Source organism: Streptomyces sp. NBC_01546 (assembly GCF_045208355.1).
Taxonomy (GTDB): domain Bacteria; phylum Actinomycetota; class Actinomycetes; order Streptomycetales; family Streptomycetaceae; genus Streptomyces.
Genome location: NZ_CP109379.1, coordinates 1,065,810 through 1,122,188 on the forward strand (window position 1 = coordinate 1,065,810; position 56,379 = coordinate 1,122,188).

Genomic DNA, 56,379 nt, shown 5'->3' on the forward strand with positions numbered 1-56,379 from the left:
GAGGCTCTGCCGCGCCTTCCTCGGGGTCCTCGCGGGGCGGCTGGCGGGCGACCTGGCGGCCACCGAGCGTGCGGCGGCCGACGCCGACGATCTGCTCGAGCGCATCCCGCCGCGTCTGCTCGCCGGACACCCCGAGATCCGGGCCCTGATCCTGGCGGCCCTCGGCTCGGTCGAGCTCGGCGCCGGACGCCTCGACCGCGCCGAGTCCGCGCTGACGGCGGCGGTCGAGGCCTCCGGCGGGCAGGGGACGGAGGCCTCGCTCTGCGACGCGCTGGGATCACTGGCCCTGGTCGAGCTGCTGGGCGGCCGGCTGCGGCAGGCGACCGAGCACGCCCGCGCCTCGCTCGCCGTCGCCGAGCGGTCCGCACTTCCCCCGGAGCGCCGGGCACGTGTCGGCCACCTCGTCCTGGCGGGCGTCTCGGTCGAGCACGACGACCTGCCGGCCGCCCGCTCCCATCTCGACCTGGCGACCTTGGCGGCGGGTCCCCGTCCGGAGCCCGTGGCCGTGGTCGAGGCCGCCGTCATCGGCGCGCGGCTGGCCGCGGCCGAGGGCGACGGGGAGGGGCGCTCGCCGCCGTCCACGCGCTCGGGCCGGCCGCGTTCCCGTCCCGGCTGTCCGCGTGGGCGCTCGACGAGCTGGCCGTCGCCGAGGCGTCCGCGTACCTCGCGCGCGCAGACGCCGCCGCGGCCCTGGTCGTCCTGGACGCGGTGCCCTCGGACCGGCCGGAGCATGCGCTGGCCCGGGCCCGCGCCCTGCTGGCGGCGGGACGCGGCGACGACGCGGTCGAGTCGCTGGCCGGGCTGTCGGACGAAGCGGGCGTTCCGAGATCCGTGCGGGCGCAGGCGTGCCTGCTCCGGGCGCAGATCGCCGCGTCGGACGGCGCCTCCGAGGAGACGCGGCGCCGGCTCGGTCAGGCGCTGGCGCTGGCCCGGCCTGAGGAGCTGCGCCGGATGTTCGCCGAGAGCGGCCCCTGGGTAGGCCGGATCCTGCGCCAGGACCCGCAACTGGCCCGGCTGCACAGCTGGCTGCCCTCCCTCGCCCCGGGGCGTGCCGGCTCTGCGGCCGGCGAGCGGCCAGCTGTGGTGGAGGCGCTGAGTGAGCGGGAGACCGAGGTGCTGCGCAAGGCCGCACAGCTGCTGTCCACGGAGGAGATCGCCGCCGAGCTGTACGTGTCGGCCAACACGGTCAAGACCCATCTGAAGAGCATCTACCGCAAGCTCTCCGCCACCCGGCGCAGCGAGGCCGTCCACCGGGCCCAGGACCTCGGGATCCTGTGACTCCCCCGAACCAGGCGATGCCGAGAAGGTGGTCGGGGACCGACCATGGAAGGTGAGGTCGGACGAGAGAGGTGAGTGCTCTCATGCGCTACGAATTCCGCATAGCGGGCATCGTGCCGGACGCACTCGCCGCGAGCTTCCCCGAGCTCGACCGGATGCCCCTGCGGGAGCAGACCCTCTTCCTGGGCACCGTGGCGGACGAGGCCCACCTGTACGGGCTCCTCACCCGCTTCCAGTCCCTGGGCATGCGCGTGGTCGAGATGCGTCAGCAGCCTGCCTGACGGGGCGGCGGCTACGACTTGCCGGCACGCTCGGTGGGTTCGCTGTTGCGGCCGCCGGCCGCGAGGAGCGCGAGTACGGCGAGCACGGCGAGGAGGATGACCACCATCAGCAGCACCGTCAGCACCGTCGGGTGGTTCCACAGCGCGAACACCAGCGCGATCACCAGCAGGGCCGCGAGGGTGAGCCACCGCCGGTAGGCGTCCACCCAGGTACCGACCTTGCCGGTGTGCACCCCGTGACCACTGCCCCAGCGCGCGGCGGAGTCGGCCATGGTCTCGGCCTTCCCGCGCACGGCGATCGGCAGTCGGCCGGCTCCGGACAGGTAGGCGCCGATCGCCACCACGATTCCCAGCACGATCGCGGTGCGGATGCTGACGCGCAGGAAGCGGACGAGGGTGTCGAAGACGGCGGCGGCCGCGGCCGGGGACTGCACCTCCGCCGGCAGGTGATCGAGGTAGTAGCGGCGGGCGATCACGAGGCCGATGGCGAGGATCAGGCAGGCCGCGGCCGCGCAGAGGGTGGTGGTCACCAGCGCCCTGCGACGGCGCCGGGCGAGCAGCACCCCGATGGCCCCGAGAACCACGGTGAGCACGGGCAGCCAGTTGCCGACGACGTCGAGCAGGTGCACCGCGTTCCTGATCTTGGCCAGCTTGTCGGACTGGAAGAGCACCATCTGCTTGTTGACCTCGGGGATCTTCTCCGCCGGGGAGAGGCCGGCGGCCACCAGATCCTCCTTGACCCGCTCCACCGCGACGCCGACGTCAAGGGTGACGGTGCCGTCACTGACCCCGACCGCGCCCCGGCCCTCACCGGTGAGCGCGCGTACGACGGCCGTGTGTGCGGCCCGGTTGGCCTCGGTCCACACCTTCTCGAACCGGTCGCTGTCGACGAAGCGCGTCGCCACCTTGGTGACGGCCTGGTCGACGGCCGAGTCGAGCTGCGGCCCCAGCGCCTTGACGGCCGTACTGGCGCGCGGCGGCAGTCCCTGGGACTCCAGCCACGCCGCGATGTCCGCCGCGACCCGGGGGCCGTCGACCCGGACATCGGCTGCCTCGGTGATGCGGTGGACGGTGGCGGCCTCGATCGCGGGGTCGGATGCGAGCGGGGACACCGTCGACACGTACCGGTCGGTGTCCAGCACGATGTCGTGCACCCACACGGTGAGCAGGGAGACCGGTACGAGAATGCAGGTGAGCGTGATCAGCACGGCCGAGACCGTGCTCATCGCGATCCGCTTGGCGCGGGAGCCCTCGTGCGCCTTGCCGGACGGGGCCGACGGCGACGACGGGGCGGACGACGCGGACGGCTGGGGCGGCTCGGGCGGCTCGGGCGGCGTACTCATGGCACTCCCAGGGGACGACCGCGGCGAAGCTGCCGCTGCCGTCCATTGGACACGCACCGTAGCGACGTTCGCACGCCGGGTTGCTCCCTCCGGGCGGCGCCGTGGCCCAGTAGCGGTACGAAGATCACCCGCATCGGGTGATCACGGGAACCCGCTTCCTCGTGATGCTGGGAGGAAGGCACGGCCGGCCCGCAACGACAGCTGTGAGGTGACTTCCATGAGCCAGCAGACACCGACCGGAGGGAACTGGAACACCGGACCCGCTCCCGGCACGACACCACTGACCGAAGGTGGCGGCGACACGATCAGCGGCGGCGTGCTCTTCGCCGCCGTGATGCTGATCGTCTCGGGCTGCCTGGCCGTGTTCGAGGGCATCGCGGCCATAGCGAACGACGACGTCTACCTCAGGATCGGGAGCTACGTCTTCGAGTTCGACCTGACGGCGTGGGGCTGGATCCACCTCATCATCGGAATCATCGTCGTCCTCGCCGGGATAGGCATCTTCGCCGGCTCGGGCCTGGCCCGTGGAGCGGGCATCGGGCTGGCAGGCCTCAGCATCATTCTCAACTTCATGTGGCTGCCGTATCAGCCCTGGTGGGCGATCATCATCATCGCGATCGACGCGATCATCATCCTGGCCCTGTGTACCGGCTGGAAGAAGCAAACCGGCTGACGCCGGCGACAGACCCTGCTCGGCGCGCCGCCCGGCCCTGCCCGGCGACGCGCCGAGCAGGGCTGCGCGCTGCCGGGGGGCGGACGCATCCCTGACGCGACCCGACGCCGCGTCAGGGACCCGTATGAACTCGGCCGGTCGTCGTCAAGGACCCGTCATGGGGTGGCGGCAGGTGCGGGAACCCGGGGATAGCTTCGGTGTCGCGCCCCGGACTGCCTCCCCGCACCCGGGGCCTCAACCGCCACTCGTGGTTCCTCCGGGAGGGCCCCATGTGTTTGTTCCCGTACGAAGACGACCCCGATCCTGAAGAACGCGTCCCGGCCGGACCCCTCTGCGTGCCCGTCCGGCCGGGAACAGCGGAGGTGGTGCTCCGGATGTTCCGCACCCCTCTCGGCGACCGCACCGCCGTCGGATTCACCCGCCCCGACCTGCTGGCCGCGACGCTCGGCGCGGAGCAGCCCTGGATCCGGCTCTCCGAATCGGCGCTCCGCGCGGTGGCTTCGCCGCTCGGCGTGCGCCTGGTGACGATCGACCCGGCCCTCTCCGCCCCCGCCGTCACCCCGGTGCCGGCGAGGACGACCGACGTCACAGTCCGCGTTCTCTGAGGGGGAAGTCCCGATGACCATTGCCGTACTCTCCGACGTCGCCACCGGCGCGGAGGATCTGTCCATATGGCCCGCCTCCACGGAGCGGCTCCCGCACGGCGGCCTGGCCGTCGGCGGGGTCTCCCTCACCGAGATCGCCGAGCGGTTCGAGACCCCGGTCTACGTCCTGGACGAGGGTGAGGTGCGCGGGCGCTGCCGGACCTACCGGGAGGCCTTCCCCGGCGCCGATGTCCACTACGCCGCGAAGGCGTTCCTCTCCCGCGCCATGGTGCGCTGGGTGCAGGAGGAGGGACTGGGCCTGGACGTGTGTTCCGCCGGGGAGCTGGAGCTCGCCGTCACCGCCGGCTTCCCGCCCGAGCGGATCGTGCTGCACGGCAACGCCAAATCGCCCCGCGACCTGGAAGCGGCGCTCCGCCTCGGCGTGGGGCGGATCGTCATCGACGGTCCGTCGGAGATCGCCCGGATCGCGGCCGCCGTCGGACCCGAGGGGCACCAGAAGGTCATGGTGCGGGTGGTGCCGGGCGTCTCGGCCGGGGGCCACGACAAGATCCGCACGGGCACGGAGGACCAGAAGTTCGGGCTGTCGCTCACCGACGGGGGCGCGCAGCACGCCGTCGCCCGGATCCTGGGCCAGCCGCAGCTCGAACTGACCGGCCTGCACTGCCACATCGGATCCCAGATCACCGACGTGAAGCCCTACCTGGTGGCCCTGCGCCGCATGGTCGGGCTGATGGCCCGCATCCGTGACACCCACGGCATCGTCCTGCCCGAACTGGACATGGGCGGCGGCCACGGCATCGCCTACCGGCCCGGCGAACCCGCCCTCGACCTCACCGCACTCGCCCGACGGCTGCGCGCCGAGCTGGTCGAAGGGTGCGGTGCGGCCCGGCTGACCGTGCCCCGGCTCCTCATCGAACCCGGGCGGGCCGTCGTCGGGCCGGCCGGAGTCGCGCTGTACCGGGTCCTCGCCGTCAAACACACCGGCGAGAGGGTGTTCGTCGCCGTCGACGGCGGTATGAGCGACAACCCGCGCCCCGCCCTGTACGGGGTGCGCTACGCGCCCCGCCTGATCGGCCGCCACTCGACGGCCGGCCCCCGTACGGCCACGGTCGTCGGCCGGCACTGCGAGGCCGGCGACATCCTCGCCGCCGACGTGGAACTGCCCGACGACATCCACCCCGGAGACCTGCTCGCCGTACCCGTGGCCGGTGCGTATCAACTGTCCATGGCGTCCGGCTACAACCTCGTCGGCCGCCCCGCGGTCATCGCGGTCCACGAGGGCGCGGCCCGGGTCCTCGTACGGCGCGAGACGCTGGAGGACTTCCGCAACCGGGACATCGGCGCATAGAGCCTCGCGCCGACGCCGAAAGCGCCGGGTCCGTCGGGTGACGGGTCCGGCCCTTTCAGGCGGCGGCGGTCGGGGTCAGATGCGGTCGGCCGCGATCAGGAGGTACTGGAAGGAGCCGTCCTTGTAGGAGTTGATGAACGCCTCTTCGATGCCGGTGACCAGGCGCGAGGTGGCCCGCAGCTCCCAGTAGGGCAGGGTCGCGGGAGTCAGGTCGATGACGGCCTGCGGTACGAGGCGGTTGTCGGCCATGGCGCGCATGTACTCCCGGCGGGAGTGGATGTTGCACTCGAAGTGCGCGTTGATCTGGGAGACCCACTTCGAGGGCTGGCCGTAACGCGGGTTCCAGCAGCCCGTGATGGTCACGTAGCGGCCGCCGACCTCGAGGACGCGGGAGTGCTCGGCGAAGAGGTCGTCCAGGTCGACGTACATGCTCGACTCGTTGTTCCACGAGGCTGCCGCCTGCCCGGTCTCGAAGGGCGTGCCGAGCATGTTGCAGACACGGGCGCGGACGTGGTCCTCGATGCCGAGTTCATGGGCGCGCTGGTTGGCGAAGTCGGCCTGCTTGGCCGACAGGGTGACGCCCTCGACCTTGCATCCGAAGCGCTGGTGGGCCATGACCATCGAACCGCCGCGGCCGCAGCCGGCGTCCACGAGCGTGTCGTCGCGCTCGATGGGGCCGAGGTGGTCCAAAAGCAGTTCGGCCTGCGCCGACTCCAGGCGGTGGAGCTCGGCGATCAGCTTCTTCTCGTATGCGCTGTCGTCGGCGTCGCCGAGGGCGGCGTGGTCCACGTCGCCGATGCCGTAGTGGTGGTGGTAAAGACCGTCGACGTCGCCGAGGCGCAGGTTCACGGGCCTGGCCTCGTTGTTCCAGTAACGGGCGATGTCCCCCTGATAGGGCGTCGCCGGGCCAGGGATAAATGCCGAGGTACCGGCCGAAGTGGCGGTAGCAGTGGCGGTGTTGAGATCGGTGCTAGTCATGGATACATCCCATCTTTACCAGAAATCGGGCAGGCTGTAGCGATAGGTGTTGGTCTGGTGCCAGTAGTGGTTGCCGTCGACCCACGCGGCCACTCCCCTCAGGAAGCGCAGCACGCTCGGGACGGGGCAGGAGGCGGCCAGGTCGGCGGCCGCGGCCTCGAAGTCGTGCATGAGGTCGTTGTGGACCTCGACCGCCTTCAGGTAGGCCTCCCGGTCCGAGATGCCCTCACGTTCCGCGATCACCACGGGCAGGTTCAGGTGCCGGCCGGGGCTGGCGAGTTCCTTGGTGTAGGAGTACAGGTCGTTGACGATGGTGGTGGCGTTCCCGGCGAGTGCGATGACCCGCTGCATGGCGGGCAGGGCATGCAGGTCCGCGGGCAGTTCGTAGCCGCCGACGGTGTCCGTGATGGTGGGGCAGGGGCGGAAGTTGTTGAACTGCCGCATCGCCAGGTACTCCCACACCTCGGGCATGTGCTCCGTCTGGGCCCACGCGGCCTCGGCGAGGTACCCGAGATGCAGACGGGCCATGTCGTGCCGGTACCGGTCGGCCTGGGAGGGGGTGGACTGCCGGACGAAGTACTCCATGGCGGAGCGGTAGGCACGCCGAGGCGCGTCCGAGTGGAGCGACTGCGCCCACTCCGGCTGGTACTCCTTCGTCGTGTGCAGGGCGTCGAGGGCGGTGTGCGCCAGCAGCAGGCGTCCGCCGAGGCCGATGGGCGAGCCGCCGTGGTCCTCGCAGTAGCAGTCGTCGACCGCGTTCTCGGCGACCATCAGCCGCGTGGCGAGCATCAGGTGCTCGACGGTGGGCGCGTCCGGATGGCAGGCGACCATGTAGCGCCCGACGTGGAAGCCGTCGAACTGGCCCTCCCAGTCCTCGGGGTAGAGCTCGACCTCGTCCAGCGCCCATGCCTTGATCCTGCGGCTGACCTCCTCCACCCGCGCCGGATCGGGCTCCGGCACCGGGTGGTAGTAGAGGCCCGGGATCGGATGGCCCTCCACCGGCGCCTCGGGCGCCGGTGGCGCCGGCGGCTCCTCGCGCCGGGCCGGGTGCAGGCCCGCCGTGCCCAGACCGCTGGGGCCGCTCAGGATCCGTTCCAGGGCAGGGCTCGGCCGCCTCACCGCCGCCGCGCCCTCCCCCACGTGCTGAGCGACCGGTTCGCCGGGGACGGGCACCGTCGCGGGCACGGCCCCCGCACCGAAGACGGGAACGAAGGGCAGGGCGGGCCCGGAAGGCAGGGCGGGGCGGGCGTCGCCGGCGGCGGCTTCGGTTCCGGAGGCGTGCGCGCGGGCGAGGACGTGGGCCCCGAAGCGGGCCGCGGCGGCAGGCAGGCTCGACTGCAGAGGGGAAAGCCCAGGATCGGGCATCCGTAGCTCCTTGGTGAGGTGGGTGGGCTGTCCCGGATCCCGGGCATGCTCGGTCGGCCCGGGAGGGTCCGGGCTGTCGTGACCGTGGGGAAGTTCTCCGGAGAGGGCCTAGTCGCGCCTGCGGGCGATCTGCACGTTCTCCAGCACGCCGAGCGCGTCGGGCACCAGGATCGCGGCGGAATAGTAGGTGGTGACCAGGTAGGAGATGATCGACCTCTCGTCGATGCCCATGAAGCGCACCGACAGACCCGGCTCGTACTCCTCCGGCAGACCGGTCTGGCGCAGGCCGATGACGCCCTGGTTGTCCGCGCCGGTTCGCATGACGAGGATCGAGCTGGTGTTCTCCTTGCTGATGGGGATCTTGTTGCAGGGCAGGATCGGGACCCCGCGCCAGGCCGGGACCAGCTGCCCGCCGACGTCTACGTGGTCCGGGTAGAGCCCGCGAGCGTTGAACTCGCGCCCGATCGCAGCGATCGCCTTGGGGTGGGCGAGGAAGAACTTGGAGCCGCGGCGGCGGCAGAGCAGCTCGTCGAGGTCGTCCGGAGTGGGCGGGCCGGAGTGGGTCTGGATCCGCTGCTTGAAGTCGGCGTTGTGCAGCAGGCCGAACTCCCGGTTGTTCACGAGTTCGTGCTCTTGCCGCTCGCGCAGCGCCTCGATGGTGAGCCGGAGTTGCTCCTCGGTCTGGTTCATCGGCTCGTTGTAGAGGTCGGCGACCCTCGTGTGGACCCGCAGAACGGTCTGCGCGATGGAGAGTTCGTACTCGCGCGGCTTGGCCTCGTAGTCGACGAAGGCGCCGGGCAGTTCGGCTTCGCCGGTGTGGCCCGCCGACATGGCGATCTCGGCCTCGCCGTGCTTGTTCTGCCGCTGACGGGGCAGGGCGCTGAACTCCCGGACGTGGGCCTGGAGGCTCGGGGCCGAGGCCAGCACGGCGGCGAAGTCGGCGCGGGAGAGCGTGAGCAGGGTGCCGGGGGTCTCGGCGGTGGCGGTGTAGTCCCACCCGCCGGCCCCGTCGAGCAGGGCGTTCTCACCGAACCGGTCGCCGCCGGCGAGCACGGCGACGGCGACCTCGTCACCGTACTGGCCGACGGAGGTCTGGTTGATGCGGCCGTGCGCGATCAGGTGGATGTGCTCGGAGGGGGCACCGCGCTCGACCAGCACCTCGCCGGCCCGGAAGTCACGCTGGACGCACCGGCCGGCGAGCGCGGTCAGCACCTCCACGTCGTCGAAGCCGCGCAGCAGGGCCAGTTCGCCGAGCTCGCGGGGGATCACCCGGACGGTGGCGCCGTCCTGGACGAAGTCGATGCGCCCGTCGCCGACGGTGTAACTCAGCCGCCGGTTCACCCGGTAGGTGCCGCCCTTGGTCTCCACCCAGGGGAGCATCCTCAGCAGCCAGCGGGAGGTGATCTCCTGCATCTGGGGGGCGGACTTGGTCGTGGTGGCAAGGTTGCGGGCGGCCGCCGTGCCCAGGCTGGACTGCTTCGGCGGCTCCAGCTGCGCTTCCGGGCTGGTGTCAACGGTCATCGGGCGAGCTCTCCTTCGTAAGGGAGGCGATCGGCATAGGTGCACGTCACCGGTGAAAGAGGAAAAAGAGGGCGAATATCAGGGAATCCGTCCAGATCCGGTGGAACATTAACGGCCGGTACCGCCATCCGCCCCGCCTGAATCGCTGGCATTACCTCGATGCAGTGATCTCGTCCCGCAGGGTGTTTGCCAGGGCGACCGACGGTATTCGGACTGGTCGAGAGCGCGCCCGGCACGCGGCGCGACCGCTCGCCAGGCCCGATCCGACGGCTCACCAGAGGAATCCGGCCAAATTCGCCACCGAACTCGACCGCCGATGGCCGCCACACTCCCCACCGGCCCCTCCGCTCTCGCCCGCGGCGGATTCGGTCAACTGCCGTGCACCCGCAGCCATTGACGTGTATGTGTCATTGCGTGGGGCTTGCCATGAGGTCGGTGGGCCGGTGCCGGTACGGGAGCGGTCGACGTGAGTCTCATCGAACAGGAGCAGCCACTGCTCCACGCGTTACGCCCGCAGGACCGGGCGGCGCTGCTGGCCCTCGGCGTACCTCGCCGCTACGAGCCCGGTGCGGTCATCCTGCCGGAACGCGCCACCACTTCCCACGTCGTGGCGATCACCGGCGGCTGGGCGGTGGTGTCGGTGACCACCGAGCGCGGCAACCGCCTGATCCTCGCCCTGCGCGGCGCCGGTGAGCTGGTGGGCGAGCTGGCCGCCATGGACCTGCGGCCGCGCAGCGCCACCGTGGCCGCCCTCGGGCCGGTGGCCGCCGTAGTGATCCCGGGCGACCGGTTCCGCGGCTTCCTCGCCGGCAGCCCCGCCGCCAGCGCGCTCGTGCTGCGCCAGCTCAGCTCGCGGCTGCGCAGCTCCGACGGCGAACGCCGCTCGCTGGCCTCGGAGAACGTGCTCCAGCGGCTCGCGGCACGGCTCGTCGAACTGGTCGAGCGGACCGGCCGCCGCAACCCCGACGCGAGCGTCACCATCGACCTGCCGCTCCCGCAGCACGACCTGGCCGCGTCCGTGGGCTCGACCCGCGAGGCGGTGGCCAAGGCCCTGCGCCTGCTGCGCGAGCGGGGCATCGTCCGCACCGCTTCCCGGCAGTTGGTGGTCACCGACCTCGAACCGCTGCGGCTGCTCGCCGGCGGGGGCGGCGGTGACGGAGCCGGGGGCGGGAGCGGGGGCCCGCGCCTACCGCGGCCGGGTGTGTAAACGGCTACATACAGCATGCCGGGGCGCCGCCATCCTGGGCGTGTCGGTTCGGCGTTCCAGGGGGGCGGAGTGAGCAACAGTCATGAGGCGGCCGTGCACCGGCTGGTGGTGAGCGCGGACATCAGAGGGTCGGGTCAGCTGGACCAGCACGCCAAACTGCGGTCGCGGCGCGCGATGTACGAGGTCTTCGAGGCGGCCTTCGAGGCGATCGGGGTACCCGTCGGACAGGTACACGTCGAAGACCGCGGCGACGGGATACTGGCCGCGCTGGACCCGGCCGTACCGCCCGCGGCTCTGGTGGGGGTGTGGCTCGAAGAGGTCCACCAGGGCCTGCGCGAGCACAACCGGGGACGGCTGGAGCCACTGCGGCTGCGCGTCGCCATGCACAGCGGGCCCGTCAGCGACGACGGCCGGGGGCTGGTGGGCCGGACCGTCGACCTGGCCTGCCGGCTGTGCGACAGCGAGCCGGCGCGGGAGGTACTGGCCGCGGACGAAACGATCGGACTGGTCTTCGTGGTCTCGGACGTCCTGTACCGCACGGTGGTCGCCGACGGCGGCCGGTTCGTCGAGCCCGAGTGCTACGCGCCGTATCCCGTACGCGTCAAGGAGACCGACGAGACGGCCTGGTTCCACGTGCCCCGGCGCTCCCGGCCGCCGCTGCCGGAGCCCGGGCGAGTGCGGCAGGACGGGGACGAGGCCGACGGGGGCGGCGCCGGGGACCGGCGGCAGGGCGACCGGCGGGAAGCGGACCGCCGGCAGGACGGGGACCGGCGGACGGGGGAACGACGGACCGGGGAACGGCGCGACGGAGACCGGCGCAACGGCGCCAAGCCCGCGCCGCCGCCGCCCGCGAAGTACGCGATCACCGTGCACGGACCCAATCAGATCGTGGACGGCGCCGAGGTGCACGGGAACGTCACCGGTGTGACCCTCACGCGCGACGAGGGCGACGCCGCGGACCGGGATGGTGGAGATGAGTGACGCAGGCGGCGCCGGAGCCGGCGCACAGGGCGGCGGAGAGGCCGCGGGCGGGAACGCGGCCGCCGCCGGGGCAGCCGGCGGCGGACCGGGCGCGGGAGGTCCCGCGGGCGGCGACGGCCGGGACTTCGCCGCGGCCCGCAGCGGCCCGTTCGGCAACAGGCTGGGGGACGGGGGCTACGACGCGGCGCGGCAGGCACGCGCGCACTTCTTCGACGTGCGCGGGCGCAACGCCGTCGTCGACGGCACCCGGGGCGACGTCCACCTGGGCGACCACCACCACTACCACGGCGGCCGGGCCGCAGCCGCCCGGCTGGTCACCGGCTCCGTGCACCGCGACGAACTCCGGCGGCTGCGGCGGGTGTTCCAGGAACCGCCCGGCTACGGGGCGGCGCGGACCCGCCTGGAGCGGCAGCGGCTGATCGCGTTGTGCGGCGACCCGGGCAGCGGACGCACGTACACGGCGCTGTCCCTGCTCGACGAGGTGACGCGCGGCCGCATCGAGCGGCTGGACCCGCGCACCGAGCTGCACCGCATCGACGGGGCCGACCTCCAGGCGGAGCACGGCTACCTGGTGGAGATCACCGGGGACGGCGTGTTCCACGCCGAGCGGCGCCCGGCCGACGAGGACCGGTACGGGGAGGACCGGGCCCGGTTCGCCGAACCTCCGGCCGAACTGCACCTGGACCGGCTCAGCTCGCTGCTGGAGCGGCACGGCGCGTACGCGATCCTGGTCGTCGAGGCGGGCGGCTTCGCGGACGAGCTGCTCCGCGGGCGGTACGGCACGCTGTTCCGGCCGCCCTCGTCCGACGGCATGCTGCGCAAACACCTGGTGGCCCTGCTGGGGCACGGCGAGGTGGAGCGGCTGGCGGCGGCCCTGGCCCTGGCCGACCGGGCGGACGTGACTGCGGCCCTCGGACTGGACCAACTGCGGCCCCATGAGGTCGAGTCGCTGGCCCGGCTCCTCGTCGACCACCTTGCGGGGAAGCTGCCCGAGGAGGAACTCCTGGCCGAGCTGCGGACCTTTGCGGCGCGGCAGGCGGAGGCCTGGTTGGCGGCGCCGGGGCGGGTGCCGCCCCGCAACCGGGCGGCGATGGCGGCGGCGACCCGGCTGGCGGCCTTCCGCACGACGGTGGCGGTGTTCAGCGGTTCGCCGTACAGCGTGGCCGCCGAGGCCGCCGAGCGGCTGGCCTGGGAGTTCGCGGTGACCATGGACCCGGCGAAGGATCCGGGCCGGGCGCTGTTCCACGACCACCAGGACGCCCGGCTCGCGGCCGCGCGGGCCGAGGTGTTCACCGGGGACGTCCGGTTCGGCAGCCGGCCGCTGGGCGTGCGCAAGGTACGCCTGCAGGGCCGGGCGCTGCCCTGGGCGGTGCTTTCCCACGCCTGGGAGGGCTACCCCAACGTGCGCGGGCCCCTGGGCCGCTGGCTGCGGACACTGTGCGACGACGGCCGGCCCGTCGCATGGGTGCCCGCCGCGCTCACCGTCGGGGCGCTGTGCCCGCGCGACCTGGCGTTCCTGTTCCAGGAGGTGGTGCTGCCGATGGCGACCTCGGACTCCCCCGAGCAGCACGTGGCCGCGGCGACGGCGCTGGCCTACGCCGCGTCCCTCGACGAGGCGGTCCGGCCGATCGTGCGCGACACGGTGCGGGCGTGGGCCCGCGACGAGGCCGACGCGGGCCTGCGCAGCACGGCGGCCCTGGTGCACGGTTACGGCACGGTCGAACGGTCCGTCTCCGCCTCCCTCGACGAACTCGGGCTGCTGGCCGGGCGCGACGACGAGGAGCTGCTGACGCACGCCTCGTACAGCGTGGCGCGGCTGGTCGTCGGCTCCCACGGGGCGACCGCACTGGCACGGCTGGGATCCTGGCTGGGCGACCGCCGCTGGAGCCGGCACGACCTGGCCCTGTTCACCGTGGACCGGCTGCTCTGGCAGCAGCCGTCCGCCCTGTGGGGCCTGGAGGACGTCCCCTGGCTCGCGGAACACCCGGGCTGGCCGGTGGTGGCGGGGCTGCTCACCGCCCGGCCGGAGGCCGCCCCCATGCTGGCGGACCTGGTGTGGACCGGACTGGACACCGCCCGGTGGCGGGCGGAGGTGGAGTCCTCCCTCGCCATCTGGATGCGTCTCGCGGACGAGGACCCCGGACTGCTGGACGTCCTGTGCGGCTTCCTCCCGCTCCTGGTGAGTGCGCAGGACGACATCGAGCGGCTGCGGAACCTGGTGCGGCGCATGGAGCGCGACCCCGACGAGTCCTTGACCGGGGCCACCACGCGGCGGCTGTACGACGCCGTGCCGCGGACCGTGATCATCCCGCCGGGTGCGTCCGGCGCCACGAGCTGAGAAGACGGAGTGATGACCATGAACTACCCCGTACACGTCGGCCCGCCCGCCCCGCCCGGGCCGCCGGCCCCGCCAGCCCCGCCCGTCGCGCCGCACCGCCCCTGGAACCCCCAGCCGCCCCATGCGGCCGCCGCGTCCCCCCGGCTGGAGGGCGAGCGCCCGGCGTCCGCACAGGCGCTGGCCGGCCCCTTCATCCGCGAGTACCGTCCGGCCTGGCCGTACCGGCACCGCAGCGCGCAGTACGTGGCCGTGCTCTACTACCGCAACCGTCCGCCGCGGGCGGTGGGACCCGAGGGCGACGAAAGCTTCCTGCTGCGCTGGTTCACCCGCCCCTACACCGCGTTCGAACTCCAGCTGGGCTGGCACACCGTCTCGTTCCAGGCCCAGTTGCCGGCGTCGGAGAGGGGCCGGTCCTTCCCCGCCGACGTGGCCGTCCGGTGGCGGGTGGCCGACCCCTGCGGCGTTGCCCGGAGCCAGGTCACCGACGTGGGCGCACTGCTCGTGCCGGAACTGGAGCAGCGGCTGCGCGACGTATCGCGCACCTACTCGATCAATCACGCCGAGGAGGTCCGCGACGCGGTCAACGAGGCGCTGACCGGACACGAGCTGGGCGTCCGGTTCGGCATGGAACTGGACGTGTTCGTGACGATCCAGGCGGACCGGCTGAGCCGGGAGCACGGCGTACGGGTCGGCGAGGTCCTCAACCAGACCGCCGTGGAACAGTTCCGCCAGCGGCTGCGGGAGATCCGGGACGACAACGAGCGCCTCCTCATCCAGCGCTGGGCGGAAAGCTTCCAGCACGCCATGGAGAAGGGCGACGACGCCGTCATGGCACAGATGATGGCCCGCAACCCGCAGGACGTGCAGGAGATCCGGAAGCTGTTCCGCAGTGAGCAGCGCGAGGAGCGCCAGGACGGCATGGAGCTCATGACCCGGTTGATCGACGGCGGGCTGCTGGAGCGCTGGGAGCTCGGCGAACAGGCCATGGTGGTCGTGGAGTTCCTGCGGTCGGGCGCCCGCCGGGTGGCCTCGGAGCCGCTGCCCGAGCTGACGGACGAGCGGCGGCGCAAGCGCGCCCTCTACTGGGAGCGGGAGCCGGACCGGGGCTCCGCCTCGGCTGCCGAGGACGGGGCGGCCGCCGGTCCCCCTGCAGACGCCGACGGGTGACGGCCGCCGCCCGGCCCGAGGAGGGCGCGGCGGGGGCCGGGCATCCCGCCGCGCCCTACGGGTCCTGGTCCTGGGCTAGTTGAACGGTTCCAGCGTCATGAAGGCCTCTTGCGGGTTGCCGTCGTGCACCAGCGACTCGTGGGCGCCCACGTCGTCGAAGGCGAAGCCGTACGCCTTACCGTCGGCCATCTGTCCGTGGATGATGCGGGAGTAGTGGTTGGTGACGGCGTCGCGGTAGAAGTTGGCGCCGTTCGCGTCGGGTTGGTTGGGGTTGGTCAGGAGCGTCGACCGGTTGTAGCCCGCGCACAGGGTGCGGGAGATCGGGCCGCGGACGAGGTCGTTGGGTGCGTCCAGGAGCTTGTAGCAGCCGAAGATGCTGTCGGAGTCCGGCTTCTGGAAGCTGGTGACCACCGCTCCTGAGCCGTTGGTGAAGTTCATGACGTTGCCCGAGACCCGGCCGTAGTACTTGGTGTTCGGCTGGTTCGCGAACGGCGTCACGGTGAGCGTGGAGGAGCTGTACTTGCTCCAGACCCGGTTGATGTAGTCGTTCATGACGCCGGGCGGGACTCCGCCCGCCTCGATGCCGTGACCGGGCGAGAGCGCTCGCAGCGGCGTGCCGTCGGGGCGGTTCTGGATCAGTCCGCCCCAGCCGGCCGAACGCAGTTGGCTGAAGACGGCGTTGTAGCCGCCCGGCTTCAGCCGGCCGGTGTTCCTGACCGTGCCGTCGGCCGCCTTCACGCCCACCGCGTAGGGAGCCGAGAACATGTCGACCTGGGTGCTGTTGATCCACAGGCCGGCGTCGTTGAGCGTGTACTCGGACCAGTTGAACAGGATGTTGCGGTTGGGGTCGGAGCTGTTCTGCACGGCAGGCTGCACCAGGCCGCCGGTGCTCAGCTTGAAGACGATCTTCTGGCCGATGGAAAAGTAGACGCGTCCCGAGAACTTGGGCATCCGGATCGTCTTGGTCTGCCCGTTGGCCGGACCCGCGATCGACGCGTCGGGCGCGGGGGTGGGGGGATTGCCTCCCGCGGGCCAAGGGTGGAACGTGCCGTTGGCGTCGGCCCAGCCCTGCTGGCCCGTCGTGAGCAGGGTTCCCAGGTTGTAGACGTAGACCGGCTCGCTGCGCCCCGAGCTGTTCTTGATCGTGAGCGGGATGGTGGCCGGTACGGCCTCCGCGGATGGCGACGGACCGAAAACCATCAGGCCGGCGGCGACGGCCAGCGCCGCGACCCCGGATGCCAGCACTTTCGATAAGCGGAACATGTTCTTCCTTACCTGTGGGGGGAAATCCGAACTGCTTGAGAGCGCTCTCAGCGTCCGGCTCCGGTCATCTCCTGTCAATGAACCTGACAGAGTCGGAGAACCCGATCGACCTCGGTAGGCTCGGTGCGGCGTTCGGGCAGGGGCAGGGCGCAACTGCCGTCAACAGGGGATGAGTCGACATGAGCGGTGCACCGTCTTTGGAGCCCTTCCGGCCCCTGGGGAACGACGACCCGCCCGTTGTGGGCGGGTACCGCCTGGCGGCGGTCCTGGGCGCGGGCGGCATGGGCAAGGTGTACCTGTCGTTCACACCTGGCGGGCGGCCCGTCGCGCTGAAGGTGATCCGCCCCGAATTCAGTGAGGATCCCGAGTTCCGGCGCCGGTTCCAGCAGGAAGTGCGATCCGCCCAGCGGGTGCAGGGCCTGTACACGGCACCGGTCATCGACTTCGACACCGACGGTGCGCAGCCGTGGCTTGCCACCTCCTACGTACCGGGGCCCTCGCTCGCCGAGGCGGTGTCGACGTACGGCGCGCTGCCGCTGCGCAGCGTGCTCCTGCTGACCGTCGGAGCCGCCGAAGCCCTGCACGTCATCCACGCCGCGGGCATCGTGCACCGCGACCTGAAACCCGCGAACGTCCTGCTCGCCGCGGACGGCCCGCGCGTCATCGACTTCGGCATCGCCCGCGCCGCCGACACCACGGCCCTCACCGGCACCGGCGTCAGCGTGGGCACGCCGGCGTTCATGGCGCCCGAACAGGCGGCGGGCGCTGCCGTGACGCCCGCCACCGACATCTTCGCCCTCGGCCAGATCGCGGCCTACGCGGCGATCGGGGCGCCCGCCTACGGCAACGGCCCCTCCCACGCCGTGCTGTACCGGATCGTCCACGAGGACCCCGACCTCAGCCGGCTGCCCTCCGAGCTGCGGCCGCTGATCGCCCGGTGCCTCAGCCGCGAGCCGGCCGGGCGGCCCGCCCTGACCGAGATCATCGAGCTGTGTCACGGCCTCTCCCCCGACCCGCTGAGGCAGGGCGAGGACTGGCTGCCGCAAACACTGGCCGGGTCCCTCACCTCGCGCCAACAGCTCCCGGAACCCGCCCGTACGCCGCCCCCCGCCGGCCCGACACCCACCGCGTACTCCCCGCACGTGCCGCCGCCCGGTTTCGGGCCGGCGCCCGGCTCGGAACCGGCGTCCGCACCCACGCGGACCGCGCCGGGCAGGCCGGGGACGGCTCCGGCCGGCCCGGGCTTCCCGCCCACTCCACCGCCTGCCGTCACCGGGCAGCAAGCCTGGGGCCCGCCGCTTCCCCCGCAGCGGCGGAAGGGCCGCGGCCTGATCATCACCGGCGCGGTGGCGGCGGCGCTGGTCGGGCTGGTCGTCGTCAACTCGCTCCTGCCGGACGGCTCGGGCAAGGACGGCTCAAAGCAGCCCGCCGCCGGCAACTCCGCCGAACCGTCGGGCGGGAAGCGGCCGGACCCGCAGCCCGTCGAGTACAAGGGCATCGACCTGACCGAGAACTACTTCGTGATGCTGGCCGACAACCCGCCGCGTCCGACCGGCAAGGAGGGCGCCGCATTCGGCAGCAAGGGTGACGTGTACTACCAGCCGCGCGTGCTCAACGTGGTGGACCGGGACGAGATCGCCACGGGCAACGGCAAGCTGGTGCTGCTGAACAGCGGGCAGCAGGGTTCTCTGGACACCTGCCGCTCGGAGACCCGTTACAGCAAGTCGATCCGCCTCGACCAACTCGGCGACGGCTCACAGCTCTGCGTCCTGAGCGATGCCGGACACATCGCGGTGGCGACGTACCGCGGCAAGTCCGGCGGGAACGATCCGAGCAAATACATCACCCTCGACCTGACCGTCTGGCGCAACGCCGAGGATCCGCAGAAGAAGGGGTGAGGGCGGACGTTGTGCGCCCCCGGAAAACGCCCGGGCCGACGCGGTCGCGGCAGCTACGAATGCCCCGTCCGACAGGCACGGGTCAGTCCGTCGGCAGTTCCTCCGCCGGCAGCCGGCCTGCGCGTACTGCGTCGACCAGGGCCTGATGGTCGCGCTCGTTCTGGTCGGCGTACGCTTCGGCGAAGGCGACGAGCGCCCGGTCGAAGGCTTCACCGCGGCCCAGGTACGCGGCGATCGCCACCCGGTCGCCCGACCGTGCGTGCGCGCGGGCGAGGGTCATGCCGCACACGTCGCCGAAGGCTGCCAGCTGCCGGGGCGACATCGTCTCCGGCATGGCGATGCCCTTCCAGTCGCGTAGCTGGCGGACGTAGAAGTCGCGCTGTTTGCCGTCGATCCCGTCCACCCGCTGCCAGCCGAGGAAGATGTCGCTCGCCGCCTGCATCAACCGCTGTCCCGAGACCACGCGCTCGCCCTGGTTGCGGTACCTGCTCGCGCCGACGTGCTCGGCGAGTACGGACGTGTCCGCTTCCTTGGCCTGGAGGAAGAGCGGGTCACGGCCGTCGCGGCCGAGGAGCAGGAAGATCCAGCAGCGGGTACCGACGCTGCCGACGCCGACCACCTTGCGCGCCACGTCCGCCAGCCGGTAGTCCGCCAGGAGTGCCCGCCGGTCCGTGCTCAGAGTGAGGCCGTAGCGTTCGAGCAGACTGCGGAACTGGCGCACGAGCGCGCTGCGCTCCTGGTCCGGCAGGAGGTCGGCGATCGGCACCAGCAACGGGGGGTCCGGCGCGATCCTGGGCCGGCCGTCGACCAGCTCCGTGAGCTTGTCGTAGACCTGCAGGCTGTCGTGCGAGCGGGCCTTCTCCATGGTGCCGGCCAGCTTCTTCTGTCCGCGCTTGCGGAGCTGCTGTGCGGCGAGGTCCTGGAGGCGGTCCGAGTCGATGCTCGCGTACCAGACCTCGAGGTTGCCCATGCCGGCGAATCCGCGCATCGCCTCGCGGTAGCCACGGACGGCGGTGCTCACGATCCGGGCACGCTCCGCGTCGTCGAATCCGTTCGCCCGGGCGGCGATGACAAGACTCGTGGCCAGTCGTTTGACGTCCCATTCCCAGGGGCCGGGCAGCGTCTCGTCGAAGTCGTTGATGTCGAACATCAGCCGTCGCTCCGGAGAGGCCAGCAGCCGGAAGTTCAGCAGGTGCGCGTCTCCGCACAGCTGGGCCGTGATCCCGGAGTCGGGGCTGCCGGCCAGGTCGGACGCCATGATCGCGGCGGCTCCCCGGTAGAACCGGAAGGGAGACTCCGACATCCTGCTGTAGCGGATCGGGACCAGTTCGGGTACCCGCGCCGCCGACTGCGCCTCCAGGATCGCCAGTGGGTCCGGCCTGTCCGGAGACGGCCGGTACACGGAGTGCCCGGACCGTGGCGAACGGCTCCGGGCCTCCTTGCCTTGGGCTGCGCGTTCCTCGGGCGTGCTGTGGGAAACCGCGCGCATCGCGGTGGCCGGGCTCTCGGACATCGATGCACTCCTGACTGGCCCTGCGGTCCTCGCGAAGGGAACGGCGCCCGTCTCCGCGCGCCCTTGATCAAGTGGTGCCGTGGGTCGTCCGCGTCAGCCTTGGGCCTCGATCTCGGCTTCGGCGACGGCGATGGCGATGCCGAGCGCCCTGGTGATGTTGCCGGCTGCCGTCATGACGCGGGCGGTGCCCACGATGGGGGCGATCGCGACCAGCACGTCCTGCAACTGCTCAGCGGTCAGACCGGCCTTGAGGGCGGGGTCGATGTGGGCGACGTAGGAGATCGGCGGAGCGTCCGAGGCGGCGAGGGCCGCGATGCGGGTGAGCAGCAGCATGTCAGGGGCCAGCCCGCAGCGCTCGAGCGAGTCGACCGTCATGGCGGCGAGGGTGTCCAGGACGGGGGTTTCGGATGCAATGGACATAGCGCACGTTCTCCTGGGGTGTCGGTGTCGACCCGCCCGAGCACGGGAGTGAAACGATGGGCGAGGATGCCCGTAATCAGTGGAATATCTTCGCTTCAACCCTAGAACCTCACCGGGTACTGCGCATGGGGGCGCGGGATGATGCGTGTGCGGTCCCCAGGGCGCCGGATCCGGGGGGCTGTTCGCCGGTCCCCAGTCGGAGTGCGCCGAGCTCAGCCGCGGCGCACGCTGGAAAGCAGGGCACCACGAGGGCAGAACGGAGCAGCGCCGATGGCTGACGCGGATGCCACGGAACGCACCGCCGGCGCCGTGCGTGGCGTGCTGGCCCCACTCGCGCTGGCCCAGTTCATCTGCAGCTTCGCCGGTTCGAACATGAACGTGATGATCAACGACATCAGCGAGGATCTGGACACGACCGTACAAGGAGTGCAGATCGCGATCACGATCTTCCTCCTGGTCATGGCGGCGCTGATGATCCCCGGCGGCAAGCTGACCGACCGCTACGGCCGCAAGCGGTGCTTCCTGACCGGCCTCGCCGTGTACGGCGTCGGCGCCTTGCTGAGCGCGATCGCGCCGGGTCTGGGCATCCTCATCCTCGGCAACTCGATCCTCGAGGGAGTCGGCACGGCACTGCTCATCCCGCCCGTCTACATCCTCACCACGCTCCTGTACACGGAAGTGACCTCACGTGCGCGTGCGTTCGGGACCATCATGGCCCTGGGAGGGATCGGCGCCGCCGCGGGGCCGCTGATCGGCGGACTCATCACCTCCGCCATCAGCTGGCGGGCGGCCTTCGTGTTCCAGGCCCTGGTGATCGCATTGATCATCATCCTGAGCCGCCGCATCAAGGATCCCCTGCCGGCGGATCCCACGCGCCCCTTCGACACAGCCGGAGCGGTCCTCTCGGCCGTCGGCCTCATCCTCATCGTCACGGGGATCCTGGCAGCCGACAACAACATCTGGCTGATGATCGCTCTGCTCGTTCTCGGCGCACTCGTGCTGCTGTGGTTCTTCCTGTCGGTACGCGCCAAGGAGCGGGCCGGCAAGGAGCCGCTCCTGTCGACGAGCCTGTTCCGCAACCGGACGTCCAACCTCGGACTCGTCACGCAGAACATCCAGTGGCTCATCCTCATGGGGACCTCGTTCGTGGTCGCCACCTATCTGCAGGTCGTCCGCGGATACGACGCGATCCAGACCGGCGTGATCTTCACGGCGGCCACCCTCGGCCTGCTCGTGTCTTCACTGGCCGCCGCGCGCCTGGCCGAACGGCACACGCAGCGCACCCTCATCATGACGGGCTTCATCGTGACGATCGCCGGAGTCGGCGTCCTGCTGAGCATGGTGAGCGGCACTCCGAGTGCGTGGGCCTTCGCCCCCGGACTCCTGCTGATCGGCCTGGGAATCGGCCTGATGCTGACCCCCTCGGTCAACGTCGTGCAGTCGAGCTTCCCCGATGAACAGCAAGGCGAGATCTCCGGGCTCTCACGCTGCATCTCCAACCTCGGCTCATCGCTCGGAACCGCGGTCGCCGGCACCATCCTCGTCGCCGGCCTCACCACGCGTGCCTACGGCGCCTCGATGATCACCCTGGCGGTTCTCGGGCTCGTCGGCCTCGCCGCTGCGGTGTTCCTCCCCCGGAGCCCGGATCCGAGCGCCACTCGCTGACCCATGGCGTCGGCACCGGACGGGAAGCGCCCGTTCAGGCGGCGGCAGTGGTCTCGGCAAGGTAGTCCACGACATCGCGCAGCCGGCCGTGGTGGCCGTAGGCGGCGCGTTGCCTCGCCGCGCCTCCGCCGTAGGTACGCAGCTGCCAGAGGTGCTGTTCGACCAGTGAGAGGTCGCCGGCGACGGCAAGCGCGGGGGCGGTCTTGGCGAGCAGCCGCTCGGCCAGGATGTGGGCGGGGAGGGTGCATCCGGTGGCCGGATCCAGGCCGACGCCTTCCATGCCGTGGCGGGCGGCCATGCGATGGGCCTCGTACAGCGCAGTCTCCGGGAACATCGGGACCGGGCGGCCTTGAGAGATGTCCGTGAGCAGCGTCGTTGCCAGGGCTCGGACGAGGGCTGCAAGGAGGACGACGGTGTCGACGTCTGCGTTGACGTCGGCGACCCGGATCTCCAGGGTGGGGACGTGTTCGGACGGCCGGGCGTACCAGTAGATCATCCGTCGGTCCAGCAGGCCCCTCTCGGCCATGAGCGAGGTGACCGCCTCCTCGTAGGCGGCCTCGTCCGGCAGCATGGGCGCCGGCCCGACGGTCGGCCAGCGGGTGTGCTCGACGGCTCGCCGGCTGGCGTAGCCGGTGTCCCGGCCGTGGACGAAGGGGGAATTCGCAGCCAGGTGCTGGAGGGTGGGCAGCCAGGGCCTCATGTGGTTGGCCAGTGCCAGAGCCTGCGCCCTGCTGGTCACGCCGACGTGGATGTGGCAGCCGCACACGATGCCGTCGTACTGCCCCAGGGCGGCGGCGAAGCCATGGGCCATGCGCTGATAGCGTTCGTCGTCGCTCACCGTCAGCGGCTCCGCGGGGTCCGTCACCGGGGTCCCGGAAGCGACCAGCAGGCATCCCTCTCCCGCCGCCGCATCCCCCATCACCCTCCGCAGGCGGACGAGCTCGGCCCGCAGCGCGGCCGCCGTCGAGACCGGCTGGGTACAGACCTCCACCTGCGCGGTGTAGAACTCACCCTGCGCCTGGCTTCCCAGCACCGTGGCCGCGGCCTCGAGGACATGCGGCGCACTGCCCGAAGGGGCCCGCGTATGGCGGTCCACCAACAGGAACTCTTCCTCCACGCCCATCGTCACCAGCCCGCTCGGCGGCGCGGGCTCCGCTTGCGGGTCAGGACGGTCCAGGAAGTCACGGCCCGCGGGCGTAGGCAGGATCAGCGTCATGGCAGTTCCCCTTCACCGGGCGGGTCCCCTGCCCTGGCGGGCAACGGAACCCGCCTCTCCCCGGCTCGGCTCTGTAGGGCCATCATCTCCCACATCCCCGGACACAGCCGTGCGGGACGCAGACCCTGGTCCGATACGTGCCTTGACCTCGGCATTCGCACGACCCCGACAACCCGGAACGGCCGTACCGGAGGGCACAGTACGTCCCTCTCGCGTCACTCCCCCGCCACGATTCGCGGTCGACGGGATGCGCATCGTGACGGACCGCGTGAGTGTGGGAGCAGAAGGCCTTCACACGCATCGAAGGAGTCACCGTCATGGGCGGTAGCCAGGACAAGCGCCGTGAGCCGGACAAGAGCCGCGAGGAACAGGAGCGCCTGCGGCGCCCGAGCCAGGACCCCGTCCACCCCGACCAGGGCCCGCCACCCCGTGGAAAGGGCCCCGACGAGATCAGCCGGCGCCGCGGGGAACACCCGCTCCAGGAAGAGCGCGACCTGCGTGACGACGAGGACTTCTGAACCGGAGCACCGCGGTCCCACGTACGCAGAGCCCCGGCCGGACACAGCCACCCCGGCCGGGGCTCTGCCATGTCTCTCCGATCGGCCGTCCGCTCCCCGGAGTCGGGCAGGGAGGAGAATGACGGGTACCCACCCCTGACAGCCGCCCGGCCGGCCTGAGGACCTGCCGACCTGCCGACCTGCCGACCTGCCAAAGGACGTGATGGCGATGTCACCGTCGCGCCCTTCCGGCGCACCGGCGCGTGCTCGGCTGTCAGCCCGGCTGGCCTTGGCCTGCGCACTGGGCGCGGTGGTGGCACTGGTGGCTGCGAGCGGCCCCGGCGGTCTGTTCATCCTCGTGGTCGGGGTGGTCGGCGCGGCGCTCGCGGCCGTGGGTACGTGGTGGGTGCTGTCCCACCACGGCGCGGTGCGGGTGGTCGGAGCACCGCTCATGACGGGCGCACCGCTGGCCGTCCTGGTCATCTACGCCCGGGCGGATCGGCCCGTGGCGCTGACCGCCATCGTGCTGTGGGGAGCCGCCGTGGTAGGCGCGCGGGCGGCGCTGCGCGGCGATGACCATGGGCGGCCGCAGAACCCGGCTCGCCCTCGGAGCGCTGGGAGTCGCCGGGATCCGGGTGAACAACGCGGCCCAGGCGGCCGACGTCGCGCTCCGAGGCGCCCGGGCCGCCGGCCTCCAGGTACTGACCTCCCAGCAGGTCGTCATCGGATCGGACACCAACAGCATCCCGGTCGCCGTGGACGGAGAGGCCCTGACCATGCCCACACCCGTCACCTGCTCCATCCGCCCGGGTGCGTTGCGCGTACTGGTACCGAGGATTCGCCCCGGGGCTCCGGCGGCCGGTCCGCCCATGCACTGGCGTGAGGTCGTGACACTGGCCTTCAGCCGGCGGCGGCCGGGGCGCGCAGCGGAGGACCGGGCCGACGGGGAGCGTGCCCCGTGACTCGCCCGGCCCGAGGATGCCCGACCTGCCGCGCGGCATCACAATGAGCCTTACCGCTGTTCCCTCTGTTCCCGCTGTTTCACTGCTTCCGCTGTTCGTAGCGGATTGGAGGCATCCGTGAAGGACCTCAAGTTTGAGCAGAAGCGTTCCCTGTCCCGCCTCGAGGCCGCCGATCAGCTCTCCGCGCTCGCGGAGGCGTTGAGGCACGGCGGCAATGCCGAACTGGAGCTCGGTCCCGGGACCCTGACCCTGCGGATCCCGGACGAACTCCGCACCGAGATCGAGGTAGAGGTCGGCGACGGGGAGATCGAGATGGAGATCGAACTCAAGTGGCCCACCGCCTGAGTTCAGGGCCGGGCATCAGGCTTTCCGAAGACCGGCCGCGTGATCGGGTACGGCGGTCTGAAGCTCCTTGGGCGGGCGCTCGTATCCCGTCGACGGGGGCCGCGGCGGCAGGACGAGCGACGGCAGGGCCACGTCCTCGTAGGAGACCGATGACAGCAGGTGCGCGATCATGTTCAGTCTCGCGCTGCGCTTGTCATCGCTCTCGACCACGTACCAGGGGGCGTCCACCGTGTCCGTGTGGACGAGCATCTCGTCCTTGGCCCGGGAGTACGCCTCCCAGCGCGTGAGGGACTCCAGGTCCATCGGCGAGAGCTTCCACCGCCGCAGCGGGTCCTGCGTGCGGCGGCGGAAGCGTTCCTCCTGGACGGCATCGCTGACGGAGAACCAGTACTTGCGGAGCAGGATCCCGTCTTCCACCAGCATGTGCTCGAAGACCGGGCACTGGCGCAGGAAGCGCTGATGCTCGGCGGGCGTACAGAAGCCCATGACGTGTTCCACTCCGGCGCGGTTGTACCAGCTGCGGTCGAAGAGCACGATCTCACCGGCGGCCGGCAGGTGCTCGACGTAGCGCTGGAAGTACCACTGGGTGCGCTCCCGCTCCGTCGGCTTCGGAAGGGCCGCGATGCGTGCCACGCGGGGGTTGAGGTGTTCGGCGACCCGTTTGATCGTGCCGCCTTTGCCCGCTGCGTCCCGGCCTTCGAAGACGACGACCAGTCGGGCACCCTCCACACGCACCCATTCCTGGAGCTTGATCAGCTCCGTCTGGAGCCGCAGGAGTTCCTTCTCGTAGACCGCCTTCTTGAGACCCATGGCCGTCTCCTCCCCGTCGTAGTCCGGCGCGAAATCCGTCGCGCCGGCCAGGCGCGCCGTCGCGTATAACCGTGCAGCTATGAACGAAACCCCCGACCGACCGACGAAGACATCACATTCAAGTGGAATATATGAGACAGAACAAAGACGTTATCCGCTCGTTATAGAAGCGGGGGTGGGGTGGAAATATCAGCATTTTTCATAGAACTATGGGGCACTTGTCGGCGCCTCGCGATCCCAGGAAGCCGTCTGCAACTATCACGAGTCATGCCAGTTCCATAACCCCTCAGGGCCATGCAATTTGCGCCATCGCTGGGTAACTTCGGCCCGCATGACTGCTCATGCAGAACTAGCCCGTTACGGAAAGATCCTGCCGTCCGCTCCGACCACCCCGACCAACCCCACCACGCACATCGACCGCCCCCGCCCAGGTGACGGCCCCCTGCTGTGGCGCCTCGCCCGCGACTCCAGGACGCTGGACCTCAACTCGGCCTACAGCTATCTCCTCTGGTGCCGTGACTTCGCCGGCACGTCCGCGGTGGCCCGCGACGCCTCCGGGCGTGCCGTCGGATTCGTCAGCGGATACCTGCGGCCCGACAGCCCCGGAACCCTGCTCGTCTGGCAGATCGCCGTCGACGCCTCCGCCCGCGGCCTGGGAATCGCCGGGGCCCTGCTCGACGGCCTCTCCGCCCGCGTGGCGGCAGAACACGGATTGAGCTCCCTGGAGACCACGATCTCCCCCGGAAACCTCGCGTCGGAGCGACTGTTCGCCTCGTACGCCGCACGGCACGGCGCCACGCTCACGCGCGAAGTGCTGTTCACCGCGGAAGAGTTCCCGGACGGCGGGCACGCCCCGGAGGTCCTGCACCGCATCGGGCCGCTCCACTTCTGATCCTGGTTCTGATCCCGGTTCGAACAGCCGATACCGAACACCCCCACATTCATTGGAGAGTTGCCTTGACCATGACCGAGCCGGTCCTGTCCGTCTTCGAGACCGTGGAGTCCGAGGTGCGAAGCTACTGCCGCGCCTGGCCCGTCGTCTTCGAGCGCGCCACGGGAAGCCGGCTGTACGACGAACACGGCCGCGGCTACCTGGACTTCTTCGCGGGCGCCGGGTCCCTCAACTACGGCCACAACAACCCCGTCCTGAAGCGGGCCCTGCTCGACTACCTGGAGCGGGACGGCATCACGCACGGGCTGGACATGGCGACGACCGCCAAGAGGGCCTTCCTCGAGGCGTTCCGGTCCCACGTCCTCGAACCCCGCGCACTGCCCTACAAGGTGATGTTCCCGGGACCCACCGGGACCAACGCCGTCGAAGCGGCGCTCAAGCTGGCGCGGAAGGCCAAGGGCCGCGAGTCGGTCGTGTCCTTCACCAACGCCTTCCACGGCATGTCGCTCGGCTCGCTCGCCGTCACGGGCAACGCCTTCAAACGGGCCGGCGCAGGCATCCCGCTGGTGCACGGCACGCCGATGCCCTTCGACAACTACCTCGGCGGCCGGGTCCCCGACTTCCTCTGGTTCGAGCGCCTGCTGGAGGACCAGGGCTCCGGCCTCAACCACCCTGCGGCGGTCATCGTCGAGACGATCCAGGGCGAGGGCGGGATCAACGTGGCCCGCGCGGAATGGCTCCGCGCCCTCGCGGACCTGTGCCGGCGCCGCGACATGCTGCTCATCGTCGACGACATCCAGATGGGCTGCGGCCGGACCGGCGAGTTCTTCTCCTTCGAGGAGGCCGGCATCACCCCGGACATCGTCACGCTGTCCAAGTCCATCAGCGGCTACGGACTCCCCATGTCCCTGTGCCTGTTCAAGCCCGAGCTGGACCTCTGGGAGCCGGGCGAGCACAACGGCACCTTCCGCGGCAACAACCCGGCCTTCGTCACCGCGACCGCGGCCCTGGAGACGTACTGGGGCGACGGCGTCCTGCGCGAGCGGACCCTCGTCCAGGGCGAACGCATCGAGAGCGCGCTGCGCGAGCTGTGCGGCGAACACGGCCGGCTGGGCGCGACGTACCGGGGCCGCGGACTGGTCTGGGGCATCGAATTCGCCCACAAGGAGCGCGCGGCGGAGGTCTGCCGGAGGGCCTTCGAGCACGGTCTCCTCGTCGAGACCTCGGGCCCCGAGGGCGAGGTCGTGAAGCTGCTCCCGCCGCTCACCGTCACCGGCGACGAACTCGACGAGGGCCTTGCCATCCTCGCCCGCTCCGTCCGCGAAGCCGCCTGACCGGCGCCCGCCCCCCACACCACGAAGGGCACCACCATGATCGTCCGCTCGTTCCGGGACATCGAGGGAACCGACCGCCACGTCAGGGCGGCATCCGGCACCTGGGAGAGCAAGCGCATCGTCCTGGCCAAGGAACGCGTCGGCTTCTCCCTGCACGAGACCGTCCTGTACGCCGGCACCGAGACGTCCATGTGGTACGCGAACCACGTGGAGGCCGTGGTCTGCACGGCGGGGGAGGCCGAACTCACGGACGAGGAGACGGGCCTGACCTACACGATCACGCCGGGAACCATGTACCTCCTCGACGGCCACGAGCGGCACACCCTGCGCGTGAAGCACGAGTTCCGCTGCCTGTGCGTCTTCAACCCGCCCGTGACCGGCCGGGAGGACCACGACGAGAACGGCGTGTACCCGCTGCTCACCGAACCCGACCGCAGCTGACCTGCGGAAACACTCAGAGAGAAAGCACAGAAGAAAGCACAGAGAGGAGAGGCAGGCACCACCATGACCTACGCATCCACCCGCACTGTGAACGACTTGTATCCGACCAGGGGCTCCGAGGAGGTGCTCACCGGCCGCACGGACCCCGTCGTCTGGTCCGAGCCCGGCACCCCGGGCCCCATCTGGGCCCACGAGCTGGAGAGCTTCGAGCGCGACGGCTACCTGTCCGTCGACGAACTCATCACGCCCGACGAGGTGGACGTCTACCGGGCCGAGATGGACCGGCTGCTGCGCGATCCTTCGACGCTGGCCGACGAGCGGTCCATCGTGGAGCCGAAGTCCCGGGAAGTACGCTCCGTCTTCGAAGTCCACCGGATCAGCGAGGTGTTCGCGTCCCTCGCCGCCGATCCGCGCGTGGTGGGGCGCGCGCGACAGATCCTGGGCTCCGAGGTGTATGTGCACCAGTCCCGGATCAACGTCAAGCCCGGTTTCGGCGCCAGCGGCTTCTACTGGCACTCCGACTTCGAGACCTGGCACGCCGAGGACGGCCTGCCGCACATGCGCACCGTGTCGGTGTCCATCGCCCTGACGCCGAACTACACCACCAACGGCGGCCTGATGATCATGCCCGGCTCCCACCGGAGCTTCCTGGGCTGTGCCGGTGCGACGCCGAAGGACAACTACAAGAAGTCCCTCCAGATGCAGGATGCGGGCACCCCCTCGGACGAGGCGCTGACCAAGTTCGCCTCGGCCTGCGGCATCAAGCTCTTCACCGGCAAGGCGGGTTCGGCCACCTGGTTCGACTGCAACGCGATGCACGGCTCGGGTGACAACATCACGCCCCACCCGCGCAGCAACGTGTTCCTCGTCTTCAACAGCGTCGAGAACCGCCCGTCGAAGCCCTTCGCCGCCCCGGTGCGCCGCCCCGGGTACATCGCCTCGCAGGACTTCACCCCCGTGCGCTGACGCGTCCGGCCGACCCGGCCCGGCCCGGCATCTGCCCGGCCGGGCCGGCCTGTCCCCCGCACCCGATTGGTTGCGCGTACGAAGACCGGCCGCACGAAGTGGCCGGTCTTCGTGGAATCGACCGACATCGGCTTGACCGATGAACCTGCGGCAACGTAACTTCGGCCGCACCGATTCGCGAGCTACTGGAAGGAGGCGAAGCCGGATGTCGACCATCTCCGAGCTGTCTCGCCTCGCTCACCAGATCGCCTGGGCTCCGGGTCGTGTAGCACACGGCTGCTGAGCAGCCCCCTCTTGCCGGCGTGCCCGATCGCGGCCCCGGCACCTTTCCATCTCTGTCACCGTTTACGGCATGTCGTTGTGTGCCGATTTATTGCGCTCTGGGTTCTCGAGCTGCGCCACCGAAATAGAAAGCTCCTGAAATGGCGACTAGGACAGTCAGATCGACCGCGCGCCGAAATGAGGACGTGCCATGGTAGCGGCGCGGATCACGGTCAACGGGAAAGAAACACCGATTTCACCGGCTGCACCCCACACCACGGTGCTGGATTTCCTGCGCGAGCGCGGCCTCACCGGCACCAAGGAGGGCTGCGCCGAGGGTGAATGCGGCGCCTGCTCGGTCCTGGTGGCCCGTCCCGGGGTGCACAAGCCCACCGACTGGGTGGCGGTCAACGCCTGCCTGGTCCCGGTCGCGGCGCTCGACGGTCAGGAGGTCGTCACCTCCGAAGGTCTCGCCACCGCCGGCGAACCCGGTATGCCGGCCACGTTGCACCCCGTGCAGGAGGAGATGGCCGTCCGCGGCGGCTCCCAATGCGGTTACTGCACACCGGGGTTCATCTGCAGCATGGCCTCCGAGTACTACCGCCCCGGCCGCTGCGCACACGCGGACGTGGATTCGGACTCGGACTCGGCCTTGGCCTCGGCCGACAGCACCGACTCCGAACACGGTCCGAACGGTTTCGACCTGCACGCGCTGAGCGGAAACCTGTGCCGCTGCACCGGCTATCGCCCGATTCGCGATGCCGCGTTCGCCGTCGGTGCGCCCGCCGAGGACGACGCCTTGGCGCAGCGCCGCGAGCAGTCCCCGCCCGAACCGGCCGCCACCGAATACACCCAGGACGACAGCGCGTTCCTGCGGCCGAGCACCCTGGCCGATGCGCTGCGGCTGCTGCGCGAGCGGCCCGGCGCGGTGGTGGTCGCCGGAAGCACCGACTGGGGCGTGGAGGTGAACATCCGTTCCCGCAGGGCGAATTGCGTGGTCGCGGTCGACCGGCTGCCCGAAATGCGGGAGCTGCGAGTCGAATCCGACCACATCGAGATCGGGGCGGCGCTGACGCTCACAGAGATCGAACGCCGCCTCGACGGCAGCGTTCCACTGCTGGCAGAGCTGTTCCCGCAGTTCGCATCCCGGCTCATCCGCAACAGTGCGACCCTCGGCGGCAACCTGGGTACCGGGTCCCCCATCGGTGACAGTCCGCCGGTGCTGCTCGCGCTCGAGGCGTCGGTGGTACTCGCCGACGCCGACGGTGAGCGCGAAGTCCCCCTGTCCGACTACTTCACCGGCTACCGGCAGAGCGTGCGCCGTCCCGGCGAGCTGATCCGCGCGGTACGCGTCCCGCTGCCGCTGTCGCCGGTCGTGGGCTTCCACAAGATCGCCAAGCGGCGCTTCGACGACATCTCCAGCGTGGCGGTCGCGTTCGCGCTCGGCATCGAGGACGGGATCGTACGCAAGGCACGCATCGGCCTGGGCGGCGTGGCCGCCACCCCGATCCGCGCCCTCGCCGCCGAGGCGGCCCTGGAGGGCAAGCCGTGGGCGGTGGAGACCGTCGAGGCCGCAGCCCGGGTGCTGCGGGCCCAGGGCACGCCGATGGACGATCACCGCGCCAGCGCCGGCTACCGCTCCGCGATGCTCGGCCAGAGCCTGCTGAAGCTGTACGCACAAACCACCGAGGCGGTGTCGTCATGAGCCATTTGTCCGAGCGCCCCGAAATGCCGGTCGTCGGCCTTTCGATGCCACACGAGAGCGCCAACCTGCACGTCACCGGCACCGCGCTCTACACCGACGACCTGGTCCATCGCACCAAGGACGTGCTGCACGCCTACCCGGTCCAGGTCATGAAGGCCCACGGCAGGATCACGGCGCTGCGCACCGGGCCCGCGCTCGCCGTGCCCGGTGTGGTCCGCGTACTGACCGGCGCCGACGTACCCGGTGTGAACGATGCCGGAATGAAGCACGACGAACCGCTGTTCCCCGACGAGGTCATGTTCTACGGCCACGCGGTCGCCTGGGTGCTCGCCGAGACCCTGGAGGCGGCCCGGCTCGGTGCGGCGGCCGTCGAGGTGGAACTCGACGAACAGCCCTCCCTGATCACGCTGCAGGACGCCATCGCGGCGGACAGTTTTCACGGCGCCCGGCCCGTGATGCTCGCCGGTGACGTCGACGCCGGTTTCGGCGACTCCGCGCACGTGTTCACCGGCGAGTTCCAGTTCTCCGATCAAGAGCACTTCTACCTCGAGACGCACGCGGCGCTGGCCCACGTCGACGAGGGCGGGCAGATGTTCGTCCAGAGCAGCACTCAGCATCCCTCGGAGACGCAGGAGATCGTCGCGCACGTGCTCGGCCTGCACAGCCACGAGGTGACCGTGCAGTGCCTGCGGATGGGTGGCGGCTTCGGCGGCAAGGAGATGCAGCCGCACGGGTTCGCGGCCATCGCCGCGCTCGGCGCCAGGCTGACCGGCCGGCCGGTGCGCTTGCGGCTCAACCGGACCCAGGACCTGACCATGTCCGGCAAGCGCCACGGGTTCCACGCCGAGTGGAAGATCGGCTTCGACGCCGACGGCCGCATCCAGGCCCTGGACGCCACCTTGACCGCGGACGGCGGCTGGAGCCTGGACCTGTCCGAGCCGGTGGTGGCCCGCGCGCTGTGCCACATCGACAACACCTACTGGATTCCCAACGCGCGTATCGCCGGTCGCATCGCCAAGACCAACAAGGTCTCCAACACCGCCTTCCGCGGCTTCGGCGGACCGCAGGGCATGCTGGTGATCGAGGACATCATGGGCCGGTGCGCGCCGCTGCTCGGCCTGGATCCGATGGAGCTGCGCGAGCGCAACTTCTACCGGCAGGGCCATTCGACGCCGTACGGGCAGCCGGTCCTCCACCCCGAGCGGATCTCGACCGTCTGGCAGCAGGTTCAGGAAGACGCCGCCATCGCCGATCGCAGGCACGAGATCGCGGCCTTCAACACCGCGCACCCGAACACCAAGCGGGCGCTCGCGATCACCGGGATCAAGTTCGGAATCTCGTTCAACCTCACCGCCTTCAACCAGGCGGGCGCGCTGGTGCTGATCTACAAGGACGGCTCCGTCCTGATCAACCACGGCGGCACCGAGATGGGGCAGGGCCTGCACACCAAGATGCTGCAGGTGGCCGCGACCACTCTGGGTATCCCGCTGCACAGGGTGCGGCTGGCCCCGACGCGCACGGACAAGGTTCCCAACACCTCCGCCACCGCCGCCAGTTCCGGGGCGGATCTCAACGGTGCGGCGGTGAAGAACGCCTGCGAGCAGTTGCGCGAGCGGCTGCTGCAGGTCGCCGGCACCCAACTGGGTGTGAGCGCCTCGGACGTACGCATCGTCGAGGGCGTCGCGCGGGCCCTCGGCAACGACAAGGAGCTGGCCTGGGACGACCTGGTGCGCACCGCGTACTTCCAGCGAGTCCAGTTGTCGGCGGCCGGTTTCTACCGGACCGAGGGTCTGCACTGGGACGCGAAGACTTTCCAAGGCTCCCCGTTCAAGTACTTCTCCTACGGCGCCGCCGCAGCCGAGGTGGAGGTGGACGGCTTCACCGGCGCGTACCGCATCCGGCGGGTGGACATCGTGCACGATGTCGGCGACAGCCTCTCCCCGATGATCGACATCGGTCAGGTCGAGGGCGGTTTCGTGCAGGGCGCGGGCTGGCTGACCCTGGAGGACCTGCGCTGGGACAGCGGTGACGGGCCGAACCGCGGCCGGCTGCTGACCCAGGCCGCGAGCACCTACAAGCTGCCGAGCTTCTCGGAGATGCCCGAGGAGTTCAACGTCAGGCTGCTGGAGAACGCCACCGAGGAGGGCGCGGTCTACGGGTCCAAGGCGGTCGGTGAGCCTCCGCTGATGCTGGCGTTCTCCGTACGAGAAGCGCTGCGGCAGGCCGCCGCGGCGTTCGGGCCCGGCGGAGTCAGCGTGGAACTCGCCTCCCCCGCGACACCGGAGGCGGTGTACTGGGCGATCGAAGCGGTCCGCAGGGGCGGCGTGCAGCACGACGGCCACGCGCCGGGCGCCGGCGAGGTCCCCACCGAAGCAAGCGCTTTGAGCAATGCCTGACATGACATGGGTCGCCGCGGTCGCGCGGTTGCGGGCACGCCGGGAACCCGGCGTGCTCGTGACCGTCGCGACCGTGCGCGGCCACGCGCCCCGCCGGGCCGGTGCCAAGCTCGTCGTGGGACAGACCGAGACCTGGGGTTCGATCGGCGGCGGCAACATCGAGGCGGTCGCCATCGATCGGGCGCGCGAGCTGAACGGCACGGCCGACGCGGAGCCGGAGCTGATGGAATTCGCCCTCAACGACAAGGTCACCGGCCGACACGGCGTGCAGTGCTGCGGCGGAGCCGTCACGGTCCTGCTCGAACCCCTGCCGGTGGTCCAAGCGGTGGCCGTCTTCGGCGTCGGGCACGTCGGCCTGGAGCTGGCCCGCATCCTCGCCCGCCACAACCTCGATCTGCACCTGATCGACACCCGCCCCGACATACTGACCGACGAACGGCTCAGCGTGCTCGCGGACGCGGTGGCGCAGATCCACGTGCACCACACTCCGCTGCTTCCGGAGGAGGTGCTCACGGAGCTGGCACCCGGCACCCACGTCCTGATCATGACCCACGATCACGCCGAGGACGCCGCGCTGTGCGACGCCGCCTTGCGCACCGCCGGTCTCGGCTCGATCGGATTGATCGGCTCGGCCGCCAAATGGGCGCGGTTCCGGCAACGGCTGGCCGCCGAGGGCGGCCACGACGCCGCCACCATCGACCGGATCAAGACCCCGATCGGAATGGCCGGGATCACCGGCAAGGAACCCGCCACGATCGCGGTGAGCGTCGCGGCAGACCTGCTCCGGGCCTTCGAACACGACCGCCACCGGGCAGTGCCGAGCGCGGTTGGCGCGGCGCCGTTCGCTCCAGTGGCCGGTAGCACGTGAGTTCACGGTCACGGCACCCTACTGGCCTCCGCGTCAGCCGCTCGCGGGGCGCCAGGGGATCTCGGCCCACACCTGCTTGCCGCCGCTGAGCGGCACCGAGCCCCAGGCCGTCGTCGTCGCCTCGACGATGAGCAGCCCGCGACCGCCGGTCGACTCCCAGCTCACCGACAGCGGTTTGACGGGGCTGCGCGGCGAGGTGTCGTTCACGGCGATCCGCAGCCGGTCCGTCGACAGGGTCAGATCCATGCCCACCTCGCCCTGGGTGTGCGCGATGGCGTTGGTGACCAGCTCGGACACGACCAGCAGAGCTACGTCGAGTTCGTCCTCCACTCCCCAGGACCGCAGGGTGCGCGCGGCGAAGCGGCGCGCGTGCATGACCGCCTTGGGGAGCCGCCACACCGTCCAGTGGCTCCGCTTCGGCCGGTCCCCCGTGCCGTCGTAGCGCAGCAGCAGCACCGCCACGTCGTCGTCGCGGCGGCCCACACCGAGGACCAGCTCGTCGGCCACCCCTCCGGCATCGGCCGGGTCGGCCACGGCGAGCATTTCGCACACCCGCCGCATGCCCTCCTCCAGCGGCAGCCTGGCGGACTCGACCAGGCCGTCCGTCAGCAGAACGAGCAGGGTTCCGGGGAGCAGCCCCGCCTCGGTCATGGGGAACTCGGCTTCCGCGAGCACGCCCAGTGGAGGCCCGCCCTCGACCACCATCTCCTCGGTGATGCCGTCGGGATGGCGCAGTATCGGCGGCATGTGGCCGGCCCGTACGACCCTGGCGATGCCCTCCTCCATGTCCAGGTCCACATACGCACAGGTGGCGAACAGATCGGTCTCCATGCCGACGAGCAGACGGTTGGCCCGCGCGACCACCACATCGGGCGGGTGGCCCTCCACCGCGTAGGCCCTGACCGCCGTACGCATCTGGCCCATGATGGTGGCGGCTCCCGCGCTGTGCCCCTGTACATCCCCGATGACGAACGCCACATGACCGTCGCTGAGCGGAATGACGTCATACCAGTCGCCGCCGACCTCGAGTCCCGCCGTCGCGGGCAGGTAGCGGGCTACGGCGACTCCGCCCGGCAGCTCCGGGAGCTTACGGGGCAGCAGACTGCGCTGGAGCATGGTGGCGAGTTCGTGGCGCGCGTCCAGTGCGTGGGCGCGCACCAGAGCCTGCCCCACCAGCCCCGCGGTCGCGGTCAGCAGCGACCTCTCCTCCGGTCCGAACCGGTGCTCCGCGTCCCACCCCACCAGACACACCCCGACGATCCGGCCTTCGGCGGGCAGCGGGAGCACCGCGAGCCCACCGGGCCCGACGCCCAGCAGACCGGGCTCGAGAGCCGCGCCCGGCGGCCACAGACTCATGTGCCCCCCACGCAGCGCGCTCTGCAGGGTGGGCAGGTCGCTGAGCGACACGTCGGGCCATTCGGACCGCCATTCCGAGCGCCAGACCTCGGGCCAGGCATCGGGTTCGGGAGGGTCGAGGGCGGTGACGATGAGCCGTTCGGGCTCCAGTTCGCCTACCGCGACCCGGGAGGCGCCGAGCGGCTCGCGCAGGGCGGCGACCACCAGCCGGCTGACGTCTCGGATGGTCGCCGCGCCGGCCAGCGTGGCCGACAGCCGCTGCACGAGGGAGACCTCGTCGGCGCTGGGGCGCAGATAGGTGGCATCGGCCACCACGCCCAGGACGCGCTGCGGTGTGCCATCCGAGTCCACCTCCACTCGGCAACGCAGCCCCAGCCAGCGCAGCTCGCCGTTCGGGCGGCGGATACGGAACGCCAGCTGCTGTCCGGAGGCGGCCAGCCGGTCCGGTTCCACGATCGCCATCAGTGCGGGCATGTCGTCGGGGACGGCGCAGGCGAGCAGGGTCTCCACCTGCCCGTCGAACTGCTCGGGTGGCAGACCGAGCAGTTCCAGCACGAGCGCGTGGGCCTCCATGCGGCCGGTGCTCAGTTCCAGGATGAACGCGCCGCCCTGGTGGGGCACCAGGGACTGACCCAGATGTGCCTGCGGGGCCTTGCGCCCGGCGAAGCGAGCGGCGACCGATTCGAGTCCGGCCGCCACCTGATCGGCGTAGAGCTCCAGGAGGCTGCGGTCGTCGGCGCTGAACCCGTCCGCGACCTCCCCGGCGACGATCAGGCACCCGAGCTCCTGGTCGCCGTGTCCCAGCGGCAGCGCGCCCAGCGAGATCCTGGCCGGCGAGTTGGGGTCACCGTCCCGGACCCGGGTGGGGAAGTGGTGGGGATCGTCCTCGATGAACGTGGCGAGTTCCTTGGGAGTCAGCCACAGCGGGCTGCCGGAGCGGAAGGCATTGGCGGCGGGCGAATGGCTGGCCACGGCGAGGATCGCGGGGAGTCCGTAGAGGACGCTGCGGTTTCCGGTCAGCTCGGCCAGATGGAGTTCCCTGGCCTGGTCGGCGACCACGTAGACAGCGGCAAGCTCAGCCCCGCAGAACGCAAAGCGATGTCCGGTCACTGTCTGTATCGCCTCCTCCCGAGGGCATCCCGCCGACCGCCCTCCCTCCATGCTGTCGTGCCCGGGACCGTTCGGGCGAGTCGGAACGCAGGCCGAACGGTCCCGGTGCCGCCAGACGGGCCGTGTGAGGGGCCCTATCCGCGTACGGCGGCAACCGCCTCGTCGAAGACCTGTTCCATGTCGACCGTCCCGTTGCTGCGCACCCAGGTTTCCATCGCCACGTCCGAGCAGGCCAAAGCACAGGCGACCAGGGCGCGGGCGCGCATCTCCGTCATCGGGTCCGCCTCGGGGCCCAGCCGTCTGGCGATGTCCGGCACGAGCAGGTCAATCCACTGCTGCCGTTTTTCCAGCTGGCGCCCGCGGAGGGAGGGCGATGCGTGGAGCATGCTGGTGATCTTGAGGAAGTCGTCCGGAGCGTACGGGAGGGACTCCACGAGTGCTTTCAGGGCGGCCCGGAGCGCTTCCCACGGGGACTCGTCCGCCGGCCGGGCTTCCAGCGCGGCCTGCAGAACCCTGCCGCTTTCGGCGTGGTCCCCCAGCACGATGTCTTCCTTCGTGCCGAAGTAGCGGAACAGCGAGCGCCGCGAAATACCGATCTCGCCCGCGATCTGCTCCATGGTGGTGGCCTCGAAACCGCGCTCCAGGAACAGCCTCATCGCGGTGGCGACGATCTCGGCCTGCACTGCCCGCCGGGTGCGCTCCCGCAGCCCGCCCGGCCCGCCCTTGCCCTCGCTCATGGGTCCGCACCCTACCAGTTTCTGCACTCGGTACCGCATTGACACTGGGTGACAGTTTAGGCTTACAGTGCCATCACGAGCGTGTTCAGCGTCTTCCCGGGAGCAGCCATGAGCGCCGTCGACTACCGCGGTCAGACCACCCTCATCACCGGTGCCAGCGCCGGCATCGGTACGGAGTTCGCCCGCCGGATCGCGGCGCGCGGATCCCACGTCGTCCTCGTCGCCCGGCGCAAGGAACGACTGGAGGAGCTGGCCGCCGAACTCACCGCGGCCCACGGCGTCGAAGCCACGGTCATACCGCTCGACCTGAGCCTGCCCGCAGCGGGGCAGACCCTCGCCGAGGAGGTGGAGCGGCGCGGCCTGACCGTGACGAGCGTCGTGAACAACGCGGGGTTCGGCACCTTCGGCCCGTTCCACCACGAGGACCCGCGGCGCCTGCGGGAGGAGATCAGCGTCGACATCGCAAACGTCGTCGACATCAGCCGGGCGTTCATCGAGCCACTGTGGACCGCCGGCACGGGAGTGCTGATCAACGTCGCGAGCATGGCCGCGTACCTTCCCGTCCCCAACATGGCCGTCTACGCGGCCTCCAAGGCCTTCGTACTGAGCTTCACGGAGGCCCTTTGGCAGGAGTCCCGCGGCACCGGCCTGCGCGTGCTCGCCCTGTCCCCCGGCGCGACCAGCACCGAGTTCTTCGACGTCATCGGCACCGGCGCCGCGGACGGCGGCTCCAAACGCCAGTCCCCCGGCGAGGTGGTGGCAACGGCACTGCGGGCCCTCGACCGCCGCACACCACCGCCGAGCGTCGTCTCCGGCCGGCTCAACCGTGTGATGGCGGGCCTGGGCCGGGGACTGAGCAGGCGTCGCGCGGTCCTGCTCATGGGATCCATGACCACCGCCCGTTGACCTGCGGACGCAAAGCCAGGGGCGGCGGCGACGCGGCGATCGGGCATGGAGGGGCGTTGTCGAGGTGGCGCGGTCAGCGGGCGGTCGGCCAGCCGGGGGTCTCGCCGAACCAACGCGCCTTGTACGCCAGACCCTTCAGATTCGTGGCCTCGGTCGGCGCCGCCTCGTCGCGGGTGAACCGGCGGACCTTCCGGGTGAAGTCCGTCCGCCAGTCGTTCGCCGTGTAGACGTACTCCTCACCCTCGGGGGACAAGGACAGGCTCTTGAATCCGGAGCGCGGGATGCGGGCCTGCTGGCGGTCCGGCGAAGTGACGAACCCCTTGAAGTACGTGTCGGCCACGTCGTAGCTGAACTCTCGCGTGTCCAGGTCGAACTCGTGGGCGTCGAGGTCGGTCACGATGAGCAGCTTTCGTTCCACGATCGCGAGCCTGTCGTCGGGGAGCACCTCCAGGGAGTGCATGGAGGTCCGCTACTCCGCTCCGGTGCCCGCCCCGGGTTTCCACGCTTGATAGGCCGCCAAGGCTGTGGGCAGGGTCAAGTAGATCCGGTCGGTGCCCACCGAGGCGGTCAGTCCGTAGGCATCCAGGCTCTGGCGCAGGTCCTGCTTGACCCGGGCCAGGGCGAAGACGACGCCCCGGTGCTCGAGCTCCAGGCGGAGGGCGTCCACGGCATCCAGGGCGGTGATGTCGACCTCGACGTTCGCCTCCATGTTGAGGACGAACCACCGGACGCGGGTGCTCTGCTCGTCGACTGCGGCCAAGGCCCGGAGGCGGAAGTTCTCGGCGTTGGCGAAGAACAGCGGAGAGTCGTACCGGTAGACCACCAGGCCCGGCACCGTGCGCGCCGTCGGGTAGTCGTCCACGTCGTGCATGCCGGCGACCCCGGGTACGAGGCCTTCCACCGCGTCGTGCGGTCGGGCGACACGGGCGAGCAGCTCGACGACCGACAGGGCCACCGCGACGAGTACGCCGTAGAGGATGCCGAAACCGAGGACGCTCAGCAGACATCCGACGGCCAGGAGAAGCTCACGACGGCGGAAGACGGCAAGGCGACGGAACTCTCCCACCTCGATCAGCCGTACGGCTGCGTAGACGACGATCGCTCCGAGGGCGGCCTTCGGGGTGTCGGCCAGGAGCGGGCCCAGGAAGAGCAGGACCGTCAGGACGGCAAGGGCGCCGACCAGTGAGTACACCTGGGTCCGGGCTTTCGCGGATTCGGCCAGCGCGGTGCGGCTGGCGCTGCTGCTGACCGGGAATCCGTGGAAGATGCCGGCTCCCACGTTCGCCGCGCCCAGGGCCAGCAGTTCGCGATTGGCATCCAGCGGACGCGGATCTCCGCGCCTCGCGAAGGCCCGGGCGGTCAGGATCACGTCCGAGTAGCCGACGAGGAGCACGCCCAACGCCGGGAGTACCAGCTGCGGAAGGTCACCGAGGGACGGCAGAGCGGGCACCGGCAGCCCTGAGGGCACGGCCCCGATCGTGGGGATCCCGTACCGCTCGTCCAGCCCGAACACCGCCACCGCCGCCGTGGCAAGGACCAGGGCGAGCAGCGGACGCGGCAGTACCGGCCAGCGCGTCGGCGCCGTGAAGAGCACGACGAGCAGGGTGGCGGACAAGACTGCGGTCGGCCGGTCCAGTTGTCCCAGGTGGCGGGCAAAGGAGTACAGCTGGGGGAAGAAGTCCGACTCCGTCGTGCGCACCCCGGTGAGCCGGGGAAGCTGGTCGACGATCATGATGAGCGCGACCCCGGTCAGGTAGCCGACGAGGACCGGCCGTGACAGCAGGTCCGCGAGGAAGCCGAGGCGCACCGCCCAGGCCACCAGGCACATCAGGCCGACCACCACGGCAAGGGCTGCCGCCAGGACGGCGTACCGGCCCGGGTCGCCGACCGCGAGCGGCCCCACGGCGACGGCGGTCATCAGCGCGGTTGTCGACTCCGGCCCGACCGACAGCAGCCGCGAAGAACCGATGAGCGCGTAGACGACCATGGCCGGCAGGATTGCCCACAGCCCGGCGACCGGGGGCAGCCCGGCCACGGCTGCGTACGCCATGACCTGCGGCACCAGATAGGCGGCGACGGTCACCCCGGCCAACGCGTCCCGACCCAGCCACGACCTGCGGTAGCCCCGGAAGCCGGCAGGAAGCAGGAGCGGTCGTCCACGCGCGGGCATCACGCTCTTCGCCGAGGCCCCGTCGGGCGCCCGGCCGCCGCGCCCGCCCCGCATCGGGCTTTCCGAAGACTGGCCGCGTGATCGGGTACGGCGGTCTGAAGCTTGATCGGTCCCATTACCGTCCTCCCCGTCGTCGTCGGGCGCTTCGGTCAAGTCAGTCACGGCAGGCGTCCGTGCGCAACGGTGCCCCTCGGGCCCGGGCGTGTCGATACGCTGGCCGCGGGGCGGGCCATCGGGCGGCAGACGGAGGGAAAACGCGTGGGTGTGGGGGATCCGTTGACGCAGGTACCGAGGATGCGGCTGGACGAGCTGCTGCACGAGCTCCAGGTGCGCATCGACGCCGTGCGCGGCACCCGCGACCGGGTGCACAGCCTCCTGGAGGCCGTGGTGTCGGTGGGGCGGGAGCTGGATCTCGCCCAGGTCCTGCGGCGGATCGTGGAGGCGGCCGCGCTGCTCGTGGACGCCGAGTACGGGGCACTGGGCGTGATCGGCCCCGACGGCCGCACACTCGCTCAGTTCCTGACCGTCGGGCTCACCGATGAGGAGATCGCCGGGATCGGTCCTCTGCCGGCCGGCCATGGCCTGCTGGGTGAGGTCATCCACCACCCGGAGCCCCTGCGCCTCACCGATCTCGGCGCACACTCCTCGTCCTACGGTTTTCCGGCCCATCACCCGCCCATGCGCACGTTTCTCGGCGTACCGATCCGGGTCCGCGACGAGGTGTTCGGCAACCTCTATCTGACGGACAAGCGGGGCGGAGTCGACTTCGACACCGAGGACGAGACCGTGATCTCCACGCTCTCGGTGGCGGCGGGCGTGGCGATCGACAACGCGCGGCTCTACGAGGGCTCGCAGCGCCAGCAGCGATGGCTCAAGGCCTATGCGGAGATCACCGAGAGCCTGCTGTCCGGAAGTTCGCGCCCGGCTGTGCTGGAGCTCATCGCCCGCCGGGCCCAGGAGATCACCGCGGCGCGGCTCGCGGACATCTCCATGCCGGTGGCCGGTGTCGACGGCCTGGTCGTGGAGTTCGCGGCCGGCGCGGATCGAGCCGCACGGCAAGGCCTTGTCGTCCCCTTCGTCGGCACGCTCTCCGGAGCCGCCCACCAGGCCGGCAGGCCCGTCACGGCTGTTCTGACCACGGGAGACGAGCGTTACCCGGCCGAGGTCCAGGTCCAGGGGAGGGACGGGCTGGGGCCTGCCGTGGCGGTCCCATTGGGCACTGCGGGCGGGGAGAGCCGCGGCGTTCTGCTGCTCGCGCGCTCGGCGGGAGACCCTGCGTTCGGCGAGGGGGAGCTGGAGCCGCTCGTCGCCTTCGCAGGTCAGGCGGCGCTCGCCCTGGAGCTGGCGGAGCGGCGCCGGGACGCCGAGCAGATAGCACTGTTGGAGGAGCGCGACCGGATCGCCCGCGACCTGCACGACCTGGCCATCCAGCGGCTCTTCGCCACCGGCATGACCTTGCAGAGCGCCGCCCGGCTGGTGGAGCACGAAGGGGCCGCCGAGCGGGTCGGCCGGGCGGTCGAAGACCTGGACGAGACCATCAAGATCATCCGGTCGACGATCTTCGGGCTGCGCACGAAGGACCGCGAGGGCGGACCCAGCCTGCGAGCACGTGCCGCCCGCGCCGTCGGCGATGCGGCCACCACCCTCGGCCATCCGCCGCGCCTGAGCATGGAGGGGCTGCTCGACACCGACGTGCCGCCGCAGATCGCCGACCACGTGATGGCGGTTCTGGGCGAGCTCCTCAGCAATGCCGCCCGTCACGCACAGGCCACCCGAGTGGGCGTGACCCTCAAGGCGGGGAGCGGCGAGGTCGTACTGACCGTCTCGGACAACGGCAAGGGCATACCGGCCCAGGGGCGCAGGAGCGGTCTGCTCAATCTCGACGAGCGGGCTCAGGGCGTCGGCGGGTCGTTCACCGTCGAGACCCCGGAGGAGGGGGGCAGCAGGCTCGTGTGGCGGGCTCCGCTCCCGAGCGGCCGCTGAGGCGCCGAGCCGCGGAGCCGCGGTCGCTTCAGGCCGCCGGCGCGGGCCGCGGCGGCGCCGCCTCCAGCCGGAACCCGGTGACGAGATCCGGGCGGATCCGCAAGGCGCTGGTCATCGGCTGTCCCACCCAGGGGCGCAGCAGGTCCGCATAGCGGTCGGCATCGTCGGCATCGGCCACCAGTCGCGCGTAGCCGGTGACGACGACGCTCCAGCCGAGGTGCGTGTCGGGATCGATGACATCCGCTTCGTAGGCCACCACCACGCCGGGCACGTCGGCGGGTGCCGCCAGAGAGGCGAGGGCCCCGCCTTCGTGGGTCCGGATGATGATGTCCTCGCCGTCGACGACATGGTTCACCGGCCGGACGGCGGGCAGCGCGTGCTGCGTGAAGACGATGCGCCCCAGTGACACCGTCGCGAGAAGTCTCAGGGCCTCGGCCCGGTCCAGTTCCCGCATGTGGCGGGCGGCCGTCGTGCCACCCGCCCGGTCGCCGGGTCGCCGTATGCCTTCCTGATCCATGATGCGTACCTTCGTCCGGCCCCGCTCGGTCTCATGGCTTCCGATCTCCCAGCCTCCCTCTTGATCCCCCGGTGGGACCAGGGCCGAACGGTCCCCTTCCGGCATCCGCATCCGGACAGCGCCGCGATCACGAAAATACGAACTTCAGGTCGCGGTCGGCGGCGAGCACCCGCATGGACTTGGCCACCAGGGGCGGCACGTCACACAGGAGGAGCCGTGTTCCCGCCGCACGGCAGTGGCGGTTGAAACGGGTGAGGAGGTCGATGCCCGCGCTGTCGCAGAAGGAGAGGCCGCACAGGTCCAGGATGATGTTGCGGTGGCCGGATCCGGCGAGTTCGCGGAGGTGTGGCCCTACTTGCCCGGCCGTGTAGAAGTCGAGCTCTCCGGCCAGGGCGATTATCAGACCTCGGTCGTCCCGGGCCACGGTCTTCAGGTCGATCAAGGCGGTCGTCATGGCGTCCTCCGCGCTGCGTGCGGCTCCGTGGAGTCGCGTCGTTCCCCGTGCGCCATCAGTTCATCGGGAGCCGCGTGCACCGGGGAAGGCCCGGCAGGCCCTCCGGACAGGGCCGAAGGTCCCTTCCCGAAGGCCCGAGCGGTACCTGCCGCGCGGCGCGGCTGGTCGATGAGGGCCGATCGGCCCTGTCCGCTGGGCCGCAGGGCAGGACAGGATGCTGGTGTTCGTGTGTCCAGGACGACCCAGGCGAAGGAGTTGCGTCATGGCCGGCAGCGGTGCCCCCTCCCCTGCGAAAGAGCCCATCAGCGTCTTCCTGCTCGACGACCACGAAGTGGTACGCCGAGGGGTGCACGACCTGCTGGACGCCGAGCCCGACCTGACCGTGGTCGGTGAGGCGGGCACGGCGGAACAGGCTCTGATCCGCATCCCCGCGCTGCGCCCCCAGGTCGCGATCCTGGACGTACGGCTCCAGGACGGTGACGGAGTGAGCGTGAGCCGTGAACTGCGCTCGCGGATGCCCGAACTCGCCTGCCTGATGCTCACGTCGTTCGACGACGAAGAAGCGCTGCTGGACGCCGTGATGGCGGGTGCCTCGGGCTACGTCCTCAAGCAGATCACCGGCACCGACCTGGTGACCGCCGTCCGGACGGTGGCCGCCGGCCAGTCGATGCTCGATCCCGGTGCCACCACGCGGCTGATGGCCCGCATGCGCGGCGACGTGCCCAAGGACGAGCAGGTCCCGGGGCTTCCCGGCTTCACAGACCGGGAGAAGGAGATCCTCCTCCTGGTCAGCGAGGGTCTCACCAACCGGGAGATCGGCAAGCGGCTGTACCTCGCGGAGAAGACCGTCAAGAACATCATTTCGCGGCTCTTCGTCAAGCTCGGAGTGGAGCGGCGCGTCCAGGCCGCGGTGATCGCCAGTCACGCGCTGACCCCGCCCGGCCGGCATCCGGTCCCGGCCGCGGAGTAGGAGCCGTCCGCAGAACGGGCCGCCCGCAGGAGGACCCGTCCGCAGAACGGGCCGGGCAGGTCGCACGTCGCCTGCCCGGCCTTTCCATGAGCGCGCCGTCGGTTCAGTGGTGCGGGACTCAGTGGTGCGGGACGACGGCGACGGGGCAGGCCGCGTGGTGGAGGACGGCATGGGCCACCGACCCGACACGCGCGCCCAGCGCCGACTCGCGGACCCGCCGGCCGACGACGAGCAACTGGGCGTCCGACGCGGCGGACAGCAGCACGTGACCGGCGCTCCCCTGCTCGGCGTGCGCGACGACCTCCACCTCGGGGTGCCTCAGCCGCCACGGCTCCAGCGCCTGCTCCAGCGCGGCCTTCTCGAACGGCTCCAGCCCGCCGAACTGGTCGGCGATCCACAGCGAGCCGGGGCTGTATCCGTAGACCGGGGGCAGGCTCCAGGCCCGGACCGCGCGGAGCGGGACCTTGCGCGCCGCGGCCGTCTCGAACGCGAAGCGCAGCACCTCGGCGGACTCCTCCACGCCGCCCTGCTGGCCGACGACCACCTCTCCCTCGCCGGCCCCGGACACCGGCCTGCCGCGCCGGACGCGGACGGAGACGACGGGGCACTCGGCGGAGGCGATCAGCTGCTGCCCGTAGGAGCCGAGCAGGAAGCCGGCCACGGCACCGTGCCCGCGGGAGCCGAGTACCAGCATCTCCGCGTCCTTGGCGGCACGCAGCAAAGCCGGAACGGGGACGTCCGGCACCACTTCCGCGGAGAGCGAGAGCCGCGGGTGCCGACGGATCAGCTCGGCCTCCGTCTCCTCCAGGATCTCCTGGGCCCGGCGGGCCTCGGCACCGCGGTCCTGGACGACCGGGACGGCGAGCGGCTTCCACTGCCAGGCGTGGACCACGTGCACGTGCATGTCGCGGCGCACGGCCTCCTGAGCCGCCCAGTCGGCAGCGGCCCGGCTCTCGGCGGAACCGTCCACTCCGACGACGAGGGTTCGCTTCACAGGTCTGTCCTCCGTACTGATGCCCGAGGCATCGTGGTCGCCGGCAGGGTGGGTGGCGCCGGCCGGGGGAAGGGCCGGGCGCCACCGGGATTCACCTTCCTCGGGCCGGGCAGGTGCGGAAAAGGGCCGACGGTCCCTCCCTCAGGGCCGGTCATCCCCTGCCGGCCGTACCCTGGCAGGGCGCAAGGTGTCGGCATCGGCTCAGTCGACGAACGTCCCGACCCTCACACGCAGGAGCGGACATGACCGCGTTGACCGCGTACTCGATCACGGAGCTCGACGCCCACTGGCGCGCCGCCAACTACCTGACAGTCGGCCAGATCTACCTCATGGCCAATCCGCTTCCGGCCGAGCCGCTGCGCCCGGAGCACATCAAGCCCCGGCTGCTCGGCCACTGGGGCACCTCCCCCGGCCTCAACCTGGTGCACACCCACCTCAACCGCGTGATCAGGGAGCGCTCGCTGGAGGCCCTGTGCGTATGGGGTCCCGGACACGGAGGCCCCGCCGTCCTGGCCAACTCCTGGCTGGAGGGGACGTACAGCGAGACCTACCCGGACGTGACGCGAGACGCCGACGGCATGGCCAAGCTGTTCCGGCAGTTCTCGTTCCCCGGCGGAGTGCCGAGCCACGTGGCGCCCGAGACCCCGGGCTCCATCCACGAGGGTGGCGAGCTCGGTTACGCCTTGGCGCACGCGTACGGAGCCGCCTTCGACCACCCCGGCCTGCTGGTCGCCTGCGTCATCGGTGACGGCGAGGCCGAGACGGGGCCGCTGGCCGCGTCCTGGCACTCGAACAAGTTCCTCGACCCGGTCCACGACGGCGCCGTCCTGCCCATCCTGCACCTCAACGGCTACAAGATCGCCAACCCGACGGTCCTGTCCCGGATCCCCGAGAACGAGCTCGACGCGCTGCTGCGCGGCTACGGGCACGATCCGCTGTACGTGACCGGCAGCGACCCGGCCCAGGTGCATCACGCCATGGCCCGTGCGATGGACCACGCCCTGGACCGCATCGCGGTCATCCAGCGGGAGGCGCGGGCGGCGGGCACGGATCCGGGGCGGGAGTACGCACGCTGGCCGATGATCGTCCTGCGCACGCCCAAGGGCTGGACCGGGCCCGTGACCGTCGACGGCGTCCCGGTCGAGGGCACGTGGCGTGCTCACCAGGTCCCGCTGGCAGGAGTCCGCGAGAACCCCGCGCACTTGCGGCAGCTGGAGGACTGGCTCCGCTCGTACCGGCCGGAGGAGCTCTTCGACGCCGAAGGCCGCCCGACGGCGCAGGTACTGGCCTGTGTCCCGGAGGGCGAGCACCGCCTGGGCGCCGTCCGGTACGCGAACGGCGGCCGGTTGCTGCGGCCGCTCCCGCTGCCCGCGCTCGACGCGCACGCCGTCCTGGTCGACAAGCCGGGCCGCACCCTCCACGAACCGACCCGCGTCCTGGGGCAGTTCCTCACGCAGATCATGCGGGACACGGCCGGGCGGAGGGATTTCAGGGTCGTCGGACCGGACGAGACCGCCTCCAACCGGCTGGACGACCTGTACGAGGTCACCGGCAAGGCCTGGCAGGGCATCACGGAGGCCACGGACCGGAACCTGTCGCGGGACGGCCGGGTCATGGAGATCCTGTCCGAGCACGTCTGCCAGGGCTGGCTGGAGGGTTACCTCCTCACCGGCCGCCACGGCCTGTTCTCCACGTACGAAGCCTTCGCGCACATCGTCGACTCCATGGCCGGCCAGCACATCAAGTGGCTGAAGACCTCGCGCGAGCTGTCCTGGCGGGCGCCGATCGGGTCCCTCAACTATCTGCTCACCTCGCACGTCTGGCGCCAGGACAACAACGGCTTCTCCCACCAGGACCCCGGCTTCGTCGACCACGTCCTCAACAAGAGCCCGGAGGTCGTGCGGGTCTACCTGCCGCCGGACGCCAACACCCTCCTCGCCGTGGCCGATCACGCCCTGCGCAGCCGTGACCAGGTCAACGTCATCGTCGCCGGCAAACAGCCCTGCTTCGACTGGCTGCCGATCGACGCGGCCCGCACGCACGTGACGCGCGGCGCCGGCGTGTGGGAGTGGGCGGGTACCGACCACGGCTCCCGCGAACCGGATGTCGTACTCGCCTGCGCCGGCGACGTACCCACCATGGAGGTGCTGGCCGCCGCGGCCCTGCTCCGCGAGTACCTCCCCGCACTGGCCGTCCGCGTCGTCAACGTCGTCGACATCGCCCGGCTGATGCCCCACGAGGAGCACCCGCACGGCCTGACGGACCCCGAGTACGACGCCCTCTTCACCACCGACAGGCCGGTGATCTTCGCCTACCACGGCTACCCATGGCTCATCCACCGCCTCGCCTACCGCCGGACCGGCCACGCCCGGCTGCACGTCCGCGGGTACAAGGAGTCCGGCACGACCACGACCCCGTTCGACATGGTCGTGCGCAACGACATGGACCGCTACCGGCTCGTCATGGACGTCATCGACCGCGTCCCCGGCCTCGCGGGCCGCGCCGAGGGGCTGCGCCAGGCCATGGCCGACCAGCGCATCCGCCACCACGACTGGATCCGCGAGCACGGCACCGACCTGCCGGAGGTCGCGGACTGGACTTGGCCGTACTGAGCACACGCCGTGCAGCGCCGCACGGACCGTCCGGGGCCGGCCCGGCCTCGCGCCCCGGCTCAGCGGGTGCACATGCCCCCCCGCCTGAGACAATTCGGGTGGAAGCATGCGCACGCAACGTCCTCCGGATCAGGCGGCGAACATGTCCGACGTACCGAGCGCCTCCGCGGAGGCTCCCATCAAGGTGTTCCTACTCGACGATCACGAGGTGGTCAGGCGGGGGCTGCGGGACCTGCTCGAAGCCGAGGCGGACATCACCGTGGTCGGTGAGGCGGGCACGGCAGATCAGGCGCTGGCCCGCGGGCCGGCGCTGCGGCCCGACGTTGCCGTCCTCGACGTCCGGCTGCCCGACGGGGACGGAATCACGGTCTGCCGGGAGCTCCGCTCTCGGATGCCTGGCCTGGCCTGCCTGATGCTGACGTCGTTCGACGACGAAGACGCCCTGCTGGACGCGATCATGGCAGGCGCGGCCGGGTACGTGCTGAAGCAGATCAAGGGGACCGACCTGGTCTCCGCCGTTCGTACGGTCGCCACCGGGCAGTCCATGCTCGACCCGGCCACGACCGCCCGCCTGATGCACTCACTGCGCGACCCGGAAGCCGCCAAGGCGCCCGAGGACACCCGCCTGGCAGTCCTCTCCGAGCGGGAGCGTGCCGTCCTCGAACTGATCGGGGACGGCCTCACCAACCGCCAGATCGCCAAACAGCTCTACCTCTCCGAGAAGACCGTCAAGAACCACATCTCCCGGCTGCTGGGCAAACTGGGAGTCGAACGGCGGGTACAGGCAGCCGTCATCGCCGCGCAGGTCCATGACCACGCGCAGGTCCATGGCCAGGGGCACGATGGTGAGGTGACAACGAAGCACTAGCCATCGGCTGCGTTCACGGCGGTGGTGAGCCGAGCGGCACGCACCATTCAAGACGTGTGCCCGGCTCGCCCGCCCCTCGCGAGGTGACTTCCATGCGACCACCGAGCCTTTCGGCGCGCTCGGCGAGATTGCGCAGTCCGCCGCGTCGGCCGCCGTCGGACAGGCCGACGCCGTTGTCCGTCACGATGACGGTGAGGACGCCGCCCTCCGCGACGATCGAGGCCTCCGCACGCGTGGCCTCGGCGTGCCGGGCGACGTTGGTCAGAGCCTCTCCGAGTACGGCGAGAACCTCGTCGGCGACGGCGGGCGGCACGTCGGTGTCGATCAGCCCCTCCATCCGCAGGGCAGGAGCAAACCCGAGGCCTTCAGCGGCCTGGTCCACGGCCTGGACGGTGCGGGAGCGCAGCTTGGGCGTCCTCCCGGGGACGTCACGGTCGCGCAGCCCGAAGATGGTGGACCGGATGATCTTGATGGTGGCGTCGAGGTCGTCCACGGCTCGCGCGAGGCGTTCGGACGCCTCGGGGTGGTCCACGAACCGCTGGGCGCTCTGGAGGGTCATACCGGTGGCGAAGAGGCGCTGAATGGCCAGGTCGTGGAGGTCGCGGGCGATGCGGTCGTGGTCTTCGAGCATGCTCATCTGCTCGGCGTCGCGACGCCGGTCGGCCAGTTCGAGAGCGAGGGCGGCCTGATTGGCGAATCCCGGCAGGGAAGCGATTTCTGCCGTGGCGAAGACGGCGCGGCCGTGGCGTCGAGCCAGGATCAGAATGCCGCTGAGTCTCTCCTTGGTGCCGACGGTAACGGCTACGGCCGGGCCGAAGCCCGTCCACCGCTCCTGCTGGACGGTGACACGCCGGTCCGTCGACACGTCCGCGACCGTGATCAGGCCGGCCCCGGCCAAGGCGGCCTCAGCCAGGGTGCCGCTGGTGCTCGGCAGGATGATGCCCCGGTGTGCTTCGGCACGATGCCCCAGGGCGATCGAGCCGCGCAGCTCTCCGGCGGTGCCGATGAGGTAGAAGACGCCCATGTCGGCCCGGGTGATGTCCGAGGCCCGCTCCAGCATGCCTGCGAGGACATCGTCCTCGGAGGCGCCGGAGAGGAGGGCGCTGGTGATGTCCGAGCCGGCCTCCAGCCAGCGCTCGCGCAGGCGGACTTCCTCGAAGAGGCGGGCGTTCTCGATGGCGATGCCGGCCGCGACCGCGAGCGTGGACAGGACCGCCTCGTCCTCGGCATCGAACTCGGCTCCGCCGCGCTTTTCGGTGAGGTAGATGTTGCCGAAGACTTCCTCGCGTACACGGATGGGGACGCCGAGGAAGGAGTGCATCGGCGGGTGGTGGGCCGGGAAGCCGTAGGAGGCGGGGTGCTCGGACAGCTCGGACAGTCTCAGGGGTTCCGGGTGCCGGATCAGCTCGCCGAGGATTCCGTGGCCTGAGGGCAGGTCGCCGATCCGCGCACGGAGGTCGTCCGTGATGCCGACGGGCAGGAACTCGGCCAGCTTGCGGTCGTCGCCGATGACGCCGAGGGCGCCGTACTCGGCATCCACCAGGACGACGGCGGCCTCGACGATGCCGCGCAGGACCTGGGGCAGGTCCAGCTCGCGGCCTACCGACATGACGGCCTCGAGCAGGCCGTTCAGCCGGTCGCGGGTGCCCCGGACCTCGTCCATGCGTACCTGGAGCTCGTCGAGAAGCTCGTCCAGCCGCAGCCGTGGCACGCCGCCCTGGGCGGGCCGACCGTCTGCGCACATGTCACACCTCCGGCCGACAGGAACGGTGGAGGACCGCCTCCTTCACCGTAGTCCCGGCAGGAGCGGAATTCCCTCCCGGCAGGGTGCTACTGCTGCATACGGCGGGTCACGTTCGGCTCGGCGTGGACGCCGTGTCCGGGTACCTGCGCCTCCCCGCCGTCACTGTCGTGCGACTGCTGATCGCGGCCTTCATTCCATCGGTACGGTGATCACCGGGCAGTGCGCCCGGTGCAGGAGGCCGTGGGCGACGGACCCGAGACGCATGCCGGTGTATCCGCCGCGGCCGCGGCGGCCGACGATGACGGCCAGGGCGTGCTCGGCCGCGCGTGCCAGCTCCTCGACGGGGTGGCCGGTCAGGACCTCGTGCGTGACTTGCACGTCCGGGTACTTGTCCGAAAGACCGGCGGTGGCCTCGGAGAGCAAGGCGCGCTGAGTGCGCAGAGCCACCTCCTCGTCGTCCAGCGTGAACACCGGCCGCTGCCACACGCAGACGACCCGAAGAGCGGCCCCGCGCAGATCGGCTTCGTCGAAGGCGAACGCCAGCGCGGCCGTGGCGGACGCGCTGCCGTCGATACCCACGACGACGTACGGCGGCTGCTGGCTGATGTGCTCCGCGTCGCCCACGACGACGACGGGGCAGCGGGCCTGGGCGCTGACGGGGACCACGATGGATCCGGCGCTGAAGAACTCCGCGCTGCGGCTCAGGTGCCGGGAGCCGAGCACGATCAAACGGGCTTCCCTGGCCGCGCCGCCCAGGGCGGGGGCGGGGAACCCTTCCAGCAGGTCGCCGGTGACGTTCACCTCGGGGTGCCGGTCGCGCACCCAGTCGCAGATTTGTTCCAGTCTGTCGGCTCCCGCCCGTCGCTGGGCCATCTGAGCGGGGGTGTCATCCACCTGGTGAGTGTCGTGCTGGGGCGGCACCGCCAGCACCAGACGCAGGGGGAGCCGACGACGGTGCGCCTCGTCGGCGGCCCAGGCCAGGGACAGGTGCCAGTCCCTGGCCGGATCGATTCCGACGACGATGTCGCGATCCCGGGGCCCGGTCATGACCGGCCCCCGAAGTCGCTGCCGGTCCGGGGGATGAGGAGGACGGGGCAGTGCGCGTGGTGAAGCATGCTGTGCGTGGCCCTGCCCAGGTTGCGGGCGAACCCAAGAGCCCCGGGGACCCGACGGCCGCCCATGACGAGCAGGTCGGCGTGGCGGGACGCCTCGACCAGGACGCCGGCCACGGAGACGCTCTTCTCGGCGTCGGCCCGCAGTTCAAGATCGGGGAACTCGTCGCGGACCGCGTCCGTGACGGCCCGCAGGGCCTCTTCGTGCCAGCCTGCCATCTCGTCCACGCCGTCGAGCATGCTCACCACCTCACCGACGGACTGGAGCACGTTCCACACGTGAAGCAGCCGGAGAGAAGCCTTGTGCAGTTCGGCTTCCCGGGCGGCATACCGCGCGACCAGGAGGTCGTGCTCGTCGCGCACCGCTGCGAGGACAGTGCTGGTCGCCTCTGCCCCGTCGACGCCTCGCACGACGATGACCGGGGTCATGGCGGCAGCCGCGACGTCCAGGCCGACCGAGCCGAGCATGAGGGAGTTGAAGCCGCCCAGACCGCGGTTGCCCACCACGACCGTGCCGTGCAGGGCGCCGGCCCGGTGCAGGCTACCGGCGGCGTCCGCGCGGCTGAACTCCGTGCTCACGCGCAGACCGGGGTACTCGTCCGTCACGGCCTTCGCCGTGTCGTCCAAGAGTTGTCGGCCGTTCGCGCGGACCCGTTCGATGGTCTCCGCCGACAGGTACAGGGCCCTGCCGTCGGTGTCGGACCCGTAGACGATGTGCAGGGGGCGGTCGCGGCGTACGGCCTCCCCCGCTGCCCACATGGCGGCAGTGCGGGCCGTATCCGAGCCGTCCACGCCTACGACCACCGTGCTCGTGTCCGGGGTGCGGAATGTGCTTTCCACGGTTCCTCCCAACCGAGAAGCCGATGAGGGACACCACTCACGCTGACACCGGCACTGCCCCAGGCAGAGGGCCGCCCGGGACCACGATCGGGCCAAAGGTCCCCATCGCCCCGGCGCCGCCCCGTTCCCCCGGTACCGCATGGCCCTTCCGGCCCCGGGACGGGACCGTTCGGCCCTCGACCGCCGGCGGGCACCGGCGGATGGTGGGGGCACACCCAACTCAGGCACAAGCCTCGCGTGACACTGCGGAGCAGGAGGGCGTCATGAAGCACATCAAGGTGGCGGATCTGATGACCGACGAAGTCGTCTCCGTGGCCCCGGACACCGCCTTCAAGGATGTCGCCAAGCTCCTCGCCCAGCACGGCGTCTCCGGGCTCCCTGTGCTGGACGACGAGGACCGTGTGGTGGGTGTCGTTTCGCAGACGGACATCCTGGCCCGCGCGGCGCCGGCCCCGCACCCGGCCGAGCAGACCACCCCACCGGCAGGGCCGCCCACGGCCGGAGGCGTCATGTCCACGCCCGCCGTCACCGTCCACGCCGAAGAGACAGCCGCCGACGCCGCCCGGCTGATGACCCGCCGGGGCATCGAGCGGCTGCCCGTCGTGGACGAGGAGGACCGGCTGGTCGGCATCGTCACCCGTAGGGACCTGCTGCGCCTGTTCGTCCGCCCCGACTCCGAGATACGCCGGCGAGTCACCGACGAGGTCCTCACGGAGATACTCGGCGTGCCGACCGGCGACATCGACGTCCACGTGGTGGACGGCTTCGTCACCCTGGACGGCCGCGTAGAGCGCCGGAGTCAGCTGCCTGCGCTCCTCAGCCTCGTCGAACGACTCGACGGAGTCGTCGCTGTGGCATCGCGCGTCGAGGCCCGGACCGACGACACACTGGCCACTCACGCCGGCCACGCCCGCCATGCGCAGCCGTGGTGAAGCGGTGTCGACCCGCATGAGAGAGGCTGCAGCCATGAGGCACCACGTGACCGTCGGAGTCGACGGCTCCCCCGAGAGCCGGGCAGCCGCGCGCTGGGCCGCACAGGAAGCTGTTCTGAGGCAAGTACCCATGCTGCCGCTCCGGTGGCCGTCGTCGCCCACGAGGAGAAGGGAGCAGAGGCCATGAAACACCTTCGAACGTGACCCGCCCGGCCGTGACCGTGACGAAGGACGCCTCCATCCGTACCCGGCGTGGTGGACGTGAAGGCGGACTTCACCGTCCCCGTATACGCATGAGGAGTTCATCGACGACGACGGGCACCCGGTCGGTGTCGTCTCCGAAGCCGACCAGCTCCGTCGGCGGACCACCTCACCGGTCGTGGTCGTGGCCACGACTGAGGCCGCACAGACAGGAACAGTCCCGTGACCGCAACAATCATCGCCCCCGACACCGTCGCCGAGCTGGTCGGCGACGCCGTCACCGCCCCGTCCATGCACAACGCGCAACCGTGGAAGTTCGTGTTCAGCCCTGATGGCCATGTCATCGAGCTGCACGGCGACCCGGACCGCGCCATGACACGAACCGATCCGAATCACCGGGCTCTCCACCTCGGTTGTGCGGCTGCCCTGTTCAACCTGCGCGTGTCCGCGGTCCACCACGGACTCCGGGCCCGCGTGCAGTTGCTGCCCGACGACTCCCGGCCGTGGCTGCTGGCGACGGCAGCCATCGGCGGTCCCTCCGACGAGGACCACGAGCTCGCCGCCCTGCACGCCGCTCTCCGGCGCCGGCACACCAGCCGCTTCCCGTTCAGTGACGAGCCGGTGCCGGACGCTCTCATGGACGGGCTGAAGGGCGCCGCCCGCCTGGAGGGTTGCCGGCTGGCCGTCCCGGGCGACTGGCACATCGAGACCGTGCTCGGGCTGGTGCGGGACGCGGAACACCGGGAGGACATCGATCCGCTCGTCCGGGAGGAGACCTCTGCCTGGACTTCCGATGCGCATGCGCCGACCGGCACACGCCGTGACGGCATCCCCGCCGCCGCGTTCGGTCCGCGAAGTTCCGCAGGCCCCTCCCCCGTACGCGACTTCGGCCGGGACCACCCTGCGGCGGATCGCGGCTGGGCCGTGTTCGAGAAGCGGCCGCAGCTGGCCCTGCTCGGCACCCCGACGGACACGCGGGTCGACTGGCTGCGGGCCGGGCAGGCGCTGGAGCGCGTCCTCCTCCAGGCCACCTCCGACGGTCTGGCCACCTCGATGACCTCTCAGCCCCTCGAATGGCCGGAACTGCGGTGGACGGTCCGCGACCCGGTCGAGGTCATGGGCCACGTCCAGATGGTCCTGCGCCTCGGCTACGGGCCCCACGGGCCCGAAACACCCCGCCGCCCTGTCGCCGACGTTCTGGAGATCCGGGAGTAGACACCCCTCAGGGCGCCGATCGGCACCTGCCGGTGGATGCCCGGTGACCACGTCCGCCGCCACGGCGGCCGCCGCGAGCCGCACGGTCAGGCTGGTCCTGGTCGGTGGCGGGCTCAGTCGTCGGCGCCTCCCTGTCCGGGTCGCAGACGGCCGGACCACCGGGGCTCGACGCTCTCCCATTCGCTTTCCCACGCTCGTCCGCTGCGCGCGTCGACGACCCGCTGGCGTACGTAGACGACCGCGCCGGCTGCGAGCGCGATTCCGGCCGAGGCTCCGATGCCGAGGCTGATGGCGTTCACAGCGATGTCGGCCGTGCCGGGCGGGGCGGTGGTCGCATTGCCCTTGCCGTCGATCCAGAGGCGGACGGTGGCTCCGTTTCGGGTCGCTGCCGGAACCGGCACGGTTTCCGTGTGGACGCGGTGTGAGGTGTCCCGCCAGGTCGCGGGAGCCACCGGGACAGGGCGGGTGCCCGGCCCTGACCCGGCCCGGTAGGTGGTTGAGCCGACCGTCACGGCCGTGACGGGGCTCCGGTGGCGTGCGATCTCTGCCGCGGCGCGACTGGCGTCCGTCCAGGCGCTTCGTCCGACCGCGACACCGCAGATCACGGCCAGCAGGCAGGCCAGCATGAAGGTGGCGCGCAGGCGGGCTCGGCTGCGGTCGGCGTCACGACGGAGCGGATTGCCTCCTGCCCCCGGCGTGCGGTGGTGCATGGCGCGCCTCCGTGCTGCGTCCGTGCCGGCCCGCCTGCTCAGGCGGCGAGTTCGGCGCCGATGTGGCGGGCCCAAGTCTGGATCCGCTCGGGGTTGCGGAAGTCGCCGCCCTTGCCTTGGCGGACCAGTGCCTTGGCGAGGAACCCCGGGGTCCTGGCCGTGATGCTGCCTCCGAAGGTCAGTGCTTGGTGCCGTAGGAGACCAGAACTCGCTCGGTGCTCATGACGGGTACTCCTTGGCTGCTCGATGAGGGTCTCCATCTACTGTCAGGCAGCCGGCGACGTGGCCACACGGGCCGGACGGATCCCGATGAGGGCCATTCGGGGTCTCAGTACGGGAGGGGGCGGCCGCCGACCGGCGGGAGGCGGGAAAGCTACTCAACGGGTACGTCCGGCCGGATGATCGCGACCG

Annotated in this window: 51 protein-coding genes and 2 pseudogenes (2 of these 53 running past the window's edge); 31 read left to right on the plus strand and 22 right to left on the minus strand. The window is 71.0% G+C overall.

Annotated features, from left to right (window positions below; all coding sequences use genetic code 11):
• The 4 genes and pseudogenes from OHA89_RS05290 to OHA89_RS05305 all read left to right on the plus strand — a co-directional run.
• Positions 1-544, plus strand: a pseudogene (locus OHA89_RS05290) (helix-turn-helix transcriptional regulator) (its annotated part extends 137 nt beyond the left edge of the window); the annotation flags it as partial.
• Positions 545-636: 92 nt separating this feature from the next.
• Positions 637-936, plus strand: a pseudogene (locus tag OHA89_RS05295) (hypothetical protein); the annotation flags it as partial.
• Positions 937-951: 15 nt separating this feature from the next.
• Positions 952-1,278, plus strand: a complete 327-nt coding sequence (locus tag OHA89_RS05300; RefSeq protein ID WP_406368398.1) for a response regulator transcription factor — start codon at positions 952-954, stop codon at positions 1,276-1,278.
• A gap of 83 nt (positions 1,279-1,361) precedes the next feature.
• Positions 1,362-1,559 carry a hypothetical protein gene (locus tag OHA89_RS05305; protein WP_215148963.1) on the plus strand — a complete coding sequence of 66 codons (198 nt, stop codon included), beginning with the start codon at positions 1,362-1,364 and terminating at the stop codon, positions 1,557-1,559.
• Between the two features lie 11 nt (positions 1,560-1,570).
• Here OHA89_RS05305 and OHA89_RS05310 read toward each other — a convergent pair whose 3' ends face one another.
• The gene (locus OHA89_RS05310; protein ID WP_406365429.1) at positions 1,571-2,902 is read right to left on the minus strand and encodes a hypothetical protein; all 1,332 of its coding nucleotides are present in this window, start codon (positions 2,900-2,902) and stop codon (positions 1,571-1,573) included.
• Between the two features lie 217 nt (positions 2,903-3,119).
• Here OHA89_RS05310 and OHA89_RS05315 point away from each other — a divergent pair, with 217 nt between their 5' ends.
• The 3 genes from OHA89_RS05315 (at position 3,120) to lysA (ending at position 5,528) form a co-directional block, all read left to right on the plus strand.
• Complete coding sequence (locus OHA89_RS05315; RefSeq protein ID WP_257553014.1) at positions 3,120-3,575, plus strand: hypothetical protein; 456 nt, start codon at positions 3,120-3,122, stop codon at positions 3,573-3,575.
• A 269-nt stretch (positions 3,576-3,844) separates the two neighbouring features.
• Entirely contained in the window at positions 3,845-4,180 is a 336-nt protein-coding gene (locus OHA89_RS05320; protein ID WP_266613216.1) for an SAV_915 family protein, read from the plus strand.
• A 13-nt stretch (positions 4,181-4,193) separates the two neighbouring features.
• The gene (lysA, locus tag OHA89_RS05325) at positions 4,194-5,528 is read left to right on the plus strand and encodes a diaminopimelate decarboxylase (protein WP_406365431.1); all 1,335 of its coding nucleotides are present in this window, start codon (positions 4,194-4,196) and stop codon (positions 5,526-5,528) included.
• Positions 5,529-5,603: 75 nt separating this feature from the next.
• On the opposite strand, the gene OHA89_RS05330 is transcribed toward lysA, so the two are convergent.
• From OHA89_RS05330 to OHA89_RS05340, 3 genes are all read right to left on the minus strand, one after another.
• On the minus strand, positions 5,604-6,506 hold the full coding sequence (locus OHA89_RS05330) for a geranyl diphosphate 2-C-methyltransferase (RefSeq protein WP_266613220.1): 903 nt from the start codon (positions 6,504-6,506) through the stop codon (positions 5,604-5,606).
• A 15-nt stretch (positions 6,507-6,521) separates the two neighbouring features.
• A complete protein-coding gene (locus tag OHA89_RS05335; RefSeq protein WP_266613222.1) occupies positions 6,522-7,871 on the minus strand; it encodes a family 2 encapsulin nanocompartment cargo protein terpene cyclase in 1,350 nt (449 codons plus the stop codon).
• 108 nt (positions 7,872-7,979) lie between these two features.
• On the minus strand, positions 7,980-9,392 hold the full coding sequence (locus OHA89_RS05340; protein ID WP_266613224.1) for a family 2B encapsulin nanocompartment shell protein: 1,413 nt from the start codon (positions 9,390-9,392) through the stop codon (positions 7,980-7,982).
• 466 nt (positions 9,393-9,858) lie between these two features.
• Here OHA89_RS05340 and OHA89_RS05345 point away from each other — a divergent pair, with 466 nt between their 5' ends.
• The 4 genes from OHA89_RS05345 to OHA89_RS05360 all read left to right on the plus strand — a co-directional run bounded on the left by OHA89_RS05345 (position 9,859) and on the right by OHA89_RS05360 (position 15,085).
• On the plus strand, positions 9,859-10,599 hold the full coding sequence (locus tag OHA89_RS05345) for a Crp/Fnr family transcriptional regulator (RefSeq protein WP_406365432.1): 741 nt from the start codon (positions 9,859-9,861) through the stop codon (positions 10,597-10,599).
• Between the two features lie 69 nt (positions 10,600-10,668).
• Positions 10,669-11,580, plus strand: coding sequence for a hypothetical protein (locus OHA89_RS05350; RefSeq protein ID WP_266613228.1), 912 nt, complete (start codon positions 10,669-10,671; stop codon positions 11,578-11,580).
• The gene (locus OHA89_RS05355) at positions 11,573-13,918 is read left to right on the plus strand and encodes a hypothetical protein (protein ID WP_266613230.1); all 2,346 of its coding nucleotides are present in this window, start codon (positions 11,573-11,575) and stop codon (positions 13,916-13,918) included. The genes OHA89_RS05350 and OHA89_RS05355 overlap by 8 nt, the downstream gene beginning before the upstream one ends.
• An 18-nt stretch (positions 13,919-13,936) precedes the next feature.
• Complete coding sequence (locus OHA89_RS05360) at positions 13,937-15,085, plus strand: hypothetical protein (RefSeq protein WP_266613232.1); 1,149 nt, start codon at positions 13,937-13,939, stop codon at positions 15,083-15,085.
• A 75-nt stretch (positions 15,086-15,160) separates the two neighbouring features.
• Here the strand turns inward: OHA89_RS05360 and OHA89_RS05365 are convergent, their stop codons facing one another.
• Positions 15,161-16,348: a glycoside hydrolase family 64 protein gene (locus OHA89_RS05365; protein ID WP_266613233.1), complete on the minus strand. Its 1,188-nt coding sequence runs from the start codon at positions 16,346-16,348 to the stop codon at positions 15,161-15,163.
• A 179-nt stretch (positions 16,349-16,527) separates the two neighbouring features.
• Between OHA89_RS05365 and OHA89_RS05370 the strand changes: the two genes are divergently transcribed.
• The gene (locus OHA89_RS05370; RefSeq protein WP_266613234.1) at positions 16,528-18,246 is read left to right on the plus strand and encodes a serine/threonine-protein kinase; all 1,719 of its coding nucleotides are present in this window, start codon (positions 16,528-16,530) and stop codon (positions 18,244-18,246) included.
• A gap of 82 nt (positions 18,247-18,328) precedes the next feature.
• Here OHA89_RS05370 and OHA89_RS05375 read toward each other — a convergent pair whose 3' ends face one another.
• Positions 18,329-19,759, minus strand: coding sequence for a DUF2252 domain-containing protein (locus OHA89_RS05375; RefSeq protein ID WP_266613235.1), 1,431 nt, complete (start codon positions 19,757-19,759; stop codon positions 18,329-18,331).
• Positions 19,760-19,852: 93 nt separating this feature from the next.
• Positions 19,853-20,179: a carboxymuconolactone decarboxylase family protein gene (locus OHA89_RS05380; protein ID WP_257553027.1), complete on the minus strand. Its 327-nt coding sequence runs from the start codon at positions 20,177-20,179 to the stop codon at positions 19,853-19,855.
• Positions 20,180-20,449: 270 nt separating this feature from the next.
• Here OHA89_RS05380 and OHA89_RS05385 point away from each other — a divergent pair, with 270 nt between their 5' ends.
• Positions 20,450-21,844, plus strand: coding sequence for an MFS transporter (locus OHA89_RS05385; protein WP_406365433.1), 1,395 nt, complete (start codon positions 20,450-20,452; stop codon positions 21,842-21,844).
• Positions 21,845-21,878: 34 nt separating this feature from the next.
• On the opposite strand, the gene OHA89_RS05390 is transcribed toward OHA89_RS05385, so the two are convergent.
• On the minus strand, positions 21,879-23,060 hold the full coding sequence (locus OHA89_RS05390; RefSeq protein ID WP_406365434.1) for a glutamate--cysteine ligase: 1,182 nt from the start codon (positions 23,058-23,060) through the stop codon (positions 21,879-21,881).
• Between the two features lie 317 nt (positions 23,061-23,377).
• On the opposite strand from OHA89_RS05390, the gene OHA89_RS05395 reads away from it, so the two are divergent.
• The 3 genes from OHA89_RS05395 (at position 23,378) to OHA89_RS05405 (ending at position 24,864) form a co-directional block, all read left to right on the plus strand.
• Positions 23,378-23,578 carry a hypothetical protein gene (locus OHA89_RS05395; protein ID WP_257553030.1) on the plus strand — a complete coding sequence of 67 codons (201 nt, stop codon included), beginning with the start codon at positions 23,378-23,380 and terminating at the stop codon, positions 23,576-23,578.
• 557 nt (positions 23,579-24,135) lie between these two features.
• Positions 24,136-24,519 carry a hypothetical protein gene (locus OHA89_RS05400; RefSeq protein ID WP_266613240.1) on the plus strand — a complete coding sequence of 128 codons (384 nt, stop codon included), beginning with the start codon at positions 24,136-24,138 and terminating at the stop codon, positions 24,517-24,519.
• Positions 24,520-24,636: 117 nt separating this feature from the next.
• Positions 24,637-24,864, plus strand: coding sequence for an amphi-Trp domain-containing protein (locus tag OHA89_RS05405; RefSeq protein ID WP_215150726.1), 228 nt, complete (start codon positions 24,637-24,639; stop codon positions 24,862-24,864).
• 15 nt (positions 24,865-24,879) lie between these two features.
• Here the strand turns inward: OHA89_RS05405 and ppk2 are convergent, their stop codons facing one another.
• Complete coding sequence (ppk2, locus tag OHA89_RS05410; RefSeq protein WP_257553033.1) at positions 24,880-25,674, minus strand: polyphosphate kinase 2; 795 nt, start codon at positions 25,672-25,674, stop codon at positions 24,880-24,882.
• A 331-nt stretch (positions 25,675-26,005) separates the two neighbouring features.
• On the opposite strand from ppk2, the gene ectA reads away from it, so the two are divergent.
• From ectA to xdhC, 7 genes are all read left to right on the plus strand, one after another.
• Positions 26,006-26,566: a diaminobutyrate acetyltransferase gene (gene ectA / locus OHA89_RS05415; RefSeq protein ID WP_257553034.1), complete on the plus strand. Its 561-nt coding sequence runs from the start codon at positions 26,006-26,008 to the stop codon at positions 26,564-26,566.
• 65 nt (positions 26,567-26,631) lie between these two features.
• Positions 26,632-27,900 (plus strand): diaminobutyrate--2-oxoglutarate transaminase, encoded by a 1,269-nt coding sequence (gene ectB / locus OHA89_RS05420; RefSeq protein WP_266613243.1) that lies wholly within the window; start codon positions 26,632-26,634, stop codon positions 27,898-27,900.
• Positions 27,901-27,936: 36 nt separating this feature from the next.
• Positions 27,937-28,341 (plus strand): ectoine synthase, encoded by a 405-nt coding sequence (locus OHA89_RS05425; RefSeq protein ID WP_266613245.1) that lies wholly within the window; start codon positions 27,937-27,939, stop codon positions 28,339-28,341.
• 63 nt (positions 28,342-28,404) lie between these two features.
• Entirely contained in the window at positions 28,405-29,307 is a 903-nt protein-coding gene (gene thpD / locus OHA89_RS05430) for an ectoine hydroxylase (protein WP_266613247.1), read from the plus strand.
• 472 nt (positions 29,308-29,779) lie between these two features.
• On the plus strand, positions 29,780-31,273 hold the full coding sequence (locus tag OHA89_RS05435; RefSeq protein WP_406365435.1) for a xanthine dehydrogenase small subunit: 1,494 nt from the start codon (positions 29,780-29,782) through the stop codon (positions 31,271-31,273).
• Positions 31,270-33,669 carry a xanthine dehydrogenase molybdopterin binding subunit gene (gene xdhB / locus OHA89_RS05440; RefSeq protein WP_406365436.1) on the plus strand — a complete coding sequence of 800 codons (2,400 nt, stop codon included), beginning with the start codon at positions 31,270-31,272 and terminating at the stop codon, positions 33,667-33,669. The genes OHA89_RS05435 and xdhB overlap by 4 nt, the downstream gene beginning before the upstream one ends.
• Position 33,670: 1 nt before the next feature.
• Positions 33,671-34,537 carry a xanthine dehydrogenase accessory protein XdhC gene (gene xdhC, locus OHA89_RS05445; protein ID WP_406368400.1) on the plus strand — a complete coding sequence of 289 codons (867 nt, stop codon included), beginning with the start codon at positions 33,671-33,673 and terminating at the stop codon, positions 34,535-34,537.
• Between the two features lie 33 nt (positions 34,538-34,570).
• On the opposite strand, the gene OHA89_RS05450 is transcribed toward xdhC, so the two are convergent.
• The gene (locus tag OHA89_RS05450; protein ID WP_266613252.1) at positions 34,571-37,003 is read right to left on the minus strand and encodes a SpoIIE family protein phosphatase; all 2,433 of its coding nucleotides are present in this window, start codon (positions 37,001-37,003) and stop codon (positions 34,571-34,573) included.
• 134 nt (positions 37,004-37,137) lie between these two features.
• A complete protein-coding gene (locus tag OHA89_RS05455; RefSeq protein WP_406365437.1) occupies positions 37,138-37,740 on the minus strand; it encodes a TetR family transcriptional regulator in 603 nt (200 codons plus the stop codon).
• A 108-nt stretch (positions 37,741-37,848) separates the two neighbouring features.
• Between OHA89_RS05455 and OHA89_RS05460 the strand changes: the two genes are divergently transcribed.
• Complete coding sequence (locus tag OHA89_RS05460; protein ID WP_406365438.1) at positions 37,849-38,646, plus strand: SDR family NAD(P)-dependent oxidoreductase; 798 nt, start codon at positions 37,849-37,851, stop codon at positions 38,644-38,646.
• A 73-nt stretch (positions 38,647-38,719) separates the two neighbouring features.
• Here the strand turns inward: OHA89_RS05460 and OHA89_RS05465 are convergent, their stop codons facing one another.
• Together OHA89_RS05465 and OHA89_RS05470 are read right to left on the minus strand one after the other, a co-directional pair.
• Complete coding sequence (locus OHA89_RS05465; protein ID WP_266613258.1) at positions 38,720-39,106, minus strand: hypothetical protein; 387 nt, start codon at positions 39,104-39,106, stop codon at positions 38,720-38,722.
• Between the two features lie 9 nt (positions 39,107-39,115).
• On the minus strand, positions 39,116-40,816 hold the full coding sequence (locus tag OHA89_RS05470; protein WP_266613260.1) for a SulP family inorganic anion transporter: 1,701 nt from the start codon (positions 40,814-40,816) through the stop codon (positions 39,116-39,118).
• Positions 40,817-41,110: 294 nt separating this feature from the next.
• On the opposite strand from OHA89_RS05470, the gene OHA89_RS05475 reads away from it, so the two are divergent.
• Positions 41,111-42,799 carry a GAF domain-containing sensor histidine kinase gene (locus tag OHA89_RS05475; protein WP_266615284.1) on the plus strand — a complete coding sequence of 563 codons (1,689 nt, stop codon included), beginning with the start codon at positions 41,111-41,113 and terminating at the stop codon, positions 42,797-42,799.
• 28 nt (positions 42,800-42,827) lie between these two features.
• On the opposite strand, the gene OHA89_RS05480 is transcribed toward OHA89_RS05475, so the two are convergent.
• Both OHA89_RS05480 and OHA89_RS05485 read right to left on the minus strand, forming a co-directional pair.
• On the minus strand, positions 42,828-43,316 hold the full coding sequence (locus OHA89_RS05480) for a pyridoxamine 5'-phosphate oxidase family protein (protein WP_406365440.1): 489 nt from the start codon (positions 43,314-43,316) through the stop codon (positions 42,828-42,830).
• A 127-nt stretch (positions 43,317-43,443) separates the two neighbouring features.
• Complete coding sequence (locus tag OHA89_RS05485; protein WP_257553044.1) at positions 43,444-43,770, minus strand: STAS domain-containing protein; 327 nt, start codon at positions 43,768-43,770, stop codon at positions 43,444-43,446.
• 262 nt (positions 43,771-44,032) lie between these two features.
• On the opposite strand from OHA89_RS05485, the gene OHA89_RS05490 reads away from it, so the two are divergent.
• Complete coding sequence (locus tag OHA89_RS05490; RefSeq protein ID WP_266613263.1) at positions 44,033-44,740, plus strand: response regulator transcription factor; 708 nt, start codon at positions 44,033-44,035, stop codon at positions 44,738-44,740.
• A 118-nt stretch (positions 44,741-44,858) separates the two neighbouring features.
• Here the strand turns inward: OHA89_RS05490 and OHA89_RS05495 are convergent, their stop codons facing one another.
• On the minus strand, positions 44,859-45,734 hold the full coding sequence (locus OHA89_RS05495; protein WP_406365441.1) for a universal stress protein: 876 nt from the start codon (positions 45,732-45,734) through the stop codon (positions 44,859-44,861).
• Positions 45,735-45,892: 158 nt separating this feature from the next.
• Between OHA89_RS05495 and OHA89_RS05500 the strand changes: the two genes are divergently transcribed.
• The gene (locus OHA89_RS05500) at positions 45,893-48,346 is read left to right on the plus strand and encodes a phosphoketolase (protein WP_406368403.1); all 2,454 of its coding nucleotides are present in this window, start codon (positions 45,893-45,895) and stop codon (positions 48,344-48,346) included.
• Between the two features lie 142 nt (positions 48,347-48,488).
• Positions 48,489-49,214, plus strand: a complete 726-nt coding sequence (locus OHA89_RS05505) for a response regulator transcription factor (protein WP_266613267.1) — start codon at positions 48,489-48,491, stop codon at positions 49,212-49,214.
• Between the two features lie 13 nt (positions 49,215-49,227).
• Here OHA89_RS05505 and OHA89_RS05510 read toward each other — a convergent pair whose 3' ends face one another.
• The 3 genes from OHA89_RS05510 to OHA89_RS05520 all read right to left on the minus strand — a co-directional run bounded on the left by OHA89_RS05510 (position 49,228) and on the right by OHA89_RS05520 (position 52,910).
• On the minus strand, positions 49,228-50,958 hold the full coding sequence (locus OHA89_RS05510) for a GAF domain-containing protein (RefSeq protein ID WP_406365443.1): 1,731 nt from the start codon (positions 50,956-50,958) through the stop codon (positions 49,228-49,230).
• Positions 50,959-51,147: 189 nt separating this feature from the next.
• Positions 51,148-52,005, minus strand: coding sequence for a universal stress protein (locus tag OHA89_RS05515; protein WP_266613270.1), 858 nt, complete (start codon positions 52,003-52,005; stop codon positions 51,148-51,150).
• A complete protein-coding gene (locus OHA89_RS05520) occupies positions 52,002-52,910 on the minus strand; it encodes a universal stress protein (RefSeq protein WP_406365444.1) in 909 nt (302 codons plus the stop codon). The genes OHA89_RS05515 and OHA89_RS05520 overlap by 4 nt, the downstream gene beginning before the upstream one ends.
• Positions 52,911-53,173: 263 nt before the next feature.
• On the opposite strand from OHA89_RS05520, the gene OHA89_RS05525 reads away from it, so the two are divergent.
• The 3 genes from OHA89_RS05525 (at position 53,174) to OHA89_RS05535 (ending at position 55,258) form a co-directional block, all read left to right on the plus strand.
• Entirely contained in the window at positions 53,174-53,842 is a 669-nt protein-coding gene (locus OHA89_RS05525) for a CBS domain-containing protein (protein ID WP_266613273.1), read from the plus strand.
• Between the two features lie 34 nt (positions 53,843-53,876).
• Positions 53,877-54,029, plus strand: a complete 153-nt coding sequence (locus tag OHA89_RS05530; protein WP_406368405.1) for a universal stress protein — start codon at positions 53,877-53,879, stop codon at positions 54,027-54,029.
• 236 nt (positions 54,030-54,265) lie between these two features.
• Positions 54,266-55,258 (plus strand): Acg family FMN-binding oxidoreductase, encoded by a 993-nt coding sequence (locus OHA89_RS05535; protein ID WP_406365445.1) that lies wholly within the window; start codon positions 54,266-54,268, stop codon positions 55,256-55,258.
• A 113-nt stretch (positions 55,259-55,371) separates the two neighbouring features.
• Here OHA89_RS05535 and OHA89_RS05540 read toward each other — a convergent pair whose 3' ends face one another.
• From OHA89_RS05540 to OHA89_RS05550, 3 genes are all read right to left on the minus strand, one after another.
• The gene (locus OHA89_RS05540; RefSeq protein ID WP_406365446.1) at positions 55,372-55,968 is read right to left on the minus strand and encodes a hypothetical protein; all 597 of its coding nucleotides are present in this window, start codon (positions 55,966-55,968) and stop codon (positions 55,372-55,374) included.
• Between the two features lie 38 nt (positions 55,969-56,006).
• A complete protein-coding gene (locus tag OHA89_RS05545; RefSeq protein WP_406365447.1) occupies positions 56,007-56,228 on the minus strand; it encodes a hypothetical protein in 222 nt (73 codons plus the stop codon).
• 113 nt (positions 56,229-56,341) lie between these two features.
• On the minus strand, positions 56,342-56,379 hold the 3' portion of the coding sequence (locus OHA89_RS05550; protein ID WP_257553056.1) for a universal stress protein. Its footprint extends 412 nt past the window's final position; the window shows 38 of its 450 coding nt (coding positions 413-450); the start codon falls outside the window, past its right edge; the stop codon is at positions 56,342-56,344.

Bases quoted from the DNA above. Each gene is read 5' to 3' on its own strand.
- OHA89_RS05300 (WP_406368398.1), top strand. From the start codon at position 952: ATGTTCGCCGAGAGCGGCCCCTGGGTAGGCCGGATCCTGCGCCAGGAC.
- OHA89_RS05305 (WP_215148963.1), top strand. From the start codon at position 1,362: ATGCGCTACGAATTCCGCATAGCGGGCATCGTGCCGGACGCACTCGCC.
- OHA89_RS05310 (WP_406365429.1), bottom strand. From the start codon at position 2,902: ATGAGTACGCCGCCCGAGCCGCCCGAGCCGCCCCAGCCGTCCGCGTCG.
- OHA89_RS05315 (WP_257553014.1), top strand. From the start codon at position 3,120: ATGAGCCAGCAGACACCGACCGGAGGGAACTGGAACACCGGACCCGCT.
- OHA89_RS05320 (WP_266613216.1), top strand. From the start codon at position 3,845: ATGTGTTTGTTCCCGTACGAAGACGACCCCGATCCTGAAGAACGCGTC.
- lysA (WP_406365431.1), top strand. From the start codon at position 4,194: ATGACCATTGCCGTACTCTCCGACGTCGCCACCGGCGCGGAGGATCTG.
- OHA89_RS05330 (WP_266613220.1), bottom strand. From the start codon at position 6,506: ATGACTAGCACCGATCTCAACACCGCCACTGCTACCGCCACTTCGGCC.
- OHA89_RS05335 (WP_266613222.1), bottom strand. From the start codon at position 7,871: ATGCCCGATCCTGGGCTTTCCCCTCTGCAGTCGAGCCTGCCTGCCGCC.
- OHA89_RS05340 (WP_266613224.1), bottom strand. From the start codon at position 9,392: ATGACCGTTGACACCAGCCCGGAAGCGCAGCTGGAGCCGCCGAAGCAG.
- OHA89_RS05355 (WP_266613230.1), top strand. From the start codon at position 11,573: ATGAGTGACGCAGGCGGCGCCGGAGCCGGCGCACAGGGCGGCGGAGAG.
- OHA89_RS05360 (WP_266613232.1), top strand. From the start codon at position 13,937: ATGAACTACCCCGTACACGTCGGCCCGCCCGCCCCGCCCGGGCCGCCG.
- OHA89_RS05365 (WP_266613233.1), bottom strand. From the start codon at position 16,348: ATGTTCCGCTTATCGAAAGTGCTGGCATCCGGGGTCGCGGCGCTGGCC.
- OHA89_RS05370 (WP_266613234.1), top strand. From the start codon at position 16,528: ATGAGCGGTGCACCGTCTTTGGAGCCCTTCCGGCCCCTGGGGAACGAC.
- OHA89_RS05375 (WP_266613235.1), bottom strand. From the start codon at position 19,759: ATGTCCGAGAGCCCGGCCACCGCGATGCGCGCGGTTTCCCACAGCACG.
- OHA89_RS05380 (WP_257553027.1), bottom strand. From the start codon at position 20,179: ATGTCCATTGCATCCGAAACCCCCGTCCTGGACACCCTCGCCGCCATG.
- OHA89_RS05385 (WP_406365433.1), top strand. From the start codon at position 20,450: ATGGCTGACGCGGATGCCACGGAACGCACCGCCGGCGCCGTGCGTGGC.
- OHA89_RS05390 (WP_406365434.1), bottom strand. From the start codon at position 23,060: ATGACGCTGATCCTGCCTACGCCCGCGGGCCGTGACTTCCTGGACCGT.
- OHA89_RS05395 (WP_257553030.1), top strand. From the start codon at position 23,378: ATGGGCGGTAGCCAGGACAAGCGCCGTGAGCCGGACAAGAGCCGCGAG.
- OHA89_RS05400 (WP_266613240.1), top strand. From the start codon at position 24,136: ATGGGCGGCCGCAGAACCCGGCTCGCCCTCGGAGCGCTGGGAGTCGCC.
- ppk2 (WP_257553033.1), bottom strand. From the start codon at position 25,674: ATGGGTCTCAAGAAGGCGGTCTACGAGAAGGAACTCCTGCGGCTCCAG.
- ectA (WP_257553034.1), top strand. From the start codon at position 26,006: ATGACTGCTCATGCAGAACTAGCCCGTTACGGAAAGATCCTGCCGTCC.
- OHA89_RS05425 (WP_266613245.1), top strand. From the start codon at position 27,937: ATGATCGTCCGCTCGTTCCGGGACATCGAGGGAACCGACCGCCACGTC.
- thpD (WP_266613247.1), top strand. From the start codon at position 28,405: ATGACCTACGCATCCACCCGCACTGTGAACGACTTGTATCCGACCAGG.
- OHA89_RS05435 (WP_406365435.1), top strand. From the start codon at position 29,780: ATGGTAGCGGCGCGGATCACGGTCAACGGGAAAGAAACACCGATTTCA.
- xdhB (WP_406365436.1), top strand. From the start codon at position 31,270: ATGAGCCATTTGTCCGAGCGCCCCGAAATGCCGGTCGTCGGCCTTTCG.
- xdhC (WP_406368400.1), top strand. From the start codon at position 33,671: ATGACATGGGTCGCCGCGGTCGCGCGGTTGCGGGCACGCCGGGAACCC.
- OHA89_RS05455 (WP_406365437.1), bottom strand. From the start codon at position 37,740: ATGAGCGAGGGCAAGGGCGGGCCGGGCGGGCTGCGGGAGCGCACCCGG.
- OHA89_RS05460 (WP_406365438.1), top strand. From the start codon at position 37,849: ATGAGCGCCGTCGACTACCGCGGTCAGACCACCCTCATCACCGGTGCC.
- OHA89_RS05465 (WP_266613258.1), bottom strand. From the start codon at position 39,106: ATGCACTCCCTGGAGGTGCTCCCCGACGACAGGCTCGCGATCGTGGAA.
- OHA89_RS05470 (WP_266613260.1), bottom strand. From the start codon at position 40,816: ATGCCCGCGCGTGGACGACCGCTCCTGCTTCCTGCCGGCTTCCGGGGC.
- OHA89_RS05475 (WP_266615284.1), top strand. From the start codon at position 41,111: ATGCGGCTGGACGAGCTGCTGCACGAGCTCCAGGTGCGCATCGACGCC.
- OHA89_RS05480 (WP_406365440.1), bottom strand. From the start codon at position 43,316: ATGGATCAGGAAGGCATACGGCGACCCGGCGACCGGGCGGGTGGCACG.
- OHA89_RS05485 (WP_257553044.1), bottom strand. From the start codon at position 43,770: ATGACGACCGCCTTGATCGACCTGAAGACCGTGGCCCGGGACGACCGA.
- OHA89_RS05490 (WP_266613263.1), top strand. From the start codon at position 44,033: ATGGCCGGCAGCGGTGCCCCCTCCCCTGCGAAAGAGCCCATCAGCGTC.
- OHA89_RS05505 (WP_266613267.1), top strand. From the start codon at position 48,489: ATGTCCGACGTACCGAGCGCCTCCGCGGAGGCTCCCATCAAGGTGTTC.
- OHA89_RS05510 (WP_406365443.1), bottom strand. From the start codon at position 50,958: ATGTGCGCAGACGGTCGGCCCGCCCAGGGCGGCGTGCCACGGCTGCGG.
- OHA89_RS05515 (WP_266613270.1), bottom strand. From the start codon at position 52,005: ATGACCGGGCCCCGGGATCGCGACATCGTCGTCGGAATCGATCCGGCC.
- OHA89_RS05525 (WP_266613273.1), top strand. From the start codon at position 53,174: ATGAAGCACATCAAGGTGGCGGATCTGATGACCGACGAAGTCGTCTCC.
- OHA89_RS05530 (WP_406368405.1), top strand. From the start codon at position 53,877: ATGAGGCACCACGTGACCGTCGGAGTCGACGGCTCCCCCGAGAGCCGG.
- OHA89_RS05540 (WP_406365446.1), bottom strand. From the start codon at position 55,968: ATGCACCACCGCACGCCGGGGGCAGGAGGCAATCCGCTCCGTCGTGAC.
- OHA89_RS05545 (WP_406365447.1), bottom strand. From the start codon at position 56,228: ATGGAGACCCTCATCGAGCAGCCAAGGAGTACCCGTCATGAGCACCGA.